The sequence below is a fragment of the Streptomyces sp. NPDC050619 genome, assembly GCF_040654815.1.
In the GTDB taxonomy this organism is placed as follows: domain Bacteria; phylum Actinomycetota; class Actinomycetes; order Streptomycetales; family Streptomycetaceae; genus Streptomyces.
Genome location: NZ_JBFAIR010000007.1, coordinates 1 through 56,130 on the forward strand (window position 1 = coordinate 1; position 56,130 = coordinate 56,130).

Annotated in this window: 55 protein-coding genes and 6 pseudogenes; 42 read left to right on the top strand and 19 right to left on the bottom strand. The window is 69.9% G+C overall.

What is annotated here, in order from left to right; translation table 11 throughout:
- The coding region (locus tag AB0I77_RS13840; protein WP_363282738.1) for a helix-turn-helix domain-containing protein at positions 1-449 on the bottom strand (449 nt) is incomplete at its 3' end.
- A gap of 122 nt (positions 450-571) precedes the next feature.
- On the opposite strand from AB0I77_RS13840, the gene AB0I77_RS13845 reads away from it, so the two are divergent.
- From AB0I77_RS13845 to AB0I77_RS13875, 7 genes are read left to right on the top strand one after another with little or no spacing between them, the layout of a single operon-like run.
- Entirely contained in the window at positions 572-1,981 is a 1,410-nt protein-coding gene (locus tag AB0I77_RS13845) for a Rieske 2Fe-2S domain-containing protein (protein ID WP_363282739.1), read from the top strand.
- The gene (locus AB0I77_RS13850; RefSeq protein ID WP_363282741.1) at positions 1,978-2,604 is read left to right on the top strand and encodes a 3-phenylpropionate/cinnamic acid dioxygenase subunit beta; all 627 of its coding nucleotides are present in this window, start codon (positions 1,978-1,980) and stop codon (positions 2,602-2,604) included. The genes AB0I77_RS13845 and AB0I77_RS13850 overlap by 4 nt, the downstream gene beginning before the upstream one ends.
- On the top strand, positions 2,601-2,909 hold the full coding sequence (locus AB0I77_RS13855) for a hypothetical protein (RefSeq protein WP_363282742.1): 309 nt from the start codon (positions 2,601-2,603) through the stop codon (positions 2,907-2,909). The genes AB0I77_RS13850 and AB0I77_RS13855 overlap by 4 nt, the downstream gene beginning before the upstream one ends.
- On the top strand, positions 2,906-3,691 hold the full coding sequence (gene hcaB, locus AB0I77_RS13860) for a 3-(cis-5,6-dihydroxycyclohexa-1,3-dien-1-yl)propanoate dehydrogenase (RefSeq protein ID WP_363282743.1): 786 nt from the start codon (positions 2,906-2,908) through the stop codon (positions 3,689-3,691). The genes AB0I77_RS13855 and hcaB overlap by 4 nt, the downstream gene beginning before the upstream one ends.
- A 33-nt stretch (positions 3,692-3,724) precedes the next feature.
- Positions 3,725-3,922, top strand: a complete 198-nt coding sequence (locus AB0I77_RS13865) for a ferredoxin (protein WP_363282744.1) — start codon at positions 3,725-3,727, stop codon at positions 3,920-3,922.
- Positions 3,919-5,163: an FAD-dependent oxidoreductase gene (locus AB0I77_RS13870; RefSeq protein WP_363282745.1), complete on the top strand. Its 1,245-nt coding sequence runs from the start codon at positions 3,919-3,921 to the stop codon at positions 5,161-5,163. The genes AB0I77_RS13865 and AB0I77_RS13870 overlap by 4 nt, the downstream gene beginning before the upstream one ends.
- Positions 5,160-5,882: a class II aldolase/adducin family protein gene (locus AB0I77_RS13875; RefSeq protein WP_363282746.1), complete on the top strand. Its 723-nt coding sequence runs from the start codon at positions 5,160-5,162 to the stop codon at positions 5,880-5,882. Before AB0I77_RS13870 ends, AB0I77_RS13875 begins: the two co-directional genes overlap by 4 nt.
- Before the next feature lie 33 nt (positions 5,883-5,915).
- Here AB0I77_RS13875 and AB0I77_RS13880 read toward each other — a convergent pair.
- The 4 genes and pseudogenes from AB0I77_RS13880 to AB0I77_RS13895 all read right to left on the bottom strand — a co-directional run.
- Positions 5,916-6,278: pseudogene (locus AB0I77_RS13880) on the bottom strand (SDR family oxidoreductase); the annotation flags it as partial.
- 130 nt (positions 6,279-6,408) lie between these two features.
- On the bottom strand, positions 6,409-7,191 hold the full coding sequence (locus AB0I77_RS13885; RefSeq protein WP_363282747.1) for an FAD-dependent monooxygenase: 783 nt from the start codon (positions 7,189-7,191) through the stop codon (positions 6,409-6,411).
- A 53-nt stretch (positions 7,192-7,244) separates the two neighbouring features.
- Positions 7,245-7,430: pseudogene (locus AB0I77_RS13890) on the bottom strand (hypothetical protein); the annotation flags it as partial.
- Positions 7,427-8,128, bottom strand: a complete 702-nt coding sequence (locus AB0I77_RS13895) for a GntR family transcriptional regulator (RefSeq protein WP_363282748.1) — start codon at positions 8,126-8,128, stop codon at positions 7,427-7,429. The pseudogene AB0I77_RS13890 and the gene AB0I77_RS13895, both read right to left, overlap by 4 nt.
- Before the next feature lie 153 nt (positions 8,129-8,281).
- On the opposite strand from AB0I77_RS13895, the gene AB0I77_RS13900 reads away from it, so the two are divergent.
- The 4 genes and pseudogenes from AB0I77_RS13900 to AB0I77_RS13915 all read left to right on the top strand — a co-directional run.
- The gene (locus AB0I77_RS13900) at positions 8,282-9,349 is read left to right on the top strand and encodes a cupin domain-containing protein (protein WP_363282749.1); all 1,068 of its coding nucleotides are present in this window, start codon (positions 8,282-8,284) and stop codon (positions 9,347-9,349) included.
- Complete coding sequence (locus AB0I77_RS13905) at positions 9,346-10,242, top strand: fumarylacetoacetate hydrolase family protein (protein ID WP_363282750.1); 897 nt, start codon at positions 9,346-9,348, stop codon at positions 10,240-10,242. Before AB0I77_RS13900 ends, AB0I77_RS13905 begins: the two co-directional genes overlap by 4 nt.
- Positions 10,243-10,563: 321 nt before the next feature.
- Positions 10,564-11,289, top strand: a complete 726-nt coding sequence (locus AB0I77_RS13910; RefSeq protein WP_363282752.1) for an alpha/beta fold hydrolase — start codon at positions 10,564-10,566, stop codon at positions 11,287-11,289.
- A gap of 196 nt (positions 11,290-11,485) precedes the next feature.
- Positions 11,486-11,569, top strand: a pseudogene (locus tag AB0I77_RS13915) (family 1 glycosylhydrolase); the annotation flags it as partial.
- Positions 11,570-11,900: 331 nt separating this feature from the next.
- Here AB0I77_RS13915 and AB0I77_RS13920 read toward each other — a convergent pair.
- Complete coding sequence (locus tag AB0I77_RS13920; RefSeq protein WP_363282753.1) at positions 11,901-13,142, bottom strand: ROK family transcriptional regulator; 1,242 nt, start codon at positions 13,140-13,142, stop codon at positions 11,901-11,903.
- A 218-nt stretch (positions 13,143-13,360) separates the two neighbouring features.
- Between AB0I77_RS13920 and AB0I77_RS13925 the strand changes: the two genes are divergently transcribed.
- From AB0I77_RS13925 to AB0I77_RS14030, 22 genes are all read left to right on the top strand, one after another.
- The gene (locus AB0I77_RS13925; protein WP_363282754.1) at positions 13,361-14,512 is read left to right on the top strand and encodes a Gfo/Idh/MocA family oxidoreductase; all 1,152 of its coding nucleotides are present in this window, start codon (positions 13,361-13,363) and stop codon (positions 14,510-14,512) included.
- On the top strand, positions 14,509-15,429 hold the full coding sequence (locus AB0I77_RS13930) for a sugar phosphate isomerase/epimerase (RefSeq protein ID WP_363282755.1): 921 nt from the start codon (positions 14,509-14,511) through the stop codon (positions 15,427-15,429). The genes AB0I77_RS13925 and AB0I77_RS13930 overlap by 4 nt, the downstream gene beginning before the upstream one ends.
- 35 nt (positions 15,430-15,464) lie before the next feature.
- Positions 15,465-16,604 (top strand): Gfo/Idh/MocA family oxidoreductase, encoded by a 1,140-nt coding sequence (locus tag AB0I77_RS13935; RefSeq protein WP_363282756.1) that lies wholly within the window; start codon positions 15,465-15,467, stop codon positions 16,602-16,604.
- Positions 16,601-17,488: a sugar phosphate isomerase/epimerase gene (locus AB0I77_RS13940; RefSeq protein WP_363282757.1), complete on the top strand. Its 888-nt coding sequence runs from the start codon at positions 16,601-16,603 to the stop codon at positions 17,486-17,488. Before AB0I77_RS13935 ends, AB0I77_RS13940 begins: the two co-directional genes overlap by 4 nt.
- A 294-nt stretch (positions 17,489-17,782) precedes the next feature.
- Positions 17,783-19,288: an ABC transporter substrate-binding protein gene (locus tag AB0I77_RS13945; protein WP_363282758.1), complete on the top strand. Its 1,506-nt coding sequence runs from the start codon at positions 17,783-17,785 to the stop codon at positions 19,286-19,288.
- A 39-nt stretch (positions 19,289-19,327) separates the two neighbouring features.
- A complete protein-coding gene (locus tag AB0I77_RS13950; RefSeq protein ID WP_363282759.1) occupies positions 19,328-20,269 on the top strand; it encodes an ABC transporter permease in 942 nt (313 codons plus the stop codon).
- Positions 20,266-22,011, top strand: coding sequence for a dipeptide/oligopeptide/nickel ABC transporter permease/ATP-binding protein (locus AB0I77_RS13955; protein ID WP_363282760.1), 1,746 nt, complete (start codon positions 20,266-20,268; stop codon positions 22,009-22,011). The genes AB0I77_RS13950 and AB0I77_RS13955 overlap by 4 nt, the downstream gene beginning before the upstream one ends.
- The gene (locus tag AB0I77_RS13960; protein WP_363282762.1) at positions 22,008-22,844 is read left to right on the top strand and encodes an ATP-binding cassette domain-containing protein; all 837 of its coding nucleotides are present in this window, start codon (positions 22,008-22,010) and stop codon (positions 22,842-22,844) included. Before AB0I77_RS13955 ends, AB0I77_RS13960 begins: the two co-directional genes overlap by 4 nt.
- Positions 22,841-23,269, top strand: coding sequence for a nuclear transport factor 2 family protein (locus AB0I77_RS13965; protein ID WP_363282763.1), 429 nt, complete (start codon positions 22,841-22,843; stop codon positions 23,267-23,269). The genes AB0I77_RS13960 and AB0I77_RS13965 overlap by 4 nt, the downstream gene beginning before the upstream one ends.
- On the top strand, positions 23,266-23,526 hold the full coding sequence (locus tag AB0I77_RS13970) for a hypothetical protein (RefSeq protein WP_363282764.1): 261 nt from the start codon (positions 23,266-23,268) through the stop codon (positions 23,524-23,526). Before AB0I77_RS13965 ends, AB0I77_RS13970 begins: the two co-directional genes overlap by 4 nt.
- Before the next feature lies 1 nt (position 23,527).
- Positions 23,528-24,130 carry a response regulator gene (locus AB0I77_RS13975; RefSeq protein ID WP_363282765.1) on the top strand — a complete coding sequence of 201 codons (603 nt, stop codon included), beginning with the start codon at positions 23,528-23,530 and terminating at the stop codon, positions 24,128-24,130.
- A 30-nt stretch (positions 24,131-24,160) separates the two neighbouring features.
- Entirely contained in the window at positions 24,161-25,618 is a 1,458-nt protein-coding gene (locus tag AB0I77_RS13980; protein WP_363282766.1) for an ATP-binding protein, read from the top strand.
- Entirely contained in the window at positions 25,615-26,832 is a 1,218-nt protein-coding gene (locus AB0I77_RS13985; RefSeq protein ID WP_363282767.1) for an amidohydrolase family protein, read from the top strand. Before AB0I77_RS13980 ends, AB0I77_RS13985 begins: the two co-directional genes overlap by 4 nt.
- A gap of 125 nt (positions 26,833-26,957) precedes the next feature.
- Positions 26,958-28,067: an acyl-CoA dehydrogenase family protein gene (locus AB0I77_RS13990; RefSeq protein WP_363282769.1), complete on the top strand. Its 1,110-nt coding sequence runs from the start codon at positions 26,958-26,960 to the stop codon at positions 28,065-28,067.
- 34 nt (positions 28,068-28,101) lie between these two features.
- Positions 28,102-28,470 (top strand): hypothetical protein, encoded by a 369-nt coding sequence (locus AB0I77_RS13995; RefSeq protein ID WP_363282770.1) that lies wholly within the window; start codon positions 28,102-28,104, stop codon positions 28,468-28,470.
- Positions 28,467-29,741, top strand: a complete 1,275-nt coding sequence (locus AB0I77_RS14000; RefSeq protein ID WP_363282771.1) for an aromatic ring-hydroxylating dioxygenase subunit alpha — start codon at positions 28,467-28,469, stop codon at positions 29,739-29,741. The genes AB0I77_RS13995 and AB0I77_RS14000 overlap by 4 nt, the downstream gene beginning before the upstream one ends.
- Positions 29,731-30,294 carry an aromatic-ring-hydroxylating dioxygenase subunit beta gene (locus AB0I77_RS14005; protein ID WP_363282772.1) on the top strand — a complete coding sequence of 188 codons (564 nt, stop codon included), beginning with the start codon at positions 29,731-29,733 and terminating at the stop codon, positions 30,292-30,294. The genes AB0I77_RS14000 and AB0I77_RS14005 overlap by 11 nt, the downstream gene beginning before the upstream one ends.
- A complete protein-coding gene (locus AB0I77_RS14010; protein ID WP_363282773.1) occupies positions 30,291-31,052 on the top strand; it encodes an SDR family NAD(P)-dependent oxidoreductase in 762 nt (253 codons plus the stop codon). Before AB0I77_RS14005 ends, AB0I77_RS14010 begins: the two co-directional genes overlap by 4 nt.
- Positions 31,053-31,093: 41 nt before the next feature.
- Positions 31,094-32,047, top strand: a complete 954-nt coding sequence (locus AB0I77_RS14015; RefSeq protein ID WP_363282774.1) for a PDR/VanB family oxidoreductase — start codon at positions 31,094-31,096, stop codon at positions 32,045-32,047.
- A gap of 116 nt (positions 32,048-32,163) precedes the next feature.
- Positions 32,164-32,679: a flavin reductase gene (locus tag AB0I77_RS14020; RefSeq protein WP_363282775.1), complete on the top strand. Its 516-nt coding sequence runs from the start codon at positions 32,164-32,166 to the stop codon at positions 32,677-32,679.
- A complete protein-coding gene (locus AB0I77_RS14025) occupies positions 32,676-33,857 on the top strand; it encodes an amidase (protein ID WP_363282776.1) in 1,182 nt (393 codons plus the stop codon). The genes AB0I77_RS14020 and AB0I77_RS14025 overlap by 4 nt, the downstream gene beginning before the upstream one ends.
- Positions 33,858-33,986: 129 nt before the next feature.
- Positions 33,987-34,637, top strand: a complete 651-nt coding sequence (locus tag AB0I77_RS14030; RefSeq protein ID WP_363282777.1) for an enolase C-terminal domain-like protein — start codon at positions 33,987-33,989, stop codon at positions 34,635-34,637.
- Positions 34,638-34,839: 202 nt separating this feature from the next.
- Here the strand turns inward: AB0I77_RS14030 and AB0I77_RS14035 are convergent, their stop codons facing one another.
- The gene (locus AB0I77_RS14035; RefSeq protein ID WP_363282778.1) at positions 34,840-35,070 is read right to left on the bottom strand and encodes a hypothetical protein; all 231 of its coding nucleotides are present in this window, start codon (positions 35,068-35,070) and stop codon (positions 34,840-34,842) included.
- A 362-nt stretch (positions 35,071-35,432) separates the two neighbouring features.
- Positions 35,433-36,314 (bottom strand): LysR substrate-binding domain-containing protein, encoded by an 882-nt coding sequence (locus AB0I77_RS14040; protein ID WP_363282779.1) that lies wholly within the window; start codon positions 36,312-36,314, stop codon positions 35,433-35,435.
- 88 nt (positions 36,315-36,402) lie between these two features.
- Here AB0I77_RS14040 and AB0I77_RS14045 point away from each other — a divergent pair, with 88 nt between their 5' ends.
- The 5 genes and pseudogenes from AB0I77_RS14045 to AB0I77_RS14065 form a co-directional block, all read left to right on the top strand.
- Positions 36,403-37,608 (top strand): thiolase family protein, encoded by a 1,206-nt coding sequence (locus AB0I77_RS14045; RefSeq protein ID WP_363282780.1) that lies wholly within the window; start codon positions 36,403-36,405, stop codon positions 37,606-37,608.
- Entirely contained in the window at positions 37,605-38,300 is a 696-nt protein-coding gene (locus AB0I77_RS14050; protein ID WP_363282781.1) for a 3-oxoacid CoA-transferase subunit A, read from the top strand. Before AB0I77_RS14045 ends, AB0I77_RS14050 begins: the two co-directional genes overlap by 4 nt.
- Before the next feature lie 74 nt (positions 38,301-38,374).
- Entirely contained in the window at positions 38,375-38,989 is a 615-nt protein-coding gene (locus tag AB0I77_RS14055; RefSeq protein ID WP_363282981.1) for a 3-oxoacid CoA-transferase subunit B, read from the top strand.
- A 300-nt stretch (positions 38,990-39,289) separates the two neighbouring features.
- Positions 39,290-40,480: an NAD(P)/FAD-dependent oxidoreductase gene (locus tag AB0I77_RS14060; protein ID WP_363282782.1), complete on the top strand. Its 1,191-nt coding sequence runs from the start codon at positions 39,290-39,292 to the stop codon at positions 40,478-40,480.
- A gap of 380 nt (positions 40,481-40,860) precedes the next feature.
- Positions 40,861-41,226, top strand: a pseudogene (locus AB0I77_RS14065) (XRE family transcriptional regulator); the annotation flags it as partial.
- A 21-nt stretch (positions 41,227-41,247) separates the two neighbouring features.
- Here the strand turns inward: AB0I77_RS14065 and AB0I77_RS14070 are convergent.
- From AB0I77_RS14070 to AB0I77_RS14090, 5 genes and pseudogenes are all read right to left on the bottom strand, one after another.
- Positions 41,248-42,117, bottom strand: coding sequence for a sugar phosphate isomerase/epimerase (locus tag AB0I77_RS14070; protein WP_363282783.1), 870 nt, complete (start codon positions 42,115-42,117; stop codon positions 41,248-41,250).
- A complete protein-coding gene (locus AB0I77_RS14075) occupies positions 42,114-43,151 on the bottom strand; it encodes a Gfo/Idh/MocA family oxidoreductase (protein ID WP_363282784.1) in 1,038 nt (345 codons plus the stop codon). Before AB0I77_RS14075 ends, AB0I77_RS14070 begins: the two co-directional genes overlap by 4 nt.
- Positions 43,152-43,222: 71 nt before the next feature.
- The gene (locus AB0I77_RS14080) at positions 43,223-44,656 is read right to left on the bottom strand and encodes a sugar porter family MFS transporter (RefSeq protein WP_363282785.1); all 1,434 of its coding nucleotides are present in this window, start codon (positions 44,654-44,656) and stop codon (positions 43,223-43,225) included.
- 9 nt (positions 44,657-44,665) lie between these two features.
- A pseudogene (locus AB0I77_RS14085) lies at positions 44,666-44,947 on the bottom strand (2-keto-myo-inositol dehydratase); the annotation flags it as partial.
- Positions 44,936-45,082 (bottom strand): annotated as a pseudogene (locus AB0I77_RS14090) (PfkB family carbohydrate kinase); the annotation flags it as partial. The pseudogenes AB0I77_RS14085 and AB0I77_RS14090, both read right to left, overlap by 12 nt.
- Before the next feature lie 273 nt (positions 45,083-45,355).
- On the opposite strand from AB0I77_RS14090, the gene AB0I77_RS14095 reads away from it, so the two are divergent.
- Positions 45,356-46,351, top strand: a complete 996-nt coding sequence (locus AB0I77_RS14095) for a LacI family DNA-binding transcriptional regulator (protein WP_363282982.1) — start codon at positions 45,356-45,358, stop codon at positions 46,349-46,351.
- A gap of 263 nt (positions 46,352-46,614) precedes the next feature.
- Here the strand turns inward: AB0I77_RS14095 and AB0I77_RS14100 are convergent, their stop codons facing one another.
- The 3 genes from AB0I77_RS14100 to AB0I77_RS14110 all read right to left on the bottom strand — a co-directional run bounded on the left by AB0I77_RS14100 (position 46,615) and on the right by AB0I77_RS14110 (position 48,917).
- Positions 46,615-46,767, bottom strand: a complete 153-nt coding sequence (locus AB0I77_RS14100; RefSeq protein ID WP_363282786.1) for a hypothetical protein — start codon at positions 46,765-46,767, stop codon at positions 46,615-46,617.
- A gap of 248 nt (positions 46,768-47,015) precedes the next feature.
- Positions 47,016-47,651, bottom strand: a complete 636-nt coding sequence (locus tag AB0I77_RS14105; protein ID WP_363282787.1) for a response regulator transcription factor — start codon at positions 47,649-47,651, stop codon at positions 47,016-47,018.
- 18 nt (positions 47,652-47,669) lie between these two features.
- Positions 47,670-48,917: a sensor histidine kinase gene (locus tag AB0I77_RS14110; RefSeq protein WP_363282788.1), complete on the bottom strand. Its 1,248-nt coding sequence runs from the start codon at positions 48,915-48,917 to the stop codon at positions 47,670-47,672.
- 215 nt (positions 48,918-49,132) lie between these two features.
- On the opposite strand from AB0I77_RS14110, the gene AB0I77_RS14115 reads away from it, so the two are divergent.
- Both AB0I77_RS14115 and AB0I77_RS14120 read left to right on the top strand, forming a co-directional pair.
- Entirely contained in the window at positions 49,133-49,336 is a 204-nt protein-coding gene (locus AB0I77_RS14115) for a hypothetical protein (RefSeq protein ID WP_363282789.1), read from the top strand.
- Entirely contained in the window at positions 49,333-51,036 is a 1,704-nt protein-coding gene (locus tag AB0I77_RS14120; RefSeq protein WP_363282791.1) for a molybdopterin-dependent oxidoreductase, read from the top strand. The genes AB0I77_RS14115 and AB0I77_RS14120 overlap by 4 nt, the downstream gene beginning before the upstream one ends.
- A 37-nt stretch (positions 51,037-51,073) precedes the next feature.
- Here the strand turns inward: AB0I77_RS14120 and AB0I77_RS14125 are convergent, their stop codons facing one another.
- On the bottom strand, positions 51,074-51,457 hold the full coding sequence (locus tag AB0I77_RS14125) for a DUF4190 domain-containing protein (RefSeq protein ID WP_363282792.1): 384 nt from the start codon (positions 51,455-51,457) through the stop codon (positions 51,074-51,076).
- A gap of 273 nt (positions 51,458-51,730) precedes the next feature.
- Between AB0I77_RS14125 and AB0I77_RS14130 the strand changes: the two genes are divergently transcribed.
- Positions 51,731-52,693 carry an aminoglycoside phosphotransferase family protein gene (locus AB0I77_RS14130; RefSeq protein WP_363282793.1) on the top strand — a complete coding sequence of 321 codons (963 nt, stop codon included), beginning with the start codon at positions 51,731-51,733 and terminating at the stop codon, positions 52,691-52,693.
- Between the two features lie 133 nt (positions 52,694-52,826).
- Here AB0I77_RS14130 and AB0I77_RS14135 read toward each other — a convergent pair whose 3' ends face one another.
- Both AB0I77_RS14135 and AB0I77_RS14140 read right to left on the bottom strand, forming a co-directional pair.
- Positions 52,827-54,284, bottom strand: coding sequence for a DUF1996 domain-containing protein (locus AB0I77_RS14135; RefSeq protein ID WP_363282794.1), 1,458 nt, complete (start codon positions 54,282-54,284; stop codon positions 52,827-52,829).
- 465 nt (positions 54,285-54,749) lie between these two features.
- Positions 54,750-55,670: an SDR family oxidoreductase gene (locus tag AB0I77_RS14140; protein WP_363282795.1), complete on the bottom strand. Its 921-nt coding sequence runs from the start codon at positions 55,668-55,670 to the stop codon at positions 54,750-54,752.
- Positions 55,671-56,130 lie beyond the last annotated feature (460 nt).

The following is a 56,130-nucleotide window of genomic DNA, read 5'->3' on the forward strand; positions in this document are numbered from 1 at the left end:
TGGGCCGGCATCGACTGCCCGAGGCGGGAGGCGACGCGTACGGCGCGGGGGCTTTCCAGTGCGTCCACGAACCGGACTGTCGTCCCGTCCAGCACGCCGAGGTGCACGGTCTCCTGCAGTTGTGCGTTGAGCCGTTCCAGGAAGGGATGGAGGGCCTGCCGTACGTCGAAGCGCTGGAGGATGGAGAAGGCGACGCCGGTGAGCGCCGTGCCCGGGACGTACGCCTTGCCCCGCTCGGCCTGCCGGATGAATCCGCGGTAGGTGAGCATCGCGAGCAGGCGGTGTGCGGTGGAGGTCGCGACCCCCAGGTACTGGGCGACCTCGGTGAGCCTGAGCTCATTCCGCTCGCCGAGCAGGAGCAGCACCCTCAGCGCGTTGTCGACCGACTCGATCGGATACTGCGGCGCGGGCCCGCTGGCGAGCGACAACTGAACCTCGGACTTCTTCATGACAGAAGAATAAGGCGGACTCTCGCCGAGCACCCGCCACCCTGACTCCTCCCGGTTGACTGCACGGGATCCCAATGTTCTACTCAGCAGAGATAGTCTCCGCTCTACAGAGGGACGGATTGATGAGTGACCGCGCCGACCTCCTCGACGATGTGCGCCGCGGGATGATCCCCGCGCACATCTACAACGATCAGGATGTCTTCGACCTGGAGAAGAAGCGGCTGTTCAGCCGTGCGTGGATGTTTGTGGGGCACGAGTCGGAGATACCGGCCGCCGGCGACTACGTCGTACGCCGCGTGCTCGACGACTCCTTCATCCTCGCCCGCGACGAGAAGGGTGAGATCCACGCTCACTTCAACATGTGTCTGCATCGTGGAATGCAGGTGTGCCGTGCGGAGATGGGTAACGCCTCCCACTTCCGCTGCCCGTACCACGGCTGGTCCTACCGCAATGACGGACGCATTGCGGGCCTGCCGTTCCACCAGGACGCCTACGGCGGCGAGGCCGGCTTCCGCAGGAAGGGCCAGCGGCTGCTGCCCGCCCCGAACCTGGACACGTACAACGGCCTGATCTTTCTCTCCATGGATCCCGAGGCGCCGTCCCTGCTCGACCATCTCGGCGACTTCGTCTTCTACCTCGACTACTACACGAAGCAGAGCCCGAGCGGCATCGAGCTGCGTGGTCCGCAGCGGTGGCGGGTGAAGGCCAACTGGAAGATCGGCGCCGAGAACTTCGCCGGCGACATGTACCACACGCCGCAGACCCACACGAGCGTCGTCGAGATCGGCCTGTTCCGCGAGCCCAAGGCCGAGAAGCGCAAGGACGGCTGCACCTACTGGGCCGGCAACGGCGGCGGTACCACCTACAAGCTGCCGCCCGGCACCCTGGAGGAGCGTCTGCGCTACGTCGGCTACCGAGACGAGATGATCGAACGGATGAAGAAGTCCTGGTCCGAGGACCAGCTCCGGGTCATCGGCGAGGACGGTTTCATGATCTCCGCCGCCTCCCTCTTCCCCAACCTCAGCCTGGTGCACAACTGGCCGAAGGTCGCCGACAGCGACGAGGTGGTCCCGTTCATCTCCCTGCGCCAGTGGCAGCCCGTCAGTCAGGACGAGACGGAGATCCTCTCCTGGTTCGCCGTCGACGCCGAGGCGCCCGAGGAGTTCAAGGAACTGTCGTACAAGGCGTACCTCATGTGCTTCGGATCCACCGGCATGTTCGAGCAGGACGACGTGGAGAACTGGGTTTCCCTCACGAACACCGCCGCCGGCTCGATGGCGCGGCGTCTGCTTCTGAACAGCCGCATGGGCCTGCTGGCCGACGGTACCGAGGTTTCCCCGCGGCTCACGCCTGATCAGTTCACGGGCCCCGGCACGGCGCATGTCGGATACGGCGAGTACAACCAGCGGGAGCTGCTGAACCGCTGGGCCGACCACCTCGCCGCACCGGACACCGGGGTCGCCACGGTCGAGGTGGGCCGGGAACGCGGCGCCGGCGACGCGAAGAACAGCACGACGGGGAGCCCGGCATGACGACGCGGACCGGTTCGTACCGGGGTGGCGCCTACTCCGCGGGCCGCACCGGCACCCACTCCGAGCAGGCGGTACTCGGCGCCCATGCCTCACGGGTGAAGCGGGCGGGAGGCACCCTGCCCTTCCACGATGAGCGTCATCTGCTGGCCCACCAGTGGCTCGTCGACGAGGCGTACCTCCTGGACGCCCAGCGGTATGAGGAGTGGCTCGATCTGCTCACGGACGACATTCACTACCTGATGCCGGTCCGGGTCACCACCGCGCTCGGCGCCGGCTTCGACACCGCCCCCGGCATGGCCCACTTCGACGAGGACAAGTACTCCCTCTCGCGCCGCGTCGCCCGGTTCCTCACCGAGCACGCCTGGACGGAGGACCCGCCGTCGCGTTTGCGGCACCACCTCACCAATGTGCGTACCTTCGCCGCGGAGGCGCCGGAGCACGTGGTGGTGGAGTCGGGTGTGCTGCTGTACCGCAGCCGCGGCGACTACCGGGAAGCGGCCCAGGTCTCCGCCGGCCGGGAGGATCTGCTGCGCCGCACGGACGGCGGGTGGAAGCTGGCGCGCCGCACCATCCTCGTCGACGACTCGGTCATCCGCATGCAGAACCTGGCGGTGTTCCTGTGACGCTGAGCTGGGAAGGCGAGGACGAGGACGCCCGGGCCGCGCGGCGGGCAGCCGCTCAGAAGGCCGCCCTTCAGGCGGGCCGCACCGGCGAGCCACTCAGGCTGGGCAACGAATTCGCGGAGGTCCGGGTCAGCCGCGTGGAGACCCGCAACGGCTCCCGGCTGCTCGTCGAGTCGACCCGCTCGGGCCAGTGGGTGGCCCTGTGCCCGCTGGAGCTGGAGGCCCTGACCTGGCAGAACACGGCCACCTTCGCCGCGATGATCGGCAGCCCCTTCGGCCCGCTCCTCCCCGAGGAGGAGACGTGAGCGGCTGGCTGGACGGCAAACGCGCCCTCGTGGTCGGTGCCGGATCGGGCATCGGAAGGGCCGTCGTCGACGTGTTCCGCACCGAGGGCGCACGGGTCGCCGCGCTCGAACGCGACCCGGCCAAATGCCAGGCCCTGCGCGGAGAACTCCCCGAGGTCCCCGTGGTGGAGGGTGACGCCACGACCCGATCCGCCAACGAGAGGGCCGTCGAGGCCGCTGTGGACGTCTTCGGCGGCCTCGACGTCCTGGTCAACTGCGTGGGCATCTTCGACTACTACCAGGGGCTCGGCGACCTGCCCGCCGACATCCTGGACGAGGCGTTCGACGAGATGTTCTCCGTCAACGTCAGAAGCCAACTGCACTCGGTCAAGGCCGCTCTGCCCGTCCTGCGGGAGGCCAAGGGGGCGATCGTGCTCACCGAGTCGACCTCCGCCTACCACCCCGGGCGCGGTGGCATCCTCTACGTCTCCTCCAAGTTCGCCGTACGCGGCGTGGTCACCTCCCTCGCCTACGAACTCGCCCCGGATGTCCGCGTCAACGCGGTCGCCCCCGGCGGCACCCTCGGCACCGACCTGCGCGGGCTCGACAGCCTCGGGCTGGCAGGGCGCAGCCTGGGTGACACCCCGGGCCGGGCCGGCGAGCTCGCCGCCCGGGTCCCGCTGCGAACGGCTCTCTCCGCGACCGACCACGCCTGGAGCTATGTCTTCCTCGCCTCCGACCGGTCGCGGGGCATCACCGGCCGCGCCGTCCATCCGGACGGCGGTATCGGCGTCAAAGCCTGAACCTCATCCGATCTCCTGTGAAAGGACAGCACCGTGCCTTTCCTCAAGGCCGACCTGGCGGCATGCCAGGGATACGCGAACTGCGTCATCGCGGCACCGGACACCTACGACCTGGACGACGACGGCGTCGTCGTGCTCCTCAAGACCGAGATCACCGACCAGGACCTGCCCCGCATCCAGGAAGCGGCCCGCACCTGCCCCGCCTCCGCCCTCACCATCGAGGGCATATGAGCGGCCGCACCGTCCTGCTCGTGGGCGCCTCCGTGGCCGGGGTACGGGCGGCGCGCGCCCTGCGCGCACAGGGCCACGCGGGAAGGATCGTCCTGGCGGGAGCCGAGCCCCACCTGCCCTACGACAAGCCCCCGTTGTCCAAGCAGTTCCTGGCGGGAGACTGGGACACGGAGCGCCTCCTCCTGCTGACCGAGCAGGAAGCGAGGGACCTGGACATCGAGCTGCGGCTCGGCAGCCGGGCCGTGGAGCTGGACCCGACGGGGCATCTGGTCCGCTTCGAAGACGGCGCCGAGTGCGGCTACGACGTGTGCGTAGTGGCCACGGGAGCGGCGGCCCGCCCGTCGCCGTGGCAGGTCGACTCCGGACTGCACCTCGTCCGTTCCCTCGCCGATGCCGACGCCCTGCGGTCCGACCTGGCGCGGGGCGGACACGTCGTGGTCATCGGCGCCGGCTTCATCGGGGCCGAGACGGCCTCCACCGCGCGCGCCCTCGGTTGCGAGGTCACGGTCGTCGACCCGTCCCTCGCCCCTATGGAACGGGTGCTCGGCGCGGAGCTGGGCAAGCTGTTCGTCTCCCTGCACGAACGCCACGGAGTTCGCACGCGGGTCGGCCGTGCCGTACGTTCGGTCACTGGGGCGGCGGGTAGTCTCGCCGTCACCCTCGACGACGGCGAGATTCTGCGGGCGTGCACGGTCGTGGTCGGCATCGGAGCCGTCCCCAACGACGACTGGCTCGCCGGATCGGGCCTGCGACTGGCGGATGGCGTGCTGTGCGACGAGTACGGCCGCGCCGTCGGCGCCGAGGGCGTCTTCGCGGCCGGCGATGTCGCCCGCTGGTTCCACCCCGGTCACCAGGAACACCTGCGAGTGGAGCACTGGACCAACGCCGTCGACCAAGCGGCGACGGTCGCCCACACCATCGTTCATCCTGAGGAACCGCGGCCCTACGCGCCCGTGGAATACGTCTGGAGCGACCAGTACGACTGGAAGATCCAGATCGTCGGTCGCCCCGCGACGGCGACCCAGCACACCGTGATCGGCATGTTCGACGAGAACGCCCGAGCGGTTGCCCTGTTCGGGGACGAAGCCGGCCGCCTCACCGCAGCCGTCACCGTCAACTGGCCACGAGTCCTGCTGGAGTGCCGCCGTCTCGTCGCAGGCGGGAGCACCCTGGATGCCGCCAAGCGACGCGTGGACGCACTCGCACACCCACCTGTCCCCGCCCCCGGAGCCGCCTCGTGACGACACAAGATCTGGCTGCCCTGCGCCGACTCGTCTCGGACGCCTGCCGGGTACTGGCGGCACGTGGGCTCGCCGACGGCATTCTCGGCCACATCAGCCTGCGCGTCGACGAACGTACGCTGCTCGTACGATGCCGCGGGCCACACGAACGCGGCCTGCTGTACACCGAGCCGGACGACATCCGCCTGGTCGACCTCGACGGAGCGGCCGCGGCACCCGGGGAGTTGGACGGATGGGCGGTTCCGAACGAACTCCCCTTGCACACCGAGATCCTGCGCACCCGGCCGGAGGTGACGTCCGTCGTCCACGCCCATCCCCAGGCGGTCGTCGCCGCCGATCTCGCGGGACTGGGAATTCGCCCCGTCGTAGGGGCCTTCGACATCCCCGGCACACGGCTGGCGGCCCGTGGTGTACCGGTCTATCCGCGTGGAGTTCTCATCAGCGAGCGTCGGCTCGCGGCCGAAATGGTGGCCGCGCTCGGTGACCGAGACGTCGTCGTACTCCGCGGCCACGGACTGACCAGCACCGGCACCAGCGTCCCCGAAGCCGTCCTGCGCGCCATCTCTGTCGACACGATCGCTCGCCTCTGTCTGGACGTCGTCAAGGCGGGCGGGACTCTGACGGATCTTCCGGAGAAGGACCTGCGCGAACTCCCCGACCTGGGCGGCTCGTTCAACAACGACACGGCCTGGCGACACGAGATGGCACGGCTTGGGTGACGTACCGACGTCAAGCCACACGCGTGATCCACCTTCGGCGTGACCGAGCCTGCCGATCGGCTGGTCCGCCACGATCGCCTTCAGGTCGAGATCGCCCTTTTCCATCACGTCTGTGACCATCGGCGTGTCGATCGTGCACGGGCACACCGCGTTGATCTGGATGCCGCGCGGTGCGTATTCAAGTGCCGCACTGCCGGTGAGGCCGATCACGCCGTGCTTGGACGCGTGGTACGCGGCGCGACCCGGGAGACCCACGAGCCCGCCAAGTGAGGAGCAGTTCACGATGGCGCCGCTGCCCTGGGTGCGCATCTGGCGCAGTTCGTGCTTCATACAGGCCCAGACACCACGGAGATTGACCGCGTTGACTCGGTCGAACACCTCGTCGGGTTCATCGGCGAGGAGCGGCGCGTCACGACCGTCGGTTCACAGGCGTTCCTGCAGCACACTCTGACCGCGAGGCTGCGGTCCGGACAGCACGTCCGGATGCCGGCGATGATGCGGGTGGAGGTCCACCCTGAGTGGCGGGTCAGAGTTGGTGAGTGGCGACTCTCGCCGGCACCGCCTGCGTCTCCATGACCGGACCCGCGGTCGGATTCGGATTCCCGGTCTTTGCTCCGCGCAGCCGGTCGAGCACCGCGGCGGGGTCGGCCGGAGCCTGCGCGCCCCGCCATCCGACGTGCCCGTCGGGGCGGACCAGCACCAGCGGCCGCTCGTAGAGCCTGGCCGCGGCCGGATCGGCAAGGCGCAGCACCGTCAACGGCACGCCACGCTGGTGCGCGGAGTTCACCAGCGGGGACGGGTCTGCCACCCCGGAGACCACGAGCACGAAGCCGCGGCCGAAGTGGTCGAGCACCGAGCTGCCGTCGGGCAGCCGGATGTGCGGTGCCCGGCATCCGGGCCAGGTCGACGGGACGTAGTCGTCCGGCTCGTCGGGCGGCTGCGGGGTGCCGTCCGGTACGCAGATCGGGGAGCCGCTGTAGCGGTATCCGAGCTGGATGCCCGTGCAGCGGAACTCCTCGCCCCTCGACCGGCGGATCATCTCGCCCATCTTGCTGCGGGCCAGGTCGCCCTCCGCGTCCGCGCGGCCGAGTGCGGCGTCGGGTGCGAGCTGGGAGTCGGACTTCCAGTTGTTCGATGCCTCGGTGACGTTGCGGACGGCGATCGGCCGCCGCTCCAGCTCGTAGCTGTCGAGCAGCGCCGGGCCTCCCCAGCCCTGGAGGACCGCGGTGAGCTTCCAGCCGAGGTCGACGGCGTCGCCGATCCCGGTGTTGGCGCCGAAGCCTCCCCTGGGCCACAGCAGATGGGCCACAGCAGATGGGCCGCATCACCGGCGAGGAACACCCGTCCCGCACGGTAGCTGGGGGCCACGACGCAGTGCCCGCTCCAGGGTGGGCGGCGAGTATCTCCACGTCGATACCAGGACGGACCGGCTGCCGTACGACCTGTCTCCGCGCGGTGCGACCTACTACTGCGCCGGCTGGTGCGATGACGGCACCGACCGGGTCTTCCACGACCTGATGCCCGATTTGCCGAGCGTGTCGCGATCATGATTCGTGCGGCATCCGGCTTTCGCCGTCGTACCGCTGGATCGCGGCGGCCGACCAGATGTGCGCCCGTGTCACCGCCTCGGCCCAGTCGCCGTTGCGGCTGCGGAGGGCCTCGACGAGCTCGGAGTGGCTGCTCATCGATCGTCGCAACCGTACGGGATCGTAGTGCCGGAACGTCCGGCGGGCGAGCGGCAGCAAACGGAACGTCCCAGAGATGGACTGCAGGGTGGGGTTGTTCGCGGCGCTGCGCACGATCTCGTGGAACCTCTCGTTGAGTGCGGCGAGTTGCTCGAAAATCTCGTCGTTCTCGTCGTTCTCGTCGCTCAGTGAGCGGACGAGCTGATGCATCTCGCCATCGAACTTCTCCAGTTCGGCCAGTTGGTCCGCGGTGATGCGCTCGGCGGCTCCCCGGGCCGCCATCCCTTCCAGGGTGGCCCTGATCCCCGCGACGTCCTGTGTTTCCGATGGCGGGACGGCCCTGACCGCAGCGCCCCGATTCGGGCGGACCTCGACCAGACCCTCGGATGCCAGTCGGCTCAACGCCTCACGAACGGGTGTGCGACTCACGCCGACCGACTCGGCCAGCGCGCTCTCCCGCAGACGGAACCCGGGGGGCAGCTGGCCGTTCAGGATCAACGAGCGGATCTCGTCGACCACCCTGTCAACAGTGTTTCCTCGCGTGGGCTCGACTTCTGTCATCCCCGTATTGTATGCAATACCTCGCCTTGGGTGAAGGGTGCACTCACTCCCAAGGGGCTTTTACCCAGTAAATCGAAAGAAACAAGTTCTTGACAACAGAATATCAAGAGAGGTTGTATGCACGTGGGCAGTCATCTATGAGGAGGTGCCTCCATGGGCACTCGGCGCTTCACCGACGAAGACCCCCAGCTCGACGCGCTCTACGCAGACCTGGCCGACATCGACCTGCAGCCCCTGTGGCGCCTGTCTGGTGTCCTGACCGGCGAACCGGTGTCGCGCGCGCAGCCCTACCGATGGCGTGGGAAGCAGTTGCGCGAGGTCGGTGACCGGGCAGGCCGCCTGGTGCCCCTCGACAAGGGCGGGGACCGTCGGGTGCTGTCCTGCGCGAATCCGGGACTCGGCGGCGCCCCGTACGCCACGCCGACGCTGTGGGCCGGGCTGCAGCACCTCGACGGCCACGAGTACGCCCCCGCGCACCACCACACCCCGGCGGCGCTCCGGTTCGTGTTCGAGGGCTCCGGCGTCTGGACGCTCGTGGACGGCGACCCGATCCATATGGCCCGCGGTGACCTCGTGCTGACGCCCTCGTGGACGTTCCACGAGCACCACAACACGACCGCCGATCCGATGATGTGGCTCGACGTCCTGGACGTCCCCCTCGTGTCCTACCTCGAGTCGATCTTCTACGAGGTCGGGCCGAGCGACGAGGTGAACAGGCGCACGGCGGCGCGGTCGGCCGCTGAGCAGCGGTGGGCACTGGGCGCCGGGCTCACACCGGTGGCCCGGGATCTGCCGGAACCGCCGGCCGATCACTCGCCGTTGCTCGTGTACCGCTGGAGCGACACCGATGACGCCCTGCGGGTGCTCGCCGGCACCGTCGAGCGCGACGCGAGGCTGCGCTTCACCGACCCCGCGAGGGGAACGGACGTCATGCCCACGATGCGCTGTGAGATGCAGCGCGTTCCCGCCGGCCGCACGACGACGCCGCACCGGCAGACCGGCTCCCGGGTGGGGGCCGTGTTGAACGGAACCGGGACGCTCGTCATCGCAGGGCACGAGTTCGACATCGAACCGGGCGACGTCTTCGCCGTGCCGTCCTGGAGCTGGCTCACGCTGGCCTCCGAAACAGCCGAAGACCTCGACGTGTTCACGGTCAGCGACGCCCCGGTCCTCGAGGCGATCCGGCTGTACCGCGAGGAGTGGCGGGAGGAGCAGCAGTGAAGTTCGTGAGCTTCGAGACAGCGAACGGCAGCCGTGGCGTGGGCGTCCTGACCGAAGAGGGAATCCGGGTGCTGCTGCTCGACGATCGGCGCGAGCCGGGCACCTCGCCGATGCGGCGCCTGCTGCAGGATGCCGGAGGCCGACTGACCGAGCTGCGGGACCGGGTGGACGGTGCCCCGGTGCTGGCGGTCACCGATGTCCGCATCGACGCTCCGGTGCCGGACCCTTCGAAGATCGTTGCCGCCCCCGTCAACTACCGCGATCACCAGGCCGAGATGCGCCAGGAGACTCACGTCGACACTCTCGGTGTGTTCCTCAAGTCGCCCTCGTCCTTGGTGCCGTACGGGGGCGTGGTCCAACTGCCCTATCGCGACCGGCGGTTCGACCAGGAGGGCGAACTGGCGCTGGTGGTGGGGCGGGAGATGTCCGACATCCCGCCGGAGAAGACGCTGGACTACGTCGCCGGCTACACCTGTCTGCTCGACATGACGATGCGCGGTGGCGAGGACCGCTCGATTCGCAAATCCTTCGACACGTTCACCCCTCTGGGCCCCTACCTGGTCACCCCTGACGAGGTCGGTCCGCTGGAGGCCCTCGAGCTGCGCTGTTCGGTGGACGGTACACCGCGGCAGCACGCCCGCATCGCCGACCTCATCTGGGACGTTCCCAGGCTGCTGTCGTACATATCGAGCACGATGCGGCTGCTGCCCGGTGACGTGATCTCCACCGGCACACCGGCCGGCGTGGGTGAGGTTCGAGACGGCCAACGGATCGTCGTGGAGATCGACCGGGTCGGTCGGCTCGACGTGTCGGTGAGCTCGACCGGTGCCGTGGCGTCGCCGACTCGTGGCCACAAGGTGCCGCACGCCGTCGCGGCGGCATCGGCCAGTTGATCCGCTCCGCAAAGGGAGCGAAGCGCCGGTCACGGCTCCGGTCGTACTGCTGGTGCCGACGGGCCGCGGACCGCGATGGTGCTCGGGGCCGCCTGAGAGCGAACGCGGCCCACCATCGCGACCGGGTGCGCCGTACCCCAGCGAGAGGGACGATCTCGCACCGCGTAGCGATCTGAGAGGAATCGTCATGCCTGAGGACAGGCAGGCAGGAAGCGGTGGCAACGCCACCCAGAGACCGGTAACGGTCCTTTGTCCGTCCATCCGGCTCCCGCGTCAGCCAGGGATCCAGTTCCAGACCATCAACCATTCGGCGGCGACACAATGACCGAGACCTTCGTCCTCATCTCCGGCGCGTGGCACAGCGGCTGGACCTGGCGTCTGGTGGCGCAGAGACTGCGCGCCGCCGGTCACCATGTCCTGGCCCCGGATCTTCCGGGCCTCGCGGACGGCGACGACCCCGAGCGGTACAGCCTGGCCGACGCCAGCGACTTCATCGTCGACCTCGTCGGACGCCACGACCTGCGGGACATCACCCTGGTCGGGCACAGCTGGGGCGGGGTTCCGCTCACCGGTGCCGCTCATCGGCTGGCGCCCCGGCTGCGCAAGCTCATCTACTGGAGCGCATTCGTTCCCGCGGAGGGAACCCCCATGCTGGAAGAGGCCCCGCCGCACTACGGGGAGTTGTTCCGCGGGCTTGCCGCCGCCTCCGGGAACAACAGTGTCGCCCTCCCGTATGACGTCTTCAGCAGCGCATTCATGCAGGACGCCGACGAAAGTACGCAGCGGACCGTCCACAGCTTCCTTGTGCCTCAACCGATGCGCTACTTCACCGAAACCGTCAAGCCGATCGACCCAGCAGCACTCGGCATACCGGCCGTCTACCTCCTCAGCTCCGACGACATCTCCCTGCCACCCGGCGAGTTCAGCTTCACACCACGCTTCCCGCACCGCCTCGGCCCTGCCACACCGGTCATCGAGATCCCCGGTAGCCACGAGGCCCAGTTCACCCGCCCCGCCGAACTCGCAGCCGCCCTGCTCAAGGCTTGACTTCCTTCCCCTCCCGAACCGCCGGAGGAGGAGGACATGCGCGAACTCCTCGACCTTGGCGGCTCGTTCAACCATGACAGAGGTCGGCCACACGAGAGGGCACGGCTCCCCTGACGTGCGGCGGGCGAGCCCCGGGGCCCACCCCACCACCCGGCGGGAGAGCGCCAGCGGAGGGCCGGGCGCCGACGGGTATGGGGTGCGCGGGTGCTTCGTGTGGTCGCTGCTGGACAACTTCGAGTGGGCGCAGGGGTACGCGCGGCGGTTCGGGCTGGTGCACATGGCCATGCCGGGACTGTCCGTTCAGCGGGTGAGCTTCACCGTTCTCTTCCAGGCCGCCGCGGACCAGATCATCGTCGCCCCGGGGCCTGCCCGGGGCAGTACGGCGTCGTTGATCGGGGCCATCGGCCGGGCCGTACTGGCCAACCTCCTCCCCGAACAGCGCCGCCAGCGCCTGAAGGCCCAAGATGATCAAGGGCGGAGACGTTGACGCCGGGCCTGACGGCTAACGCAACGGCGTTGCACTCGCCTCGATGTTCGATCATGTGCACAACGTGCTGGGCGCGCCCGTGCGGCCGCTGAGGGCCGCGGTCGGCCGCGGGCGTTGCCAGTGCCTATCGATCCGGTCCCGGCTCCTCGGAAAGCAACCGTGCGATCCCCGCAGGACTGAACACGTCCTGTGTGCCGAGGGCAACTCCGCCGTGCAGTCCTGAGTTCCCCTTGAGCTGGGTCGCGGTGATGGTCAGCTTGCGGGTGGCCAATGGCAGGGCGCGCTGGTACACGGCGGCGCGTACGGCCGAGACGAGGTCGTCTCGGAGTTCACTGAGTGGGCCGGCGAGCACCACGGTGCGGGGATTGAACATGTGCACCAGCATGGCCACCACCTCTCCGATCTCCGTGGCTGCCTGGCGTACGGCATGCAGCGCGGTCGGATCGCTGTCGGCGATGCGCCGGGCGAGCTCGCGGGTGCCGAAGAGCGGGTCGTCGGTGGTCACTTCCGGGATGCCGAGGCCCCGCAGGACCGCGCGGTGGGAGGCCAGGGCGCCGACGCAGCCGACGTTCCCGCAGGCGCACAAGACGTTGCCGCCGCCTACGGCTCTGATGTGCCCGATGTCGCCGGCCGCTCCGTCGGCGCCGCGGTACACGTCACCGTCGGCGGTGATGAGCCCCGAGCCGATGCCGGTCGCGATCTTGAGGCAGAGCAACGGGGTCTCGAGCCGAGCCTGGGTGACCTCACCCATGGCCATCAGGTTGACGTCGTTGTCCACGACGACGGGACAATGGAAGCGCTCCCGCAGGTGTTCCGCCACCGGGTAGCCGTCCCAGCCCGGCATCCCGGTGGGTTGAACCGCGCAGCCCTGTTCGAAGTCCACCGGACCGGGCAGGCCGACGACGACTGCACGCACGCGGCCGGGATCGCGGTGGTTCGATTCCAGCAGGCTTTGGAGCCGTTCCGCCACCGCGTTCAACACTGCTTGGGGACCGGCGTCGATTCGGACGCCCACAGCGTCTCGCGCGATCATCCGCCGAGTCAGATCGGCGATGGCGACCTGTGACTCCGCGGTGTCGACGTCCACCACGGCGACGGTCCCGGCCTGCGGGCTGATGGTCAGCACACGGGGCGGTCGGCCCCGGACGGATCGCCTGGACTCGACCTCCTCCAGGATGCCGGTGCCGACGAGATGGTCGACCTGCTGGCCCACGGTCGAGCGGGCCAGGCCACTGCGCCGGGCGATCTCGGCCCGGTTGGTTGCCGCCCCGGACACCACGAGTCCCAGCACCCGGCGCAGCGCCAAGGGCACCGCCGCGGACGTCGATGCCACATGTTCCTCGGTGTAGCCATCGTCTTTATGCATTCCCATGAACGTAATAGTGCCGCCTTATGCCCGTCAATGAGGGCCTCGGAGGTAGATCCAAAGACCCATGAAGTGGGCATGTTGGTCATATTTCTACCTCCATTAGGCCTGAAAGAAAATTAAATAACCCCTCTTGTGCTCTTCATTCGAACTAAACCATGGTGATGCGCAACGCGGCTCTCCAGCCGCAGCAGAAGTTGAACGATGGAGGTGCGCCGATGACCGGTTCGATCCGGGCCGTAGTGGTGGGGACCGGGATGATCGGTGCCGTGCACGTTGCCGCCATCCGTGCCGCCGGCGGCGAACTGGCCGGAGTGGTGGCCTCGACCCCCGAGCGAGGCGCCCAGGTCGCCAAGGCCTGGCATGTGCCCGCCCGTCACCCGGACTTCGAGTCCGTCCTCGCTGATGACGGCGTCGACGTGGTGCACGTCTGCACACCCAACGCCCTGCACGTGCGGCAGGTGGAGGCAGCCCTCGCCGCGGGCAAGCACGTGATCTGTGAGAAGCCGCTCGCCACGTCGGCCGCCGAAGCGGAACGCCTGACTCGACGGGCCGAGGAAGCGGGCCTGATGCTCGCGGTCCCCTTCGTCTACCGCTATCACCCGCTCGTCCGGGAGATCCGTGAGCGTCGGCTGCGCGGCGAGTTCGGCGCCTGGCAGCTGATCCACGGCAGTTACCTACAGGACTGGATGCTGTCCCAGAACGCCATGTCCTGGCGTGTCGACCCGACCGTCGGCGGCCCCTCCCGGGCGTTCGCGGACATCGGCTCGCACTGGTGCGATCTCGTCGAGTGGGTCGCCGGAGTGCGCTTCACCGAGGTGTCCGCGCGACTCGGCACCACGGTCGCCACCCGGCCCGCCGGTACCGACAGGAGTTTCAGCACCGCCGTCGGCGGGCCGCGTGTCGAGGTGCGCACCGAGGACGTCGCGACCGTACTGCTGCGTACCGCAGACGGTGTCCTTGGCACGCTGACGGTGTCCCAGGTGTCGGCGGGCCGCAAGAACCGGCTCTGGTTCGAGCTCGACGGTTCGGCCGCGAGCGCCGTCTTCGACCAGGAGAACCCCGAGACCGTCTGGCTCGGCGCGCCGGACGGAGCCCGCGTGCTGTTCCGGGACCCGAACCACGGCTCGCCCGAGCAGCGCCGGCTCTCCCGCCTGCCCGCCGGTCATGCGCAGGGCTACGCCGACTGCTTCAACTCCTTCGTCGCCGACGCCTACGCGGCCGTCCGTGGTGCGACGCCCGACGGCCTGCCCACCGGTGCCGACGGGGTCCGCTCGGCCCACATCGTCGAGGCCGCACTGAGCTCCGCGGCATCGCTCGCCTGGACAGACGTCACCACCGCACGTGTTGAACCGGAGGTCACCGCATGAAACTCGGCATGCTCACCGCCTGCCTGCCCGGGCTCTCCCTCGCCGAGATCGCCGCCTGGGCGGGCGAGGCAGGGTACGAGGCCCTGGAGGTCGCCGCCTGGCCGTCCACCGGAGGCCGCGACTTCGAGGCGGCTCATCTCCCGGTGACCGGCTTCGGCGACCGTGCGGCCGACGAGACCCGGGCCCTCATGCAGCGCCATGGCCTCGGTATCTCCGCCCTCGCCTACTACGAGAACAACCTCCACCCCGACCGGGACCGGCGATCCGACATCCACGACCACCTCAAGGCGGTCGTGGACACGGCGGCCCTGCTCGATGTCCCTTACGTGGGCACTTTCGTCGGCCGCGACTGGACCCGCCCGGTGGCGGCGAACCTCGAAGAGGCCGAGAAGGTCTTCCCCGAACTCGTCGAGTACGCGGGGGAGAAGGGCGTCCGGATCATCATCGAGAACTGTGTGATGGAGGGCTGGCACCCCGACGGCTACCCGGGCAACCTGGCGTACTCGCCCGAGCTGTGGGAGTGGATGTTCTCCCTCGGCCTCTACCTCAACTGGGACCCCTCCCACCTCACCTGGATCGGCATCGACCCGGTCACCACGATCGCGCCGTACGCCGACCGGATCGTCCACGCCCAGGCCAAGGACCTGCAGGTCCTGCCCGGCAGGGTCGGCCGCTACGGCTTCTTCGGCAAGGCGGTCCGCCGCCAGGACCCCTGGGACACGGGCTGGTGGCGCTACCGCGTACCGGGCCGCGGCGACGTCGACTGGAACGCCGTCGTCGACGCCCTGTACGAGAACGGCTTCACCGGCACCCTGTCCGTCGAGCACGAGGACCCCGTCTGGGGCGGCTCCGAGGACCGGGTCAAGACCGGGCTGGAGATCGCACACCGGACGCTGCGGCCTCTCATCGTTGCCTGACGCATCGTCAACCTCCAACGGATTGCGGGATATTCATGGATCGGCAAGCAGCACGGCACCGCATCGGGATCCTGGGCGCCGGCAACATCTTCGGCCGCTACGCCGAGGGCCTGAGGCTCTTCCCGGAGCTCGAAGTGGTCCGTGTGGCCGACGTCGACACGGCGCGCGCCCGGGAGGTCGCGGCCGAGTACGGCATACCGGCCTGGGGCGACGGCGACGAACTGCTCGGGGACCCGTCCGTGGACATCGTCGTCAACATCACCCCGCCACAGTTCCACGCCAAGACCGTCATCGCCGCGCTGGAGAACGGCAAGCACGTCTACGTCGAGAAGCCGCTCGCGGCCACTGTCGAGGAGGCCCGCGAGGTCCTCGACGCCGCCACGAGCAGCACGGCGCTGCTCGGGTCGGCCCCTGACACCTTCCTAGGCAGCGCCGTGCAGACCGCCCGGCACGCGATCGACACCGGCCGCATCGGCGAGGCCGTAGGCGCCACCGCCTTCGTACGGTCCAGCCGAGCCGAGACCTGGCACCCGGACCCGCGCGCCTTCTACGGCCCCGGCGGCGGCCCCGTGCTCGACATGGGCCCCTACTACCTGGCCGCGCTCGTCAACTGTCTGGGCCCGGTCGCACAGGTGTCCGCGGCCACCCGTGTCGGATCGCCGACGCGCAGGGTCACCAGCCCCGGGCGCGTGGTCGACGAGGTCACCGTCGAGGTCCCCACCCATGCCTCGGCCACCCTGACCCTCGCCTCCGGAGCCCTCGTCACCACCCTGATGAGCTTCGACGTCTGGGACACCGAACTCCCGCGCATCGAGATCTACGGCACCGAGGGCACCCTCGCCCTGCCCAACCCCAACTTCTTCGACGGTGATGTGCGCCTCAAGCGCCACGGGGACGAGGAGTGGCAGGTACTCACTCCGGTCACCGAGCTCTTCGGCGCCGTGGGCACGTCCGAACAGCACCGCCGCGGACTCGGAGTGCGCGACCTCGCCGACGCGATCGAGGGCGGCCCGCACCGTGCGAACCCGCGGTTCGCCTTCCACACGCTCGAGGTGCTGGCGAGCTTCGAGACCTCCCAGCGGGAGAGGCGTTTCGTCGACCTGACGAGCAGCTGTGAGCGTCCCGAGCCCCGCCCCACCACCCTTGCCACCCACCGAGAGGACAGCACACCGTGAAGCCCAGGCAGGACCGCCTCGCCATCAACCCCCTGCAATGGGTCGCGAGCGCCGACGGCTGGATCGACCCCACGCTCGCCCCGCCGCTCGAACGGCAGCTCGAAGTCATCCGCGACGCGGGCATCAGGGCCCTGCACAGTGCCGTCCCCGCCGACCTGACACCGAAGGAGTACGCCGCACGGCTCGCCGAGTACGGCATCAGCCCGGCACCCGGCTACATCCCGGTCCGTCTCACCGACGACGCGACCGAACGGCAGACCTTCCGCGACACCGCCGCCCGTGTGGCCGCACAGCACGCGGCACTCGGTGTGCCCACCGTCTTCCTCGCGATGGGGATGGCCAAGGACGCCGAACGCGTGGCCCGCCCGGCCGTGGGCCACCTCGCCGAACGTGACCGGCTGGAACGGGTGCGGGACCTCCTGGCCGAGATCGCCACGATCATCCGCGCGGAGGGAATCACCCCGGCCTTCCACCCGCACGTGGGCACCTGGGCCGAGACGGAGGAGGAGACCCGTTTCATCCTCGACACCGTCGACGCCTCCGTCCTCGGCTTCGGACCCGACATGGGCCATCTGGCCTGGGCGGGTGCCGACCCCGCGCAGCTCGTCCGCGACTACGCGGACCGGGTGGCGAGCGTCCACATCAAGGACCTGGACCTCGGCCTCGCCGCCCAGGCGCGGGAGGCGGGCTGGGACTACCGCAAGACGGTACTGGCGGGGCTGTGGTCGGAGCCGGGCCACGGAAACGCCGACATCGAGGGCTTCGTCGGCGCGCTGCCCGACGACTTCGACGGCTGGCTGATCGTCGAGGTCGACCGGGGCGCCCGGCCGACGGCGGAGGAGAGCGTGCGGCTCTGCGGGGAGTGGACGGAGCGGCAGGCCTAGTGCCGTGACAGGCAACGTTCGCCCCGTCGCGACGCCCGGCACGCACTCTCGCCGCACCGGCCGAAAGCCCAAGTACGTCCAGTACGAGGACTTCCGGCCGGCACGCCGAGAGCACGCACCGCGGTGACACAGCCGCTCCGCGGCGGGCGCTCCTTAACGGGCAAACGTTGCCTGCCACGGCACTAGCCATGACCGGCTTACGCGACACACGAGTGGTACCGGCAGTGCACGGCCGGCAGCGGGGCGACCCGGGGGACACACAGGAGCCGAAGGACTGAGACAAGTGGAGAGAACATGCGCAAGACAGTGGCGTTCGTCGGTGCCGGAATCCTGACAGCGACGGTCGCGGCCTGTGGCGGCGGCACCCAGGCCGCCGGCGGCGACAAGACCCTCACCCTCGCCGAGTCGGTCACGGCCACGCCGTGGGACCTGGCCAAGGCGAGCATGGGGCCCGAGTCCCAGTACTACCAGCCCGTGTACGACACCCTGATCCGGCTGAACACCAAGGGGGAGCCGACCCCCAACCTGGCCACGTCCTGGTCGTACGACAAGGCCCAGACGACCCTGACGCTGAAGCTGCGCAAGGGGGTCAAGTTCACCGACGGCACCCCGCTCGACGCCGACGCGGTCAGGAAGAGCCTGCTGCACACCAAGAGCGGCACGGCCAGCGCCGCCGGCGAGATCCAGGACATCGCGGGCGTCGACGTCGTCGACGCCCAGACCGTCGCCATCAGGCTGAGCCACCCCACCGCGGCCCTGCTGCCCGCGCTCGGCCAGGTCTCCGGCATGATCGCCGGCCCCAAGGCGCTGGACAACCCCAGGACCCCGGTCGGCTCGGGACCGTACAAGCTGGACACGGGCGCCACCACCGCCGGGCAGACCTACACCTACGCCCGCAATCCCGACTACTGGAACGCGAAGGCCTTCCCCTACGACAAGATCGTCATCAAGTACCTCGGCGATCCGACCGCACGCACCAACGCCCTGATGTCCGGCCAGCTCGACGGCGCCACGCTCAACCTCAACCGCGTCAAGACGGTCCAGGGCCGGGGCCTGAACGTGGTCACCTACCAACCCGGCGACATCGAGGGCCTCTACATCTGGGACCGAGGCGGCCAGAAGGTGCCCGCCCTCGGCAAGTTGAAGGTGCGCCAGGCGCTGAACCACGCGTTCGACAGGCAGGCGATCATCAAGTCGGCCAAGACCGGCCTGGGCACCCCCACGACGCAGATGTTCGCCAAGGGTGAGGACGGCTACCAGGCCGAGCTCGACGACAAGTACCCCTACGACCCGGCGAAGGCCAAGGCACTGCTCGCACAGGCCGGCTACCCCAACGGCTTCGCCGTCACCCTCCCGGACCTCTCGGCGAACTTCCCGCAGGAGCAGGCCGCGCTCACCCAGTCCCTCAAGGACATCGGCATCAAGGTCAGGCTGGACACGGTGCCCGGCGACCAGGTCTTCAGCGCCATGCTGTCCGGCAAGTACCCGATGTCGTACTTCAAGCTCGGCGCGCCCACGGCCTGGGACAAGGTCCAGTTGCAGCTGACGAAGAAGTCGACCTGGAACCCCTTCAAGTACGGCGATCCCCAGGCCGACGACCTCGTCGCCCGGATCGGCAGGACGACCGGGGCCGAGCGCGACGCGCTTTTCACGGAACTCAACACCTACGTCGTCGACCAGGCGTGGAACGCCCCCTGGAGTGTCATCGCCAACGCCTACGCGACCGCGAAGAACGTCAAGGTGACTCCGCAGCCCGGCACCCAGTACCCGCCGATCTACAACTACACGCCGGCGAAGTAGTCGCCGGTCCGTTCCGGCACGCGGAAGGAGGAACCGACCGTGCTCGTCTTCCTGTTCCGGCGCATCGCCGCCGGCGCCGTCCTGGTGGTCGTCGTGGCCACCGCGACATTCCTGCTGCTCAGCCTCACTGGTACCGATGTCGCCCGCAACGTACTGGGCGAAACGGCCTCGCGGTCCGCGGTGGCCGCCAAGAGCCACGAACTCGGACTGGACCAGCCTCTGGTGGAGCGCTACTGGCACTGGGCCGAACAGGCCCTGCGGGGAAACCTGGGCAGTTCGTGGTTCACCGGCGACCCGGTGAACCAGTCCCTGACGGACACCCTGCCCGTCACCCTCTCCGTGGTGATCGCCGGAATGCTGGTCGCGGCGGTGCTCAGCGTGGTGCTGGGCACCGTGGCGGCCCTGCGCGGCGGCTGGGTGGACCGCCTCGTGCAGTTCGCCTCGGTGCTCGGCACCGCGGTGCCGAGCTTCCTGATCGCCCTGGTCCTCGCCGTCACACTGGCCGTCCGGCTGGACTGGCTGCCGGCCACCGGCTACGTCGACCTCGCCGCCTCGCCCGGCGGCTGGCTGCACTCCATCACCCTGCCCGCCCTGTCCCTGGCCGTCGGCGCGACCGCCGCCACCGCGATGCAGGTGCGCGGCGCGCTGATCGACGTCCTTCGGGCCGACTTCGTACGCACCCTGCGCAGCCGCGGGCTGGCCACCCGCAGCGTCGTGTTCCGGCACGCGTTGCGCAACGCGGCACCGCCGGCCCTGACCGTGCTCGCCCTGCAGTTCATCGGCCTGATCGGCGGCGCCGTCGTGGTGGAGAAGGTGTTCGGTCTGCCGGGTATCGGCTCCCTCGCCAACTCGGCCGCCGTACGGGGTGACGCACCCGTGCTGCTCGGCACGGTCGTGGTCACCGTCGTGATCGTCGTCGCCGTGAACCTGCTGCTGGACATCGCGTACGGCTGGCTCAACCCCAAGGTGCGTGTCTCATGACCGATGTGGCCCAGATTCCGGCTCCGGGGCGTGACCGCCTCCTGCGCCGGGCACTGCGCGACCCGCTGGCAGTCGTCTGCCTGGTCGTCCTGGCCCTGGTGATCGCCGCGAGCCTCGCGGCACCACTGCTCACCGGCCACGCCCCGGACCACAGCGTTCTCGCGGACACGCTCGCCCCCATGTCGGGCACCCACCCGCTCGGCGGGGACGGCGTCGGCCGGGACGTGCTGTCCCGGCTGCTGTACGGCGGCCGCACCAGTCTCGTGGGCGGCACCCTCGCCGTCCTCGTCGCCTTCGCGGTGGGCGGCCCGCTCGGACTGGTCAGCGGCTTCTACCGGGGCTGGTTCGACGCGACGGCCGGCTGGATCACCAATGTCGTCATGGCCGTACCCGCGATCATCGTGATGCTCGTGGTCATGGCGGCCGTCTCACAGGACCTGAATGTCGCCATGATCGTCCTCGGCGTCATCATGTCCCCGATGGTCTTCCGCCTCATCCGGGCCTCGGTGCTCGCGGTGCGCGAGGAACTGTACGTCGACGCCGCCCGCGTCTCCGGGCTCGGCGACGCGCGGATCATGCGCCGGCACATCCTGCCGGTGGTCATCGCGCCGTCCGTCATCCAGGCGACCCAGGTGTTCGCCGTGGCGATCGGCATCCAGGCGGGCCTCGCCTTCCTCGGGCTGGGCAAGGCGTCCCAGGCCAGCTGGGGCGCGATGCTGGGCGACGCCTTCACCAACGTCTACAACGCGCCCGTGCTGCTGGTCTGGCCCGGTGTGGCGATGGGCCTGACCATCCTCGCGTCGAGCCTCCTGGGCAACGCGGTGCGGGACGCACTGGGCCCGGCCGAGCCCCGGACGGCCAAACGCCGCACACCGGTGGGGCGCAAGGCGGGCACGGCCTCCGCGCCCACTCCGGACCGCCTCCTCACGGTGTCCGGTCTGCGGGTCGCCTACGGCGAGAAGAGGGTCGTCGACGGAGTGAGCATCACCGTCGAACGCGGCGAAGTCCTCGGCCTGGTGGGCGAGTCCGGCTCCGGCAAGAGCCAGACGGCGTTCTCCGTCCTCGGACTGCTGCCGAACGAGGCCGAGGTGAGCGCCGAGCAACTCGTCTTCGACGGCACGGAGTTGCTGAGGCTGGACCTCAAGGCGCTCAACGCCCTGCGGGGGCGCGGCATCGCGTACATCCCCCAGGAGCCCATGTCCAACCTGGATCCCTCCTTCCGTATCGGGTTCCAGCTGATGGAGCCCATGCGGGGGCACCTGGGGCTGTCCCGGGCCGAGGCCCGCACCAAGGCCCTCGAACTCCTCGCCCGGGTCGGCATCCCGGACCCGGAACGGGTGTTCCGGTCCTACCCGCACCAGATCTCCGGCGGCATGGCCCAGCGGGTCCTCATCGCCGGCGCCGTCTCCTGCGACCCACGGCTGCTGATCGCCGACGAACCCACCACCGCGCTCGACGTCACCGTCCAGGCCGAGGTGCTCGACCTGATGCGCTCGTTCCAGCAGGAACGCGAGATGGGCATGATCCTCGTCACCCACGACTTCGGTGTGGTGGCCGACATCTGCGACCGGGTCGCCGTGATGCAGCACGGCCGCATCGTGGAGACCGCGCCGGCCGGGCAGATCTTCGCGGCACCGGAGCACCCCTACACACGGATGCTGCTCGACTCGACACTCGAAGGCGGCCCGGCACGTGGTGAACTGCCCGCTCCCGCCCAGCCCCTGAAGGAGGTGACGTCATGACGTCCGAGGCCTCCCCGCTCCTCGAACTCGACGACGTCGTCGTGGAGTACCCCGGCAAAGGCCGGCGCCAGAAGCCCTTCCGCGTGCTGCACGAGGTCTCGCTGTCCATCGCGCCCGGTGAGACGCTCGGCCTGGTCGGCGAGTCCGGCTCCGGCAAGACGACCCTGGGGCGGGCCGTCCTGGGCCTCGCTCCCGTCACCGGCGGCGAGATCCGCTACGCGGGACGGCCCGTCTCCCGGCTCGGCAAGCGGGAACGCCGAGCTCTGAGCAAGGACATCCAGGTCGTCTTCCAGGACCCCTTCACCTCGTTGAACCCGGCGATGACGGTCATGGACATCCTCACCGAGCCGCTGCTCGTCACCGGTGTCGCCCGCGCAGAGGCGGAACGCCGCGTACAGGAACTGCTGGATCACGTCTACCTTCCCCCGGACGCGGCCCACCGACTGCCCCGCGAGTTCTCCGGCGGCCAGCGCCAGCGCATCGCCATCGCCCGCGCCCTGTGCCGGGACCCCAGGCTGATCGTCTGCGACGAACCGGTCAGCGCCCTCGATCTGACGACCCAGGCCCGGGTGCTCGACCTGTTCATCGAGATCCAGGAGGCGACCGGGGTGGCGTACCTCTTCGTCACCCACGACCTGTCCGTCGTACGGCACATCAGCCATCGGGTGGCCGTGCTGTACCGCGGCGAGATCGTGGAGACGGGCGACGCCGCCCAGGTCACCGAGCGCCCGGAACATCCCTACACCAAACGGCTGTTGCTCGCCGCCCCGGTACCGGACCCGGAGCGCCAGGCTGGGCGCCGGGCGGAACGGCTGAAGTCGGCCGCCTCGTGACCGGCGCCCTGGACACCCTCACCCGCTACCTCGCCCTGTGCGACGTCCCCAGGCGTGCGCAGGGCGAGTTGGAGGAGCTGTTCACCGAGGACGCCGTCTGGGAGGGCGGCGGCGCCGCCTACGGGGAGCGGTTCGGACGAACCGAGGGCCGCGAGGCGATCGTCGCGATGCTGTCGGCGTATCTCCCGCCCAACCCCCACTTCCGCACGAACGTGCACCTGCTCCTCCCCGGCACGCTCGACGCCACGGGTTCCACGGTGCACGGGAGCTGGCCGATGCAACAGCTCTCACGCTACGAGTCGGGGGACACGGAGGTCATGGTCGCCCAGCTCGACGTGACCTTCCGGCTCGACCCGGACCGGGCCCGTATCTCCGCCTTCCGTACCGAACGACTGTTCAGCGCACCGCTGACGGAGGAGCGATGAACGACCGCACGATGCTCCTGACCTGCTACGCCGACACCCACCGCTACGGCTGGCACCACGTGGACCTGTTCACCCACGACAGCACGGGCCGCGAGGTCAACTGGGTGCACTGGACCGTCGACGAGGACGGCCCCGACGGCGCCGACAGGGCGACCGCCCGCGTCGAGCCCGCCCTGCGCCGCACCAGCGACTGGCGGCACGGGGTCAGCGCCGACGGGAGCGAGTACTGGACCGCACAGGCGTCCTGGGGCGACTGAGATGTGCCTCGTCTACATCCTGGACGACGACGAAGAGCTGAGCGAGTCGCTCGCCTGGCTCCTGGAGTCGGTCGGTATCCGCTCGGAGCGCTTCCGGGACGCGCGGACCTTTCTGCGTTCCTACGACCGCGGACGTCCGGCCTGTCTGGTCCTCGACGTCCGGATGCCCGAACTCAGCGGCTTCGACGTCCAGGAACTGCTGAACGAGACGGGGGCGCCGCTGCCGGTCGTGTTCGTCTCCGCGCACGGCGACATCCGGATGTCCGTGCGCGCGCTACAAGGCGGCGCCGTCGACTTCCTGGAGAAGCCCTACGACCCCCAGCACCTGCTCGACGTCGTGCAGAACGCCCGGCGCACGGCCCGCGAGCGCTTCGCGCGCGAGACGCGACAGGCCGGCCTGCGCGCCAAGCTCGACTCACTGACCGCACGCGAGAGGGAAGTCCTCGCGCTGTCCGTCGAGGGGGTCCCCAACAAACAGATCGCCGGGCGGCTCGGCATCAGCACCAAGACCGTCGACGTCCACCGGGCCCGGATCAGGGAGAAGACCGAAGCCGAGAGCATCGCCGCCCTGGTCCGCGACGTACTCCGGCTGGAGGTCCGGTGACCTGGAGGCCCGGTGACTAGGAGAACGCCCGTGGACGACCTCGCCCCCTCGGACTTCCGGGCACTGGCCCGGGCCCTGAAATACTGCGTACTGCTTCACGACGCCCACACCTTCGAGATCCTCTGGGCCAACCCGGCGGCCTGCGAACTGCTCGGCCGGCCGCTCGACGAGCTGAAGCCGCTCAAGGCCCCGGACATGAGCAAGAACGCCCGCCAGTACAGCCGGGAACTCGGCCACCGCTGGCTGCGCCAGGCCGTGGAACACGGCGTCAGCGCCACCGAGTGGTGCTATCGAGCCAAGAACGGTGAGGAGATCCTCACCGAGGCGATCGCGATCCGCGTCGAACTCTCCACCCGCACCGCGGTGATGGTCCAGTTCCGGGACATCGCCGAGGAGAAGGCGGTGCGACAGGACCTGCGGCGCACCGAGAGCAGACTGCGCGCCTTCCTCAGCGGCCTGGCCGAGGGGATCGTGGTCCTCGACGACACGCACCGCGTCCTCTTCGCCAGCGAGTCGGCCGTCCGGCTGCTCGGCCGGGGACTGGACGGCGCGGACTTCACCGCCTACTGCTGCGACGGGCCGGTACCCGAGCACGAGGGCCGCTACCGGTTCGCGGCGCCGGGCCGCGAACCGAGCTGGTACGCCGCGACCTGCCAGCACATCGAGATCGAGAGCGACCTGCGAGGCCGGATGCTCCTCTTCTACGACATCACCGACCGGGTCCGCGAGGAGGAGCAGCACCGCCGCGACACCCAGCACGTCGACCACCTGGCCCGCTACAACGCCATGGGGGACATGGCGATGGCCATCGCCCACGAGGTGAGCCAGCCGCTGGCGGCCGCGTACAACTTCGTCGAGGGCGCCCGCGGCCGGCTCGACCGGGACACCGGCACCCGCGACGCGTCCGTGGCCTGGGGGCTGGACAACGCCGTACGGCAGATCGAGCGGGCCCGGCGGATCCTGGGCAGCCTGCGCGCCTATGTCGGCCGCCTGGAACAGGTCGCCCGGCCGACCGATCTCAACGCGATCGTGCGGGACTGCGCGTACTTCATCGGACTGCGGGCCCAGGAACACCAGGTGGACGTCGACTTCGACCTCACCACCGAGCCGCTCCCGGTCGTGTGCGAGCACGTGCTCATCGGGCAGGTCGTCATGAACCTCGCTTTCAACGCGGTGGACGAGATGGCCCGTTGCCCGCGACCGGAGCGCCGAGTGGAGATCGTCACCCGGCGGGCCGAGGACGGCTGCGCCGAACTCGCCGTCCGGGACCGGGGACACGGCCCGCCACCCGACGAGCGGATCTGCGACGGCGTCTTCACCGCCAAGGCGAACGGCAGCGGCATCGGCCTCGCCCTCAGCCACCGCATCGTCACCCGCCACGGCGGACGCATCGACGTACAGGCGAACGAGCCACGCGGCGCGGTCTTCCGCTTCGCGCTGCCGGCCGCCCGACACCCGCAGGACCCGACCCGAACGGAACTGTCATGACCACCCGATACCAGCACGCCGTTCTCGTCGACGGCACCGGAGCGGCCCCCGTGGCCGACGCGATGCTCGTCGTCGACGACGACGGACGCATCGTCCATGCGGGCCCCGCGGCCGGCGCGCCGCCGCCCACGCCCGGCGCGACCACCGTGGATCTGGGGGGCCGGACGGTGCTGCCCGGCTTCATCGACGCGCACGCGCACCTGTGCATGACCCCTGGGCGAGCGCTCCTGTCGGGCCTGACCGACGATCCGACGGTCCAGACGTTCGAGATCGCCGAGCGGCTGCGCGCCACCCTGCACGCGGGCGTGACGACGCTGCGCGACCTCGGCGGCATACCCGCCGGCTACCGGACCGCCGTCGAGCGCGGCCTGATCGACGGCCCGCGCCTGCAGGTCGCCGTGAAGGTGATCAGCCACACCGGCGGACACGCCGACTGCTCGCTGCCCGGCGGAGTCGACGCGGCCCCGCATCTGGGCGAGATCGCCGACACGGCCGAGGAGGCCCGGATCGCCACCCGGCGCGTGCTGCGCGCGGGAGCGGACGTCGTCAAGGTATGCGCCACCGGAGGCATGGGCAGCCCCCACGACGACCCGGACGACGAGGGGCTGACCCGTGAGGAGCTGCGGGCCGTCGTCGACGAGGCGGCACGGCACCGGGGCAAGCCGGTCGCCGTGCACGCCCAGGGCACCGCGGGCATCCGCAACGCCCTGCAGGCCGGTGTCACCAGCATCGAGCACGGCTACGGGATGACCGACGAACTGTGCGATCTGGCCCTGGCCCAGGGCACGTTCCTCGTCCCCACCCTGTCCACGGTATTCGCCCCGCTCGACCCGGACGCCATGGCCGAACACCACTACCGCAAGAAGTCCCGGTGGTCGGGGATCAGCAAGGAGAACATCGCGCACGCGATCCGCCGGCGCGTTCCCATCGCGCTCGGGACGGACGCGGGTGTCGTCCCGCACGCTCGCAACCTGCTCGAACTTTCCTACCTCGTGGAACTCGGCATGGACCCGCTCGACGCCATCACGGCCGGCACCCTGAACGCCGCCCGGCTGCTGCGTCTCGACGACCGGCTCGGCTCCCTGGAGGCCGGAAAGGAGGCCGATTTCGTGGTGGTCGACGGGAATCCGGTGCACGACATCGCCGTACTCGGGCGACCGGAGAACATTCTCCTCGTCGCGCAGTCGGGCGTCGTACGGAAGAACCTCCTGTGACCGCGTCCGGTAGGGGAATTCACCTACCCGATGCGGTCAAGTCCCAATGGCAGCAGCCCGATTACCGCGCATAACGTGGTGCCAGGCACCGCGGACCGTCTTCCGGCAGTGCGAGGAGAATCCTTATGACGCAAATCGATCGAGTCCTGGAAGTGGTGGCCGCGCGGCGCGCCGAATTCGAGGAGAAACAGCATGTTCCGTCGGATGTGATCGCCGAATTCAAGCGGGCCGGAATCTATCGCGCCGGTGTTCCGAAGCGTTTCGGCGGAGACGCCCTGGCGCCCGCGGAGTTCCTGCGTCTCGTCGAGCGGATATCGTCGGTCGACGGTTCGGCCGGCTGGGTCGCGAGCTTCGGGTCGTCCGCCGTCTATCTGGCGGCGCTTCCCCTCCGGACACAGGCCGAACTGTACGGGGACGGGCCCGATGTGGCCTTCGCCGGCGGCCTCTTCCCCGTACAGCCCGCGGAACGCGTCGACGGCGGCTACCGGATCTCGGGCCGCTGGAAGTTCGCGAGCGGTTGCAAGGGCGCGGACGTCCTGGGCGTCGGTATCAAGGCGGGCGAGGACAGGACGGGCCGGCCCCGTACCGCCGTGCTGCGGCCCGAGCAGGTGGAGATCGCCGAGAACTGGGACGTCATCGGCATGCGCGGCACCGGTAGCCACGACCTGGTGGTCGACGGCGCGATCGTGCCCGAGGAATGGACGTTCGTCCGCGGCGGCGAACCCACCGTCGACGAACCGCTGTACCGCTATCCGACCGTTCCCTACGCCGCCCAGGTCCTGGCCGTTGTCGGCCTCGGTGTGGCCCGTGCCGCGCTGGACCACGTCATTGCCCAGGGGGGCCGCTCGGGCTACACCGGTGCCCCCAAGCCCGCCGAACGTGCCACCTACCGCATCGCGGTCGGCCAGGCGGAGGCCCAACTCCGGTCCGCACGCGCCTTCTTCTACGAGGCCACGGAGGAGGTCTGGGAGACGGTGGAGGCAGGCGATCCCGCGACCCCCGAACAGGCCAGCCTGCTGCGGCTGTCCTCCGCACACCTCGCCAAGATCTCCTTCGAGGTCGTCCGGGGCGCCTACCAGCTCGGCGGCATAGCCGCCATCGCCACCGGCAGCCCTCTGGAGCGCCACCTGCGCGACGCCTCGGTCCCACCGCAGCACGCCTTCCTCCAGGAGGGCATGTACGACGGCGCCGGCGCGGTCCTCATGGGCGTGCCGCCCTTCCCCGGCTACCTCTGACAGATCCGGCCACCTCTGACGGACAGGAACCCCCATGCCCGACCCCGCGAACACGCCCCTGCGCGTCCTCTTCTGCATCGGCGTCAACCAGAACTTCTTCGACCTGCCCACCGGTGAGGGCAAGACCGTCTGGGACGGATTCACGACCATGCTCAGCCGGCTCCACGAGCTGCCGGGCGTCACCGTCCTCGGCACGATCGACGACGACCAGCACATGGTCGGGCCGTCCGACTCCTGGCCCTGGACGTGCTACGTCCTCGCCGACGTCGTCGACCAGCCGACCGTCACCGCGGCCTGCAACCTCCTGCGCACCGTCCAGGTCGGCGAGTACGGCCTGTGGCGCTACATGAAGATCGAGGCGCGCCTCGGCCGCCCGCTCCCGGAACCGGAGGCGGCCCGATGACCCCCCAACCCGCCTCCACCGGCGCTGCCTCCCTGGTCACGTCCGACCGCGTCGCCGGAACCCTCTACACCGACCCGGACCTCTTCGAACAGGAGATGGACCGGATCTTCCACCGCACCTGGGTGTGGGTCGCGCACGAGAGCGAGATCGCCAGGGCGGGAGACTTCAAGACGGCCTGGGTGGGTCGGCGGCCGGTCATCGTCAGCCGTGACCGCCGCGGCGGGATCAACGTCCTGCTCAACCGCTGCCGGCACCGCGGCGCCAGCGTCTGCGAGACGCCGAAGGGCAACGGCAACGGCTTCACCTGCCCGTACCACGCCTGGTCGTACGCCCTGGACGGCAGCCTGCGCGGCATCCCGTACCCCGAGGGCTACGAGGACGTCGTGGAGAAGAAGGACCTGCCGCTGCAACGGCTCAAGGTCGGCACGTACGCGGGCATGGTCTTCGCCAGCTTCAGCGACGACATCGAGCCGCTGGAGGACTTCCTCGGCGGGGCCCGGCTGTGGATCGACCGCTTCATGAAGCAGGGTGCCGGCTACCCGATCAAGGTGCAGGGCGAGCACAAGTTCCGCTTCAACGGCAACTGGAAGATCCAGCTGGAGAACACCACCGACTGGTACCACTTCCCGATCGTGCACCGCTCCTGGATGTCCTCGGTCGACGCGGAGACCGCGAGCATGCTGTCGATCATGACCGACGAGAGTGCGGTCACCCACGCCCTCGGCAACGGCCACAGTGTGTCGATCTCCGTTGCCGGACACGCCGATCTCGACGTCGACGACGGCACGGAGAAACTCCAGGACCGTTTCAGTCACATCGTCGAGGAGTTGTCCAGGGACATGCCGCCGGAGAAGGTGCGGCGCATCGTCCGGTCCCTGCACGGCGCCGGGTTCAACCTGAACCTGTTCCCGAACGTCGCCATGTCGATGGCCTTCTTCCGGGTCCTCCGGCCGGTCTCGGTCACCGAGACGGAGATCCGGCATGTGGCCCTCGGCCTGGAGGGCGGTCCGGAGATCGTCAACCGCGAACGGCTGCGCATCCACGAGCACTTCCAGGGCCCGTTCGGCTTCGGCAGTCCGGACGACGCCGAGGCGTGGAACCGCGTCCAGCGCGGGGTGGCCGGCGGCGTGGACATGCCGATCCTGGTCAACCGCGGTCTCGGCCGCGAGAAGCCGAACGACCTCGGACAGCCCACCTCCCACGCGACGGACGAGACCGGGATGCGGGAGGCGTACGCGATGTGGAACAGGATGATGACCGATGGCGACTGAATCCCCCACGGCCCCCACGGCCCCCACGGCCCCCACGGCCCCCACGGCCCCCACGGCGATGGTCGCGGACCTCCCGCTGGACGACCCGCGCGCCCTGTCCGCCGTCTCGCTGATCTGGCGCGAGGCCCACCTCCTGGACGCCCGCCGCTACGCGGAGTGGGACCAACTGTGGGCCGAGGGCGGCGAGTACGTCGTCCCCATCGACCGTGACGCGACCGAATTCGCCTCCCGTCTCAACCTCGTCTACGACGACGACCGGATGCGGCGGATGCGCATCGAGCGCCTCACCGGCGGACACTCCATCTCGGCCGCCGCGGCTGCCCGTACGGTCCGTTCCGTCTCCCGCTTCGTCGTGACCGGGCGCGCCCAGGACGCGATCGAGGTCTGCTCGGCACAGGTTCTGGTCGGCTACAAGCGCGAGGAGACCTTCGTGCTCGCCGCCGACGTCACCCACCGCGTCGTGTTCGGCGCGGACGGTCCGCGCATCGCCCGGAAGATCGTGCGGCTCGTCAACTCCGAGGACAGCGTCACGGCGTCGGGATTCCTGCTGTGAGCCCGCACGAGGAGGACGTCCGTCGCGTCGCACTGGTCACGGGCGGGGCGGGTGGCCTGGGGGCCTGCATCGCCGGGCGGCTGTACGACCGGGGCTACCGCGTCGCGGTGACCGACCTGGACGAAGAGGCCGCGGCGAAGACCGCGGCGGAACTCGACCCGGAGGGCCGCTACACCGTCGGGCTCGCCCTGGACGTACGGGACAAGGACGCCTTCGCGCGAGTCCGCGATCAGCTCGTCGAACGCTGGGGCGCCGTCGACGTGCTGGTCAACAATGCCGGGCACTCCAAGGTCGAGTCCTTGATGGACATCGGCCCCGAGAGTTTCGACGCGGTCGTGGCGACCAACCTCAACGGCACCTTCTTCGGCTGCCAGGTCTTCGGCGCCTACTTCGCCGCCCGAGGCTACGGACGCATCGTCAACATCTCCTCGCTCGCCGGCCAGAACGGCGGCACGGCCACCGGCGCCCACTACGCGGCGGCGAAGGGCGCAGTGACCACCCTGACGAAGGTCTTCGCTCGCGAACTCGGCGGGCACGGAGTGACGGTCAACGCCGTTTCCCCGGGCCCGCAGGACCTGCCGGTCGTCCGCGAGACGGTCCCCGCCGACCGCCTCGCCGAGATCGAACAGTCCATTCCCGTACGGCGGTTGGGCCGCCCGAGGTTCATCGCCGACATAGTCGTCCTGCTCGCCGCCGAGCATGCGGACACGGTCACCGGGGCCTGCTGGGACGCCAACGGCGGCCTGTACATGCGCTGACAGCGCCGTCAGCTCCCGACCCGAAAACATAAGGCGGACGGATGTTCACTGTCACCGTCACCGACACCCACGACGAAACCGCCACGATCAAGGTCCTCCGGCTCGTCCGCTCCGACGGCGTCGCCCTCGCCCCCTACCCGGCGGGCGCACACCTCGACGTGACCGGGCCCACGGGGGTCACACGGCCCTACTCGCTGTGCGGCCCGCCGGACGACACCGGCGCCTACACCATCGCCGTCAAACGCGAGGAGAACTCGCGTGGCGGGTCCCAGGCCCTGCACGACAAGGTCGAACCCGGCATGGAACTGACCGTCGGCACCCCCCGGCAACTGTTCGGCCTCGCCCCACAAGCGGCCGAGCACCATCTGGTCGCGGCCGGTGTCGGGATCACGCCCCTGTTGGCGATGGCGTACGAACTGCACGGCAGGGGAGCGGAGTTCACGCTCCACTACGTCGCCAGGAGCCGGGCGGAAGCGGCCTTCGCCCAACTGCTGGAGGAGACCGCCTTCGCCGGGAGGGTGATCCGCCACTTCGGGCTCGGCCGGCACGCGGCACGTGACGTGCTCGCCCGCGCGCTGACCGGCCTGTCGGCGACCGCCCACGTCTACACCTGCGGACCGCACGACTTCATGACGTACGTCGGCGAAATCGCCGCTCGCCACGTGCCCGAGGAGCACATCCACTCGGAGCTGTTCCAGGCAGCGCCGCAGGAGCCCTCGGGAGCGGACACCGGCTTCGAGGTCGAGCTCGACACCGGCGAGGTCTACGCGGTACCGCCCGACAGGAGCATCGCGGAGGTGCTGGAGGAGCACGGCGTCCCGCTGGAGACCTCCTGCCGCGAGGGCATCTGCGGGACCTGCGTCCTGCGGGTGATCGAGGGCGAACCCGACCACCGCGACCACTGCCTGTCCGCCAAGGAGAAGGCGGCCGGTGACCAGATCGCCGCCTGTGTGTCACGGGCGAGGTCGCCGCGGCTGGTGGTGGAGCTGTGGTGAACGACCGGAGCGCATCCGGCGTCCCCAGCGCGCCAGGCGTCCCGAGCACACCGGATATCCCGAGCACGAGCACACCCAACACTCCGAGGTACGAAAACGACAGGAAGGGCGAAACGGTGCCCCCCAGCCGAACCGACTTCCGGGAGGCGATGGCCCACCTCCCGGCCGCCGTCAACATCCTCACCACAGACGGGCCGAACGGCCGTTGCGGCATCACCCTCAGCGCCGTCTGCTCGGTGACCGACGATCCGCCGACCGTCCTGGTGTGCGTGAACCGCGCCAGCGCCATGCACGACGTCTTCAAGGCGAACGGGCGGGTGGGGCTCAACGTCCTCGGCGGGGACCAGCAGGAACTCGCCCTGCACTTCGCCGGAGCCACCGACGTGGCCATGGCCGACCGCTTCGCCTGGGACGTCTGGGACCGCACCCAGGAGGTACCGGTACTCAAGGACGCCCTGGTCACGGCCGTCGGCACGATCAAGCACACGGTCCCCATGGGCTCCCACAGTGTGCTGTTCGTCGACATCGGGCAGATCCGCGCCCGCTCCGGCGGCCAGAGCCTCGTCTACTTCAACCGGGCGTTCCACCGGCTCGGAGCCACACCACTCGTACCCGAAGGCGCACAATCGTGACCGGCCCCCGCACGGCCACGGTCGAGGACGCGCTGCGGCATGCGGCGCTGACCGAACCGGAGATCCGGGCCTGGGTCCGGGTGGACGCCGACGGCGCCCGCGCGGCAGCACTGCGGGCACCGGCCGGGCCCCTGCACGGCATGCCGTTCGGGGTGAAGGACATCATCGACGTCGCCGGACTCCCCACCGAGTGCGGCTCCCCGCTGCGCCGCGGCCGGACGGCCACGAGCGACGCCAGGCTGGTGGAGCGGCTGCGCCTGGCCGGCGCCGTACCGCTGGGCAAGACGGTCACCACCGAGTTCGCGTACTTCCATCCCGGCCCGACCCGCAACCCCCACGACCACGGCCGCACCCCGGGAGGCTCCTCCAGCGGCTCGGCCGCCGCCGTCGCCGCGGGCGTGGTGCCCCTCGCGCTCGGATCGCAGACCGCCGGCTCGCTGACCAGACCCGCCTCGTTCTGCGGGGTCGCCGGGTACGTCGCCCCTGTGGGCGCCTGGCCGACGCGGGGCTTCACCGGACTCAGCCCGAGCCTTGACGCGCCGGGACTGCTCACCGCCCGCGTCGCCGACCTGGCCACGGTGATCGAGGCGGTCGACGGCACCACGGCCGAAGACCCGCGATCCATACGAGTGTTGGCATGGCCCGGCACCGAACTGGCCGACGTCGAGCCCGCGATGCTCGATGCCCTGGAGCGCACCGCCCACACGCTGGGCGCCACCGACCTGGGCCGTTCCGTCGACACGTACCGACTGGCCGACGCGCATGCCGTCGTCATGGCCTACGAGGCCGCCCGCGCCCTCGCCGCCGAGGCCGAGCACCCCGAGTCGCTCAGCGGGCAGCTGAACGAACTCCTGGAACGCGGCCGGAGGACCACCGACGGCGACCACCGCGCCGCGCTCGCCCTCGCCCGCACGGCGCGCGCCGCCGTGCTGGACCTCCTCACCCGCGCCGACGCGATCCTCGGCCCCGCCGCACCCGGCCCCGCCCCGTACGGCCTCGACGCCACCGGCACCCCCGTCCTCAGCCGCCCTTGGCAGCTGCTCGGCCTGCCCGTGGTGACCGTCCCCGGGCACCGTGACCCGTACGGCATGCCGCTCGGCCTCCAGCTCATCGGTCACCCCGACCGGGTGGGCCGGCTGCTGGGCGTGGCGCGCGCCGTCGAGGAGGCCATCCAATGAGGATCACCGCCATCGAGACCGTCCCGTACGCGATCCCGTACGTCAAACCCCTGCGCTTCGCGAGCGGCGAGGTACACAGTGCGGAGCACGTGCTCGTCCAGGATCCACACCGACGAAGGACTCGTCGGTGTGGCCGACGCGCCGCCCCGCCCGTTCACGTACGGCGAGACGCAGGCGTCCGTGATCGGTGTGGTCGAGCGCATCTTCGCCCCGCAACTCGTCGGCATGGACGTCTTCGCCCGTGAGCCGGTCCACGCCCTGCTGCATCGCACGGTCGGCAACCCGGCCGCCAAGTCGGCCGTCGACACGGCGCTCTGGGACATCGCCGGCCAGGCCCTCGGCCTGTCCGTGACCCGGCTGCTCGGCGGCTGGAGCGATCGGATGCGCGTGGCGCACATGCTCGGCTTCGACGATCCGGAGCGCATGGCGGCCGAGGCCGAACGGATGCGGGACAGCCGAGGTCTGCGCGAAGTGCTCGGTGAGGGGGCCGAGTTGTACGTGGACGGCAACCGCGGCTGGACGACCTCGGAGACGGCCGCGGCACTGCGGGAACTCGACGGCCTCGGCATCACCCTGGCCGAAGAGCTGTGCCCCGCAGACGACGTACTGGGCCGGCGATGGCTCGTCCCGCAGAGCCCCCGTGCCGTTCGTCGCGGACGAGTCGGCCACCACGCCCGCAGAGGTGACCCGCTCCCTGCTCGACGGCGCCGCCACCGCGATCAGCATCAAGACGGCCCGCACCGGTTTCACCGGCTCCCAGGGCGTGCTCTTCCAGTGTGAGGGCATGGGCGCCGAAATCGTGATGGGCAACCATCCTCGTAGGTGACTTGACGACGGTGGATGACCTCGTGGACAGCGCTGATCACCTCGGTGGCCAGAGTGTCGACGCGTGCGGTGTCGACGGTCCCGGCGGCAGTGGCCTTGCCAGTGGTCTCGGACATGGCGGGCGGCTCCTTCTCGGGATTGGTCGGTCGGGCGGTGTTCAGCAGTCCTGGCGGTAGCGGTCGAGTTTGTCCGGGTCGATCGCCACGCCCAGTCCTGGGCGATCCCGTACGGCGAGTGCGCCTGTCGGTGATGGTGAGCGGCTCCGTGAGCAGGTCGTCAGGCCGACGGGGAGGGCATGGGCGCCATCGGCATGGGCGGGGCGGACGACACCACTGACGACCGTATCGCGCAGCAGTACGGCGGCTTTGCCGAGCGTCGCTGCCGTCATCGCGCGAACCGTTCTCTCCCCGTAACGTCGCCCCGGGCCGAGGTGATCACGACCCGCGCCTGTCACATGAGGGGCCTCGGCCGCGGGCCCCGTCGCAGAGGTCGGGGGCGACGGCGTGCAGGATGCGCCGGCCGATGGGGCGAGCTGAATGACCTGCGCCCCGGCCCACTGGAGGGCGGTTCCTTCAGCGGTCGGCCGACCTTGCAGGCGCCGATCCGGGCCGGACTCTTCGCGCGGCCGACGAGACCGCGGGGCGTATCGGCCACGGCGACGACACCACCATCGGGATTACCTGTGCGGCGCTGCCGGAGAGGCAGGGTTGTCGCGGCCGGCGGCGGCCTTGTCCGGCGGCGGCGGACGTCTCAGAACATCGCTCGGATGATCCCCACGGTGCGCTCCAGGTGTGGCTCGGAGCGGTCGGGGCGGTGGGCCACGGCCAGCTCCACGCGTGCGTCGGCCCCGGCCAGCGGTAGGTAGACGACGCCGTCGAGCGCCAACGCGGTCACGGGCTCGGGCACGACTGCGACGCCGAGGCCGCCGGACACGAGCGTGACCAGCGTCGAGGTCTCGCCGACCTCGTGGCGGATGTGCGGTGCGACGCCGGCGTCGCGCAGAAGGCCCAGCACGACGTCGTACATCACCGACCGGCGGTCGGCGGAGTGCACGATCAGGTCGGCGCCGGCGAGGTCCGCGGTGCGTAGCCGTTTCCGGCGGGCGAGGGGGTGGTCGACCGGTACGGCGACGACGAGCCGGTCCCGGCGCAGGGTGTGCACGGTGAGGGAGAGGTCGGCGGCCGGAGGGCGCAGCAGCGCGATGTCGATCCCGCCGGTGCGCAGCGCCTCGACCTGGTCGGGCGCGAGCATCTCGCCGCGGAAGGAGAAGTCGACGCCGGGAAGCTCCTCCGAGAGCCTCCGCGAGAGCGTGGGCAGAAGACTGTACGTCGCCGAGCCCACGCACCCGATGGCGAGGCGGCCCACCGAGCCGGCGGCGACGAGCCGGGCGTGGTGGGCGGCCTCGTCGACGTCGTCGAGGATCGCGCGCGCCCGCTCGAGGTAGGCCCGGCCGGCCTCGGTGAGGTCGACGCGGCGTGTGGTGCGGTGGAGCAGTTCCACGCCGAGTTCGGCCTCGAGCTGGCGGATCTGCGTGGAGAGCGGCGGCTGGGCCATGTTGAGCCGCTCGGCGGCGCGACCGAAGTGGCGTTCCTCGGCCACTGCCACGAAGTACCGCAGGTGACGCAGATCCATAGGTCGTCCAGATCCATAGGTCGTTCGTATCAATCGTGTGTGATATGTGTACTTCAGAATATCGTGGCCCGGTACTACCGTCACTCCCATGAGTGCTTTCATCTACGCCGCGACGCGGACTCCGTTCGGCCGCTTCAACGGCGCGCTGGCCGGCGTACGCCCCGACGACCTCGCCGCCGCCGCGATCACCTCGACGCTCGCCAAGGCGCCGGGCCTCGACCACTCCGCGATCGACGACGTGGTGTGGGGCAACGCCAACGGCGCCGGCGAGGAGAACCGCAACGTCGGCCGCATGGCGGCGCTGCTCGCCGGGCTTCCGGTGAGCGTGCCCGGCACCACCGTCAACCGGCTCTGCGGCTCCAGCCTCGACGCCGCGATGACGGCCAGTCGCACGATCGAGTCCGGCGACGCCGAGGTGGTGCTGACCGGCGGCGTGGAGTCGATGACGCGTGCGCCGTGGGTGCTGCCCAAGTCGGCGAAGCCGTTCCCGGTCGGCGATGTCACCGCGGTCTCGACCACGCTCGGCTGGCGGCTGGTCAACCCGCGGATGCCGAAGGAGTGGACGGTCAGCCTCGGCGAGGCCAACGAGCAGCTCCAGGAACGCTTCGGGATCTCCCGGGAGCGTCAGGACGAGTTCGCCGCCCGCTCCCACCGACTCGCCCACGCGGCATGGGAGTCGGGCTTCTACGACGACCTGGTGGTGCCGGTCGAAGGCGTCGGCCTGGCCCGCGACGAGGGCATCCGTGCCGGATCCACGCCGGAGGTCCTGGCCGGGCTCAAGCCGGTCTTCCGTACGGCGGAGCAGGGCGGCACCATCACGGCGGGCAACGCCAGCCCGCTCAACGACGGTGCCTCCGCGGTGCTGTTGGGCAGTGAGAAGGCCGCGGCCGTGATCGGGGCCGACCCGATCGCCCGTATCGCCGGCCGCGGTGTGATGGCGCTGGAGCCGCAGGCCTTCGGCTACGCCCCGGTCGAGGCCGCGAACCGTGCGCTGGCCCGGGCCGGGATCGGCTGGGACCAGGTGGGCGCCGTCGAGCTCAACGAGGCCTTCGCCGTGCAGTCGCTCGCCTGCCTCGACGCGTGGAAGATCGATCCCGCCATCGTCAACCAGAAGGGCGGCGCCATCGCGATCGGGCACCCGCTGGGCGCCTCGGGCGGTCGCGTCCTCGCCACGCTGGCCAAGGTGCTGCGCGAGACGAGGCAGCGCTACGGCGTCGCCGCGATCTGCATCGGGGTCGGTCAGGGCCTGGCCGTCGTACTCGAGAACTGCGACGTCACGGAGTCGGCCCAGTGAGCCGGGCGGAGGTCGTCCAGAGTACGGATGCGGCGGTCGCCGGTATCGAGGACGGGTCCACGATCCTCGTCGGCGGCTTCGGCCTGGCGGGCATGCCGTTCGATCTGATCGACGCGCTCATCCGGCAGGGTGCGAAGGACCTCACCATCGTGTCCAACAACGCCGGCAACGGTGACGTCGGGCTGGCCGCGCTGCTGGCCGCCGGCCGGGTGCGCAAGGTGCTCTGCTCCTTTCCGCGCCAGGCCGACTCCTGGGTCTTCGACGGCCTCTACCGCGAGGGGAAGATCGAGCTGGAGGTGGTGCCGCAGGGCAACCTCGCCGAGCGGATGCGCGCGGCCGGTGCCGGCATCGGCGCGTTCTACTGCCCGACCGCGGTCGGCACGCCGCTGGCCGAGGGCAAGGAGGAGCGGGAGATCGACGGCCGGAAGTACCTGCTGGAGTACCCCATCAAGGGCGATTACGCGCTGATCGGCGCGCACGTCGCGGATGCGATGGGCAACCTCGTCTACCGCAGGACCGCCCGCAACTTCGGACCGGTCATGGCCACGGCCGCGACGACGACCATCGTCCAGGTCGACGAGGTCGTCGCGCCCGGGATGCTCGACGCCGAGGCCGTCGTCACCCCGTCCATCTACGTCGACCGGATCGTCCAGGTGGCGGCCCGTCACTACACCGTGCAGGGGGCCCGATGACCACCACGTCAACCACCACGTCGAGCGGCCGGGAGTACGCCGGGGAACCGAGGAGCGCCGAACACCGCCTCACGATGGACGAACTGGCCGCCGTCATCGCACGTGACATTCCGGCCGGTGCCTTCGTCAACCTCGGTATCGGGCAGCCCACCAAGATCGCCGACCATCTGCCGGCCGACTCCGGGGTGGTGCTGCACACCGAGAACGGCATGCTCAACATGGGTCCGAAGGCCGAGGGTGACGCGGTCGACCCCGACCTGACCAACGCCGGCAAGGTCCCGGTGACCGAGCTGCCGGGCGCGGCGTACTTCCACCACGCCGACTCCTTCGCGATGATGCGCGGCGGGCACCTCGATGTCTGCGTCCTCGGGGCCTACCAGGTCGCCTTCGACGGCGACCTCGCCAACTGGACCACCGGCAAGCCCGACGACATCCCTGCCGTCGGCGGTGCCATGGACCTCGCGATCGGCGCCAAGGACGTCTACGTGATGATGACGCTCTTCACCCGCTCCGGTGAGCCGAAGCTCGTGCCGCGGTGCACCTACCCGCTCACCGGCGTCGGCTGCGTCAGCCGCGTCTACACGGACCACGGCGTCTTCGACGTCGGTCGCGACGGGGTACGGATCCGGGAGACGTACGGCGTCGGCGTCCACGAGCTGGCGGAGCGACTCGGCATCAAGCTGTCTTAGGCCGGCCGGCCGGGGAGTCGCGGCGAGGCCGTCGGCGTGGCGCAGGGCTTCCTTCTTCCCTGCGGTAGCGCCGGCGCGGGAACGGCCTCTGTACTTGATCGTATGCTGAGCTGGGTACGGCCCTCTCCGGGGAAGGTCCGAGGCGAGTCCCGTCGCGAACAGGCCACTGAGAGGCCGAAGTTGGGCGTATGTCCCGGGCCGGACACACCACGCGCACGGGAACCCCGTCGGTTTACCCGTACGTTCCCCGGCACACCTGCGCAGCTCACCCCATCCATTCACGGAGGAGCCGGATACATCGTGACCCGAGTACTTGTCATCGGCGGCGGGGTCGCCGGTACGACGACGGCCCTCGCCCTGCACAAGGCCGGCTTCGACGTCTCCGTGTACGAGGCGCACCCCGACTCGGCGGAGGACATCGGCGCCTTCCTCACGCTGGCGAGCAACGGTATGCGGGCCCTCGCCCAGATCGACGCCTGCGCCGCGGTCACCGCGACCGGTTTCCCGCTGACCTCGATACGCGTCCTCGACGGCTCGGGCACCGAGGTCGCGCAGCGGCCGCTCGGCGAGGCCGGCAACCCCGTCCTCCGCTACCGGTGCCTGCGTCGCGGCGAACTCAACGCCGCCCTGCAGACCGAGGCCGCCCAGCGGGGCATCAGCATCCGGCACGGCGCCTCGCTGACGTCCGTCCAGGACGGCCCCGACCACGTCACCGCACGCTTCACCGACGGCAGCACCGCGACCGGTGACCTGCTCATCGGCGCCGACGGCCTGAACTCCACCGTCCGCCGGACGATCGCCCCGGGCACGCAACCCTGCTACGCGGGGGAGTACGTGTTCTACGGCTACACCACCGACACCTCCCTGGTCGAGGAGGCTGACGACGAGCGCATCACCATGGTGCGCGGCAGCGCCGCCTTCGGCTACGCGGTGTCGCCCGGCGGGCAGACGTACTGGTTCGCGCGCGTGGCCGGAGAACGCCTGGCCGCCGATGAGATCGCGCACGGCACGCCTGGCCAGTGGCGCGATCTGCTGCTGTCGCTGCTGCGCGACGATGCCACCGCGGCCGCCGGCATCGTCGCGTCCACCACCGACGACATCCTGGTCACCAACGCCACCGAGATACCGACCGGTGCACCCTGGCGTTCGGGACGGATGCTGCTCGTCGGAGACGCCGCCCACGCGGCATCTCCGGCGACCGGGCAAGGGGCCTCGATGGCGATGGAGGATGCCGTCATCCTCGCCAAAGCCCTGCGCGACACACCCGGCACCGACACCGCGCTGTCCGTCTACGAGACGCTCCGCCGCCCGCGCGCGGAACACAACACCACCGTCAGCGGAAATGTCTCCCGCGGCGTCTACACACCGTCCCGCACCGGTCAAGCGCCTGCGGCACGGCCCGGCGATGAGGAGCTGACCCGGCTGCTGGAGTGGGATTCCCGCATCGCAACGTCCCAGTCGGGTGCGGCTGTTCTCGGGGGAGGTTCCTGATCAGACGGTCAGCTGGTCCGGATCTGAACCTGCCGGGTCTTCGAGACCGGCCCCGCCTTCGAACTCGCCTTCGCGCGGCGCGAGTTCACCCTGGTGGTGACGGACACGCGGTTGGCCGCCTCCGGCCGGACGCCGGCCGCCCTCGTGCGCGACGCGGCGCCGGAGGTACGGCTGCGGCTCCGGCACAACACCCCGCACATCGTCCACCGGGCTCCCGAGTATCTGCGCACCGTCGACGGCATGTTGCCGGCGCAGGGCCTGTTGGCGGACGTCCCGGCCATCGAGCTGTATGAGGATCGCCGGGTGTGCGTGGTCGATCGCTTCGGGCACCCGGGTCCCGGCACCGACGCGGGCATCTCTCCCGGTAAACCGTATGGCGTCTGCCCCGGCGCGCTCGGCAGTTCTCCGGTCGACGACATCTCGACGGTCACCGACATCCGCGCGGTGTTCCGGCAAGGGGCGTGGTGGCACTGGAGAAGGCCCAGGGCAACCCCAGCCTGGCCACCCCGGTCAGGGCGGCCGACACCCTCGGCCTCACGGTGTCCGACCTGATGCAGGGACCGCACGAAGGCCGCATCCGCGTCGGGGCCGCCGACACTGTGGCGCCGCTGTGGACCGGAGAACGGGGGAGTGAGGCCCGGCTGATGCTGACGACCTCGGGCCCGGCCCCTGTCGCGGCCTGGCGTGGGCGACTGGAACCGGGCGAGGAATACCCCAGCCACCCCCACCGGGCCGGCGTCGTGCAGAACTGCTTCGTCACGCGTGCTTCACGCGGCAAGTCCCTTGCGGATGCGGTCGAGCATGAACGCCGAGGATTCCCGGGCGCGTTCCTCCCAGGCGAAGACGCAGGCGGTGGCGACCCCGTCGAAGTTCAGCTCGCGCAGGGTGCCGAAGAAGGTGTCCCAGTCGACCTCGCCCTGGCCGATGTCCAGGTGCTGGTGGATGCGGGCGGCGGTGCCGGGCGGGTTGAGGATGTAGCGCAGGCCGCTGGAGCCCTTGTGGTTGAAGGAGTCCGCGATGTGTACGTGCTGGAGCTTGTCGCCCGCGTAGCGCATCATCGCCGCGATGTCCGCGCCGACGTCCGAGGCACCGGAGAGATGGAAGGAGTGCGGGGCGCAGTAAAGGTAGTTCACCCAGGGCTTGTTGATGGCGCGGACCAGGTCCACGGCTGGGGTGTTCTCCTCGCAGAAGTCGTCCGGGTGCGCCTCCAGGTTGAGCGCGATGCCCTCCCGCTCGAAAAGCGGCAGCAGTTCGTCCAGGGAGCGCCAGAACGCGGCCTCGCTCTCGGCGGCGCGCTCGGGGCGGCCGTTGAACTCCGAGTTCATCAGCGGGCATTCGAGGTCGGAGGTGATTTCGATCATCCGCTTCCAGTAGCGGACGGCGGCCTGCCGCTCGGTCTCGTCGGGCGAGGACCACTTGTAGAGCGGGAGGACGGAGGACAGCTTCACGCCGTGCGTACGCAGGGAGTTCTTGAGCTCCGCCACCCGCTCGTCGTCCGCCCTCGGGTGCAGGAAGAACGGCATGAAGTCCTCGCGCGGCGACAACTCGATGTATCCGTAGCCGAGTTCGGCGACCGTGCGCACCATCTCGTCGATGGGCAGGGCGCGGAACATGTACGGGTCGAGGGCGATCTTCATACGACACCTCCGGCGGTGGCCGTGCCCGTGTAGAAGGCGGGCCGGGGCTTCATGTCAACGGTCACGACCTGGCTGTCCGACTCCAGGGACTGGACGGCCGCGTCGGTGATGACGGTGGCCGCGTAGCCGTCCCAGGCGGACGGTCCGGTCGGCTCCTCGCCGGCCGCGATGCCCGCGATCCACTCGCGGAACTCGGTGTCGAAGGCGTCCGCGAACCGGTCCTTCCAGTCCCGCAGCACCGCGAAGCCGCTCACTCCCGCGGTGCGTACGGCGACCGCGGCGGGGTCGGGCAGCCGCACCAGGCCCGTCTCGCCGACGGTCTCGCACTGGATGTCGTATCCGTACTGGCAGTTGACGAAGACCTCGAGGTCGATGCGGACCCCGTTCGCGGTCTCGAAGAGCATGATCTGCGGGTCCGTCAGATGCGGGAAACGGTTGGTCGTGGCACGCGGCTTCAGCACCTGCGCGGAGACGATCTCGTCGTCGAGGAGCCAGCGCAGTACGTCGATCTCGTGGACCGCCGTGTCCTGTGCGGCCATCTGGGAGGTGTAGGACTCCGGGACGGTCGGGTTGCGGTGCGCGCAGTGCACGATCAGCGGGGCGCCGATATCGCCGGAGGCCAGCACCTCCTTCAGCTGGCGGTAGCCCGCGTCGTAGCGCCGCATGAAGCCGACCTGGACCAGGCGGCGACCGTGCGCGCGCTCGGCCTCGACCACGCGGAGACAGTCCTCGGCAGTGGTGGCCAGGGGCTTCTCGCAGAACACCGGCTTTCCGGCGGCGATCGCGTTCAGTACGTGCTCGGCATGGGTGGGGCCCCAGGACGTGACGAGCACCGCGTCCACGTCCTGCGCCGCGATCAGCTCGGCGCCGTCGGCGCGTACCCGGGCGCCGACGCGGGCCGCCGCCTCCTCGGCGCGCGCGGCGTCGATGTCGGTGACGGCGGTGACCTTGGCTCCGGTGACGGTGTCGGTGAGCCGGCGGATGTGTTCCTGGCCGATCCAGCCGGTGCCGATGACGCCTACGCGCACAGTCATTGGGTTTCCTTTCTACGGCTCCCGGTTTCCGTGCCATCGCTGGGGCCCGGGAGCGTGGAGCATGGGGGCGTTCAGGAGTAGCGGGCCCGGAGTTCCGTCTCGAGGTTCTCCAGGGTGCGGCCGCGCGTCTCGGGGACGTACAGCTTCACGAAGGTGATCGAGAGGACGCCCGCCGCCACGAAGAGGAAGAACGTGGCGGAGATACCGATCCCGTCGACCAGTGAGGGGAAGACCAGCCCGATCGCGAAGTTGGTCAGCCACAGCACCACCGCCGCGACGCCCATCCCGAAGGCACGCATCCGCATCGGGAAGATCTCCGAGAGCATGAGCCAGGTCACCGGCGAGATCGCGCCCTGCTGGAAGGCGAGGAAGGTGACGGTCATGGCGAGTACGGCGTAGGCGCGGCCGTCGCCCGAGGGCAGCGCCAGCGAGAAGACGCCGATCATCAACAGGGCGCTGGTGGTGCCGATCTGACCGGTCATCAGCATCGGTCGGCGGTTGACCCGGCCGAGCAGCCAGATGCCGACGAAGGTGGCGAGGACCGAGATCACGCCGTTGGCGATGTTCGCCGTCAGCGCGCTGTCCGCGGCGAACCCGGCGTCGGTCAGGATCTGCGTGCCGTAGTACATGATCGTGTTGACGCCGGTGATCTGCTGCACGATCGCGATGCCGAAGCCGATGAACATCAGCCTGCGCACCCATGGCGTGGACCTCATGTCCTGCCAGCCGCCGAGCTTCGCCTGATCGTCCTTGACGGCGAGCGCGGAGACCTCGCTCAGCTCGGCCTCGGCCCGCTGCTGGGACCTGACCTGCTTCAGCACCTCGAAGGCCTCGTTGAAGCGGCCCTTGGAGGCCAGCCAGCGCGGGCTCTCCGGCATCACCAGCATCCCGAACCACAGCACCACGGCCGGGATCGTCGCGATCACCAGCATCCAGCGCCAGACGCCGCCGGACTCGCCGCCCACCCGCGCGATGACCGCGTTGGAGCTGAAGGCCAGCAACTGCCCGCTGACGATCATGAGTTCGTTGCGGGTGACCAGCGCGCCGCGCCGCTCGGCCGGCGAGATCTCCGCGAGATACACCGGCACGGTCACCGAGGCGCCGCCGACCGCGAGGCCGAGCACGAACCGGGCCACCACCATCACCGCGGTGGTCGGGGCGAGCGTGCAGCCGAGCGCACCGACGAAGAACAGCACCGCCAGCAGCAGGATGTTGCGCCGCCTGCCGCGGGCGTCCGAGAGCCGGCCGCCGACGACCGCGCCGAGCGCGGCGCCGAGCAGCAGGGAGCTGGTGACCATGCCCTCCGTGAAGGGGGTCAGGCCCAGGTCGTCGGTCATGTACGGCAGCGCGCCGTTGATGACCCCGGTGTCATAGCCGAAGAGCAGTCCGCCGAAGGTGGCGATGATCGTGATGAGCCGCAGCCGCCGCGAGACCGCCGGTGGCGCGTCGTCGATCAGCGTGGATGGAGCGGTGCGTGGCTGTGCCGCGTCGTCCCTGACGTCCATGGCCGCCTCCTACCGGTGGTTGTGGGGGCGTCGGGCCCCGGAGAGGCCGCAGCCGGCCAGGTGCTGACGCGTGCGTACGGCGATGGGGAGCGGCACGTCGGGAGCGCACGGATACAGGTCCTGCTCGACGATCACGAACAACTCGGCGTCGAGGCGGGCGAGTTCGTCGACCACGGAGGCGGGGTCGGGCACACCGGCCGGAGGAGACACGCACGCGCCACGCTTGACGGTCTCGCCGAACGACAGGTCCTCGGCGGCGACCTGGGCCGGCACCGCCGGGCCGACGAAGCGGCTGTCGACGCCGTAGCCGTCCAGGGCTCTGCGGACGAAGTCACCGAACGGGTCCGTGCCGGTCTTGGTGATCACGGCCGAGCTGTGCCCGTGGCGGGCAACGGCGACGTTGGTCGGACTGCCGCCCAGGTACTTGGCGCGGCCCATGGTCAGCACTTCGAACGGCATCACGCTGGTTGTCCCTTCACGCCGGAGATCCCGGGAGACGACAGATGAACTGTTGAGCTGTTACGAACCGGAGGTCGCTGCCGCGCTCTACTAGCGCGCTCTAGTGCGAGTACGATGACCCCTGTCCAAATGTCATGTCAATAGCTTGTTGCCGAAAGATTTCCTGGCCGTCCGTCGGGCCGGGGCAGGCGCGGGAGGACGGGTTCACAGGTGGATGTGTCGGGCAAACAGCGGCCCACCATGGCGGATGTGGCCGCACGGGCAGGGGTGTCCCGGGCGCTGGTGTCGATCATCTTCCGCAACAAACCGGGAGCGAGTCAGGACACCCGGGACCGGGTGCTGCGCGTCGCCGACGAGATCGGCTACAGCCCCGACAGCGCGGCCCGGCTCCTCGCCCGCGGACGCAGCCGCACGCTCGGCGTGATGCTCACCGTCCACCAGACCTTCCAGGCGGACCTCGTCGAAGGCATCTACCCGGAGGCCGAGCGCCTCGGCTACGACGTCCTGCTCTCCGCCAACGCCCCCGGCCGCGACGAGGCCAAGTCGATCGAGGCACTGCTCAGCCACCGCTGCGGGGCGCTGATCCTGCTCGGCCCGGGATCCGACGCCGCCGAGCTGGACGCCCTCGGGCAGCGCACGGTCGCCGTCTCGGTTGGCCGCCGGGTGACGGGCGCTTACGTCGACAGCGTCCACTCGGCCGAGAACAAGGGCGTACGGCAGGCCATGGACCACCTCGTCGGACTGGGCCACCGGCGCATCGTGCACATCGACGGCGGCCGGCAGCCCGGCTCGGTGGAGCGCCGCCGCGCCTACCGCGACGCGATGCGCCGGCACGGCCTCGCCGAGGAGATCCGGGTGATCCCGGGCGCCCATGACGAGGACGCCGGCATCGAGGCGGGCCGTCTGCTGCTCGCGGAGCGTGACCGGGGGCTGCCCCTGCCCACGGCGATCCTCGCGGGCAACGACCGTTGTGCGATGGGCCTGTTGATGACCTTCACCCGGGCGGGCATCGATGTCCCCGGCGAGGTGTCCGTCGTCGGCTACGACGACAGTCACCTCTCCCATGTGATGCCGATCGGCCTGACGACGGTCCGTCAGGACGCGGTGCTCATCGCCGAGTACGCGGTGCGGTTCGCCGTGGAACGCCTGGAGAACCCGGAGTTGGAGCCGCGGGAGGCGGTGCTGGATCCGAAACTGGTCGTACGAGGGACGAGCGGACCGCCACGGCGCGAGTGATCGGGCTCGGCCGATCCCGGGAGCCCGGTCGGGCCTGCGGTGGACTGCCGGTGGAACTCCGCCACCGGAACTACCAGTTGTGGCTCCAGAAGGGCTGAGCCCGTCGGGTGGATCCGTGATGCGCCGTTGAGGCGTCAGGGGGACCTCACGGCGACGGAAGGGCCCGGTCGCCCAGGGCGAACGCGTCCTGGGCGAAGGCAACATCGCCGCGGGCGTGGGGGACGGTAACCGCTCTCAGTGGTCCGTGCGGGTCGATGTGGCGGTTACGGCGGGCGGGCGGCGGCCAGAGCGCCGCCCGTCGCGTAGCCGGTATCCGCCCAGGGCTTGCCCGGCGGCACGTCCTGCGGGGCGAGTTCCGCATGGCCGCCCGGGGCGGTCATCCGGTCGTCGGAGACGCTGGCGAGGGTGGCCACCACGCTCGCCGATCACCGCCTCACAGCGACCCGCGCCCCGCAGCTCCGCCGCGGCCTCCTCGCACGCCTCCGGCCGCCGCGACACCAGCACTCTTCGGAGTGTTGTCGGGGGCGACGTGTGCTGATCCCTGCGGTAGGCCGACGGTATGCGGTACGCGGTACGCGCAGGGTGGCGGACTGACAGCGGAGCAGCGGCCGTTGCGCGAACGGATCCTGACGACCCGTGACCAGCGACTCAGCTTGCACACCGCTCACTGGTGCGGTGAGGTGAGGATGCCCTGGGAGAGAGCGAGGGTGACCGCCGCGGTGCGGTCGTTGACGCCCAGCTTGACGAATGTTCGCAGTAGGTGCGTCTTCACCGTCGCTTCGCCGATGTACAACTGCCGACCGATCTCGCTGTTGGACAGACCGCGCGCGACGAGGCCGAGTACCTGAACCTCGCGGGGGGTCAACTGCTCCCCGGACGGCGCCTGCATGTGGGTCACCAGCCGGCCGGCCACCGGCGGGGCGAGGACGGTTTCGCCGCGGGCGGCCGCCCGGATGGCGTCGGTCAGGGTGCCGATCGGGGTGTCCTTGAGCAGATACCCGGTGGCGCCGGCCTCGATCGCCGGCAGGATGTCGGCGTCGCCCTCGTAGGTGGTCAGCACGAGCACGCGAATGCCGGGGTGCTCCTGGCGGATACGCGCCGTCGCGGTGGCGCCGTCTGTACCCGGCATCCGCAGGTCCATCAGGACGACGTGCGGGCGCGTTGCGGCAGCGAGGACGATCGCCTCGTCGCCGGAGCCGGCCTCGCCGACGACCCGCAGGTCGTCGTAGGCCTCAAGCATGCCGCGGAGGCCGAAGCGTACGACGGGATGGTCGTCGACGATCAGGATGTGAACAGTCATCGAGCTGGTTCCGCCCGCTCAGTGGTCGGGTGTGGGGCCGAGATCACGCAGTGGCTGCAGGCTACGCGCCGCCTGCTCGGCCGGGGTCAGCGGCAGCTCCACCCGCACCGTGGTGCCTTGGCCAGGAGCCGATTGCACCGTGCAGGTTCCGCCGAGGCTGGAGGCGCGGGTGCGAATGCCGAGCAGGCCGTATCCACCCCGGATGACGGCCGGGACGAAGCCATGGCCGTCATCGGTCACTGTCAGTGCCACGAGGCCGTGGTAGTGGCGTAGTTCGATCCGTACTTTCGTGGCGTCGGCATGCTTGCCGACATTGGTCAGGGCCTCCTGGGCGGTGCGCAGCAGGGCGATGTCGGTGCCGGTGGGCGCGCCGGACCGCTCGCCGACGATCGACACCTCGACGTGCGTACCCGTGTCGCGGGCGTGCCGGGCGGCGAGCCGGTCCAGGGCATCCGCGAGGCCGCGGCCGGTCAGATCGACCGGGGCCAACGCGGCGATCAGCGAGCGTGCCTCCGCGAGGTTCTCGCGGGCGGTTTTCTCCAGGATGTCGAGCTGACCGTCGGCGGCTGTCGCATCACGGAACAGGGTCGTCCGCGCGGCCTGGGCGAGCATGAGGACGCTGGTGAAGCCCTGTGCCAGGGTGTCGTGGATCTCGGCGGCCAGGCGTTCACGTTCGGCATGGACGCCGGCCTCGTGGCCCGCGCGTTCCAGTGCGGCCCGGGTCCGGGTCAGTTCCTCGATCAGCTCGGCCCGTTTGCGGTTCTGCTCGCGGATGCCGGTCAGATAGGCGCCCGCGAGGATCGTCACGGTCATGGGTACGAGAACGGTCACGCCGGCCATCGCCAGCGTGTAGCGGCTGATGCCGGTCCTCGCCAGCATGGCCCAGGCGAGTTCGGCGTAGAGGATCGACAGCAGTGGCAGGCGTACGCGCCACCTCGCGACCATCACGAACAGCTGCGGGCAGAGCGCGAACAGCAGTGCGCCACCGATCGGGGCGATGGCGAGCAGGAGCGGGAACGCGACCGCCAGGGCAGCGAAATAGACCGCGCCCCAACGCTCGTCGCGGTTCTCCATGGCCCGCGGAGCGACCAGGGCGTACCAGGCGACGATGACGGCGAGCGTGATGAGAGCGAGCATGCGTTGCCCGAGCGCCACGGTGACGTCGGCCGCGATGGCGACGGCAAGAGGTACAGCGACGGCGCCGACGAGGACATGCCATCCGACGCGGTAGCGGAACCCGAAGTCGACGGTGCTGCGCACTGCCACCTCTGCCCGCCTTCGCTCGCCGTGATCCGGCCGCCAGTCTACGAGCGCCCATGTCCAAGATGCCCGGCTCGGCGCCGGGGAACGTCCACGCACCGGTGGAGCCGTGCGTACGTCGATCGGTGGACAACGGGGTCCAACCAAGCGTTGTCGCCGGCGCGGCCACACAACCGTCACGCTCGTTGTCGAGCACCCCGGTCCGTATCTGGAGGTACCCCATGAAGAAGAACTGGCTCGTCCTCGTCCTCGGCGCCCTGCTGATCTTTTTCGGCGTGACCTGGACCTTGCAGGGAATCGACGTCATGAAGGACTCGGCGATGAGCGGCGTGACGCTGTGGGCGGTCGTCGGGCCGATCGTGGCGCTCATCGGTCTGGTCGTGCTGGGTGTCGGCATCGCCCGGCGACGAAGGGTCGGCCGATGAGCGCCGAACAGCTGTCCGGCGCCGGCGCGGAGGCTCAGGAGGCAGGTCGGCGGGCCCCGGAACGACCGCCCAAACAGTGGTACGGCGAGCTTGCCGGCGTCGCGGCCACCGCGCTCGCCCTGGGCGTCGGTGAGCTGGTGGCGGCCGCGACGGGCGGGCCCTCAGCGCCCCTCGTGGCGGTGGGTGGCGTCGCCGTGGACGCCGCGCCGACTCCCGTCAAGGAGTTCGCGGTCGCGGTGTTCTACACGTACGACAAGCTGGCGCTGCAGGCGGGAATCGTGCTGGTGCTGGCGGTCTTCGCCGCGATCATCGGTGTCATGGCCATGCGCCGGCTCGGGTACGGGTTGGCCGGGGTCGCTGTGTTCGGGATGATCGGCGTACTCGCGTCAGCGACCCGCTCCAGCGCCACGTGGGCATACCCGCTGCCGTCGGTGGTCGGTGCACTGGCTGCCGCCGGCCTTCTGGCACTGCTGCGTCGCACCCTGCCGCGCCGTGCGGCTGTATCGGCGCGAGACCTGAGTGACGACACCGGCCCGGACGGGGGCGGGGCGGCGCAGGAAGTCCCCGCCCCCGTGCAGGGCGTCCGCTTGCCGTCGTCGGATACCGGCGTCCCGGCGGTGGACGGTGTGGGACAGCCACCGGGCCGGAGACGGTTTCTCGTGCTGGCGTACGGGGCGATCGGTGCGGCCGCGGTGGCCGTACCGGGCGGACGTCGGCTCTGGGCACAGCGTGTGGCCGCGGCCCGGGCCGCGGTGGTTCTTCCGTCCCCGTCGAGCCCGGCACCGCCCTTGCCCGCCAAGGTCTCCGCCGACGTGCCCGGAGTGACGAAGTTCGTGACCGCGAATGCGGACTTCTACCGGATCGACACCGCGTTGACGGTGCCCCAGATGGAACCGAAGGACTGGCGGCTGAGGATTCATGGCCGGGTGAAACGGCCGCTGACGTTGACGTACGAGCAACTGCTGGCACGGCCGATGGTGGAGCGGTACATCACACTGACATGTGTGTCCAACGAGGTCGGGGGCGAGTTGGTCGGCAACGCTCGGTGGTTGGGGGTGTCGATCAAGGATCTGCTGGACGAAGTCGAGCCGGATGACGGGGCGGACCAGGTGGTGAGCCGTTCCGTGGACGGCTATACGGCCGGTACGCCGACGGCGGCGTTGCGTGATGGGCGGGAGGCGTTGCTGGCGGTCGGGATGAACGGGGAGCCACTGCCGGTCGAACACGGGTTTCCGGTCCGGATGGTGGTGCCCGGACTGTACGGATACGTATCGGCGACGAAGTGGCTGACGGAGCTGGAGCTGAGCAGCTTCTCGGACTTCAGCGCCTATTGGGTACGGCGGGATTACGCGGCGCTGGCTCCGGTGAAGACACAGTCGCGGATCGACACACCGACCGCGGGCAGGCGGCTGGAGCGGGGTCCGGTAATGGTGGCCGGAGTGGCGTGGGCGCAGCATCATGGAGTGAGCGCGGTGGAGGTCCGCGTGGATGACGGACCATGGCAGCAAGCAATGCTCGCGGCCGTGCCGTCGGTGGACACCTGGCGGCAGTGGAGCTGGCCGTGGCAGGCGACGCCCGGCAAGCATCGGCTGCAAGTACGCGCCACCGACCACACCGGCCAGGTACAGACAGGGCAGGCGCACAAGCCGCTTCCCGACGGGGCAACCGGCTGGCACACGATCAAGGTCACGGTCACCTGAGCAAGGTCCGTCGGGCTGACGGAGCATCAGGGAGCAGTCAGGAGGACATGTATGAGATGAAGGAGGCGGTGACGAGGAGCGCCAACACTCCGACTCCCACCCAGCCGAGCACGATTCCGGCGGTGGCCATGCCACCACCCGCTTCGTGGCGTTCCCTGATCTGTTTGCGGGCCACGTAGCCGAAGATCAGCGCAAGGATGCTGCCGATCCAGTAGATCCACACGATGCCCAACACCATGGACGCGATGGCCAACCCGTTGGTCCGAGGCGGTGGTGGGTAACCGGGAGGGTAAGCAGGCCAGCCGGCGTGCGTCGGCCCCTGTTGCGGCGACGTCGGCGGCGCCGGGGCGCTCGACGGGGAGGGGGACGGGGACTGGTTCGGATCGTTGAGATACGGGTCCGGGTCGGATGGCGTGGACATGGTGCCTCCTGATGATGCGAGCGTCACGGCAGGTTGCCACGCTGTAGGCGGGAGGGGTCCCGAGGCGGTGGGGGCTGGACAACGAGGTGGGCCGCGTTCAGGGGTTCAGGGGCTGTGAGGCCGCGGTGGAAGCGACGTGGTCTGCGGTGCCGAAAACGTTCATGTCGGCGCCGGTGGCGGCGAAGAACACGGCGCCCACCGGGCCCTTGTTCGCACTTCGGCGGTCAAGGAAAGCCTTTGCGCGTGCCGCTGTCCGGATGGTGGGGTGGCACGGTGAGCGATCACGATGAGGCGGCGACTGTCCGACCGTTGACCCTGGCCTGGGTGAGCCGACACCTGGAAGTCGGCGAACGGATCGTCGGAATCGAGGCGCTGCACGGCGGTATCACTGCCGAAATGCGGCGGCTGACCGTCGGCACGCGGGACGGAGGCACCCGTGACCTGGTGCTGCGGAGCTTCGTCGACCCGAACTTCGTGGAGCACGCCGAGGACTGGCTGAACAGGGAGGCCGGCGCCCTGACCCTGCTCACAGGGGCCGGCGTGTCGGCTCCTGGACTGGTCGCGGTTGATCCGACTGCCGCGCATTGCGCGTATCCCTCGCTCCTGATGACACATCTGGCGGGCCGGACGGTCCTGGAAGATGAGGGAGCGGAGACGCGCGTTCCTGTGCTGGCCGCGCAACTCGTGGCGATCCACGCGTTGCGACCCGCCGAGCGGCCCCGGAAGTACGTGGCGTTGACGACCGCTGACACCGTCGTGGTTCCGAAGGGCGCCGACGCGGCGGTATGGGCCGCGGCGATCGACGTGATCCGCAGGCCCCCGCCATCCTGTGAAGGGCGATTCCTGCACCGGGACTTCCAGCCCGGCAACGTGCTGTTCGACGTGCTGCCTTCGACGCCGGCAGATGCCCGGATCACCGGCGTCGTCGACTGGGCAGCGGCCTCCTGGGGCCCGGCCGATCTCGATGTGGCGCACTGCTGCGTCAATCTCGCGCTGCTGCACGGCCCGGAGTGGGGTCGGCGGTTTGCCGAGGCGTACGAGGAGGCCGGCGGGGTGCTGGCCGCGACCGTGAGCGAACGGCTGTACTGGCGGGTGCGGGCCGCGCTGGCGTGCTCGGAGGAAGTGCGGTTGGTGGCGGGGCCATGGCGGGAGGCGGGGAGGACAGAGCTGACGACGCGAGCCGTGGAGGGGCGGCTGGATGCCTATGTCACCGCCCTGATGGGCGCGCTGGGCTGAGCAGCCGAAGCTGCGCAGCCACCGTCTCCGAAACCGTCCACACCCACGGCCTGCGTCACTGCCGTTCCCCCGGGGCGGCGAAGACCCACGTTCCGTACGTCCTCACCGCCACCGGAACCAAACATCAGTGGACTCAGCTGCACTTACGTCCGGTGTTGATGCACTGGACCGCCTTGTTCATCAGCTTCGCGTCGAAGACGTTGATGAAGTCACCGTGGTCGGTGACCGGCTTGTGCTGCTGTTCGGGGAAGCTGTCCAACGAGAAGAACGGACGGGTCTTGCCGTTGTCCTTGACGCTGGGCGCGTCCACGTCGTACACGAGACGCTGCACCAACTGCGGAATGGCCTTGAAGCCGGTCGGGCAGTTGCCGCCCGCGTCAGCGAAGGCCACGTGCGTACGGTGGTTGGCGCTGTCGATGTTCGTGCCGTCCCAGCAGCTCTGGAACTTGAAGGTGCGCACCACGTCGCTGCCTGACGGGCACAGGGGGTACTTGTCCTTCAACTGCACCTTGTTCTCGAAGCCGGTGCAGCTCCAGGAGGCGTTGGCGTTGGCGGTGCCGTTGACGAACGCCTTGGCGTCACCGGTGATGATGCGCAGGAACTTGGGCATCGCCACCACCTTGCCGCGTGGGCTGCCCACGAAGTCCAAAGTGGCCTTCTTGGCCGTCAGAATCCGGCCCGTGTTGCCCTCCGCGCCGCCGCCCTGCTTGTCGGCGTCGAACTCCTTGGTGCCGTCCTGTAGGCGCAGCACCGGCCAGTAGTAGGTCGACTTGTCGCCCTTGTTCTGGCAGCTGGTCCCGGCCTTGGCGAAGTCCTCGTTGCTCGAGAAGGCGTCGTTGTCCTGGTTGCCGACGTAATCGTGCACGTGGTGTGCGCCGTTGGTGACACCGGGCGCGACAATGACGTTGTCGCTGTTGTACAGCTTGTTGGCGTTCACCCCGCACTTGCTGACGAAGACACCCTTCGAAGCCTTCGCCGACCTGGCCGGGATGCGCACATTGGACCTCACCTTGGTGATGTCCACGAAGTCGGCGGCGACGGGGCCGTTGCCGGTCCCTCCGGCATTGGCGTTGTCGCCCCCCTGGTTGTTGTTGCCGCCCTGACCGGGAGTGGGCTGGTTGCCGGTGGCGCGCAGCGTGCAGGCCGCCAAAGCGTCAAGGCCCTGCGGCTTGGCTGCCACACGGCCGATGGCGATGGCGATCCGGTCGATCGTCGCCTTCCGCTTGTCCTTCAGTGGACCCACGATCGCGTTCTGGGCGAAGTTGGCGTCCTGCGCAATCGCCTTCTGGGAGGTGGAAAGGCGCTGGTATGCCTCGGATATCTGCTTGTCGAGGAGTGCCAGTTCCTTGTCGACCTGGGCCTTCGCCTGGGCGGGTACCGATGTCAACTGCTGGCCGACGTCGGGGCAGTCGATGGTGGAGGTTCCAGCCGCGAGCACCTGGTTCTGTGCGGAGCCCTTCGATGCGCTGGTTTCATCGGCCGAGGCGTAGATGTTGACCGCCACCAGTCCACCGGCCCCGATGGCCAGTGCGGCCGCCGCGCCTACCGCCCGGCGGACAGTCTTCGATCTTTTTCGTGTGTTGCGTCTCATCAGGCCTCTCAAGGACATCTCCGGAGCCGGCAAGACTTCCGGCATGGGTGAAGCGCGTCCTCAGATACGAATGTGCGCGCCGAATGCTCAGCGAATTCTCAGGTTCGTAGGTTCCTCCATCCGCAAACAGTGCATGAGGGACCAATCCGGGCCGTGCTCGGTGCCATGAACGCGTGAACCCCCCAGGAGGCAGGGGATTACGACTCCCCGTCCACGCAGCTCGGCCGCCTTGGCAAGCACGCTCTGCACGGCGGGGTCGGTGACCGGCCGGTCGGCGTGGACGACGACCTGGATCGCGGTGGAGGCCGGTACCGCCGAAGTGCTGCTGGGCCAGCTCACGGACCGCGACGGACTCCGATCCGTTGCTCTGCCGGCCCGCACCGGACAATGCGGTACAAGATACCCAGGGGGGTATTGCCGAGTGCATTCGCATCGTACGACAACTCGGACCGGGACGCGGGCCCGTCACCGGTGCTGCGCCGTGCCCAGCTCGTCGGTGTACCGGCCGAGGGCTTCCTCGGCCGTGGGGGCGGGGCCGAACAGCTGCTCCTGGCGGCGGGGGTCGGCGACGTAGCGGCCCGTGTCGAACCAGCCGAACATCGCGGCCATGTCCTTGACCAGGGGCATGAAGCGGCCGACGACGGTTCCTGCGGCGCGGGTGACGGTCGAGGGGATGCCCCACACCTTGATCTTCTTTCCGGCCCGGCGGCCCATCAGGTCGGCTACCTCGCGCATGCTGACCGGACGGTCCCAGCCGATGTCGATGCGCTCGCCGTTGTCGGCCTCGGCGTCGACGGCGGCCGCGAGGTACGCCGCGAGATCGGAAGTGTGGACGAAGGTCAGCGGGACGGTGGTCTTGCCCATCCAGATCAGGCGGCCCTTGTCGATCGGGTTGCCCGCCATGGTCGCGACCTGGTCGAGGAAGGCCCCCGGGCGCAGTGCGACGAACGGGACGCCGAGCTGTTCGAGCTTGTCCTCGGCGATCTTCTTGTGCCAGAAGTGCGGGACATGGGGCGTCTGGTCGCTGGTGAGGATGCTGGTCAGGACGAACCGCCGGATGCCGGCGCGGTGGGCGGCCTCGGCGAGGTTGGCGTTTCCGATGGTGTCGATGTCGTGCGCGTTCTTGCCGCCGCGGGTGTATCCGGCAGCCGTGGTGATGACGGCATCGGCGCCGTTCATGGCGGCGACGAGCGAGTCGAGGTCCAGCATGTCGCCGCGGGCGATCTCGACGCCCCGGCTTTCGAGCCTGCTCGCGTCGGTGGTCGGCCGGACCAGGGCGCGGACGTTCTTACCGCGCCCCAGCAGTTCGTCGACGACCTTGCCCCCGAGGGAGCCGGTCGCGCCGACGACGAGGACCGGGAGGGCGGTGGAGCGGGTGGTGGTCATGGAGTTCTCACTTTCCAGCAGGTCAGTGGTGGGGGATTGGGTGGGCGGGGCAGTGGTGGACGCGGACGATGGCGCCGGCGGCCCGGGTCGCTCCGAGGGTGGGCCTGTAGCGGGCGGATCCGCGGCGCGGGTCACCGCGGCTTGCCGGAGCTTGCGGAGGTCCAAGGCGAACCGGACGCGGGTGATGCCGTCGTCCTCGATGTGCCGCCGGCCGGCGACGGGGAAGGGCTCGCCGGCCCCGCAGGTGGTGTTGCCCTGCCTTCGAATGAGTTCTGCCGAACTTCCAGCGGGACAGCTCGCGCTTGCCCCCGGACGCTGAGGCCCCGCTCACCCCCGTTCTCCCTGACGTACGGGGGGAACGGGTCTTCGTGAGCCGAGTGCGCTGCGGCACGGTCCGCTTCGCAGGAACGCCGGCAACGATGCGCACTTCAGGCTGGAACCGGGTGCAGGGGGAGGGGGG

Bases quoted from the DNA above. Each gene is read 5' to 3' on its own strand.
- AB0I77_RS14045 (WP_363282780.1), top strand. From the start codon at position 36,403: ATGAGTGCTTTCATCTACGCCGCGACGCGGACTCCGTTCGGCCGCTTC.
- AB0I77_RS14095 (WP_363282982.1), top strand. From the start codon at position 45,356: ATGGCGGATGTGGCCGCACGGGCAGGGGTGTCCCGGGCGCTGGTGTCG.
- AB0I77_RS14105 (WP_363282787.1), bottom strand. From the start codon at position 47,651: ATGACTGTTCACATCCTGATCGTCGACGACCATCCCGTCGTACGCTTC.
- AB0I77_RS13870 (WP_363282745.1), top strand. From the start codon at position 3,919: ATGAGCGGCCGCACCGTCCTGCTCGTGGGCGCCTCCGTGGCCGGGGTA.
- AB0I77_RS13960 (WP_363282762.1), top strand. From the start codon at position 22,008: ATGACGTCCGAGGCCTCCCCGCTCCTCGAACTCGACGACGTCGTCGTG.
- AB0I77_RS13945 (WP_363282758.1), top strand. From the start codon at position 17,783: ATGCGCAAGACAGTGGCGTTCGTCGGTGCCGGAATCCTGACAGCGACG.
- AB0I77_RS14040 (WP_363282779.1), bottom strand. From the start codon at position 36,314: ATGGATCTGCGTCACCTGCGGTACTTCGTGGCAGTGGCCGAGGAACGC.
- AB0I77_RS14035 (WP_363282778.1), bottom strand. From the start codon at position 35,070: ATGACGGCAGCGACGCTCGGCAAAGCCGCCGTACTGCTGCGCGATACG.
- AB0I77_RS14000 (WP_363282771.1), top strand. From the start codon at position 28,467: ATGACCCCCCAACCCGCCTCCACCGGCGCTGCCTCCCTGGTCACGTCC.
- AB0I77_RS13895 (WP_363282748.1), bottom strand. From the start codon at position 8,128: ATGACAGAAGTCGAGCCCACGCGAGGAAACACTGTTGACAGGGTGGTC.
- AB0I77_RS14140 (WP_363282795.1), bottom strand. From the start codon at position 55,670: ATGACCACCACCCGCTCCACCGCCCTCCCGGTCCTCGTCGTCGGCGCG.
- AB0I77_RS14135 (WP_363282794.1), bottom strand. From the start codon at position 54,284: ATGAGACGCAACACACGAAAAAGATCGAAGACTGTCCGCCGGGCGGTA.
- AB0I77_RS14075 (WP_363282784.1), bottom strand. From the start codon at position 43,151: ATGACTGTGCGCGTAGGCGTCATCGGCACCGGCTGGATCGGCCAGGAA.
- AB0I77_RS13845 (WP_363282739.1), top strand. From the start codon at position 572: ATGAGTGACCGCGCCGACCTCCTCGACGATGTGCGCCGCGGGATGATC.
- AB0I77_RS14015 (WP_363282774.1), top strand. From the start codon at position 31,094: ATGTTCACTGTCACCGTCACCGACACCCACGACGAAACCGCCACGATC.
- AB0I77_RS13955 (WP_363282760.1), top strand. From the start codon at position 20,266: ATGACCGATGTGGCCCAGATTCCGGCTCCGGGGCGTGACCGCCTCCTG.
- AB0I77_RS13985 (WP_363282767.1), top strand. From the start codon at position 25,615: ATGACCACCCGATACCAGCACGCCGTTCTCGTCGACGGCACCGGAGCG.
- AB0I77_RS14070 (WP_363282783.1), bottom strand. From the start codon at position 42,117: ATGAAGATCGCCCTCGACCCGTACATGTTCCGCGCCCTGCCCATCGAC.
- AB0I77_RS13930 (WP_363282755.1), top strand. From the start codon at position 14,509: ATGAAACTCGGCATGCTCACCGCCTGCCTGCCCGGGCTCTCCCTCGCC.
- AB0I77_RS13900 (WP_363282749.1), top strand. From the start codon at position 8,282: ATGGGCACTCGGCGCTTCACCGACGAAGACCCCCAGCTCGACGCGCTC.
- AB0I77_RS14120 (WP_363282791.1), top strand. From the start codon at position 49,333: ATGAGCGCCGAACAGCTGTCCGGCGCCGGCGCGGAGGCTCAGGAGGCA.
- AB0I77_RS14080 (WP_363282785.1), bottom strand. From the start codon at position 44,656: ATGGACGTCAGGGACGACGCGGCACAGCCACGCACCGCTCCATCCACG.
- AB0I77_RS14115 (WP_363282789.1), top strand. From the start codon at position 49,133: ATGAAGAAGAACTGGCTCGTCCTCGTCCTCGGCGCCCTGCTGATCTTT.
- AB0I77_RS13990 (WP_363282769.1), top strand. From the start codon at position 26,958: ATGACGCAAATCGATCGAGTCCTGGAAGTGGTGGCCGCGCGGCGCGCC.
- AB0I77_RS13910 (WP_363282752.1), top strand. From the start codon at position 10,564: ATGACCGAGACCTTCGTCCTCATCTCCGGCGCGTGGCACAGCGGCTGG.
- AB0I77_RS13920 (WP_363282753.1), bottom strand. From the start codon at position 13,142: ATGCATAAAGACGATGGCTACACCGAGGAACATGTGGCATCGACGTCC.
- AB0I77_RS13995 (WP_363282770.1), top strand. From the start codon at position 28,102: ATGCCCGACCCCGCGAACACGCCCCTGCGCGTCCTCTTCTGCATCGGC.
- AB0I77_RS13925 (WP_363282754.1), top strand. From the start codon at position 13,361: ATGACCGGTTCGATCCGGGCCGTAGTGGTGGGGACCGGGATGATCGGT.
- AB0I77_RS14005 (WP_363282772.1), top strand. From the start codon at position 29,731: ATGGCGACTGAATCCCCCACGGCCCCCACGGCCCCCACGGCCCCCACG.
- AB0I77_RS14055 (WP_363282981.1), top strand. From the start codon at position 38,375: ATGGACGAACTGGCCGCCGTCATCGCACGTGACATTCCGGCCGGTGCC.
- AB0I77_RS13975 (WP_363282765.1), top strand. From the start codon at position 23,528: ATGTGCCTCGTCTACATCCTGGACGACGACGAAGAGCTGAGCGAGTCG.
- AB0I77_RS13935 (WP_363282756.1), top strand. From the start codon at position 15,465: ATGGATCGGCAAGCAGCACGGCACCGCATCGGGATCCTGGGCGCCGGC.
- AB0I77_RS13850 (WP_363282741.1), top strand. From the start codon at position 1,978: ATGACGACGCGGACCGGTTCGTACCGGGGTGGCGCCTACTCCGCGGGC.
- AB0I77_RS13970 (WP_363282764.1), top strand. From the start codon at position 23,266: ATGAACGACCGCACGATGCTCCTGACCTGCTACGCCGACACCCACCGC.
- AB0I77_RS14125 (WP_363282792.1), bottom strand. From the start codon at position 51,457: ATGTCCACGCCATCCGACCCGGACCCGTATCTCAACGATCCGAACCAG.